The following is a 56,340-nucleotide window of genomic DNA, read 5'->3' on the forward strand; positions in this document are numbered from 1 at the left end:
GTGCCGCCGGTGGCGCGAGATCCCGAAGCCGACCATCGCGAGCGTGCAGGGCGCGTGCATCGCGGGCGCGCTGATGCTGGCGTGGGTGTGCGACATGATCGTCGCCTCCGACGACGCGTTCTTCGCCGATCCTGTGGTGCGCATGGGGATTCCCGGTGTCGAGTACTTCGCGCACCCCTGGGTCCTCGGTCCGCGCGCGGCCAAGGAAGTGTTGTTCACCGGTGAGCGTTTCACGGCGCAGCAGGCTAGGGAATGGGGCATGCTGAACCGCGTCGTCCCTCGCGCCGACCTCGAAACCGAGACGATGGCGCTGGCGGAGAAGATCGCGGTGATGCCGCGGATGGGGCTCGCGCTCGCCAAGAAGGCCGTGAACCAGGCGGAAGACCTGATGGGTCTTCGGTCCGGAATGGACTCCGTGTTCGGGCTGCACCACTTCGCGCACGCACACAACGCCGAGGTTTCCGGCGGCGACTCGCTGGGCGGGCAGGACGCGCGCTCGATGCGGGACGCGAGTTCGTGATGAACCTCGACCTGGACGAGCGGACGCTCGCCTTCCGTGACGAAGCCCGTGCCTGGCTCGCCGCGAACGTTCCCGCCGAGCCGCTGAAATCATTCGACACCGCCGAGGGGTTCGCGCAGCACCGCGAGTGGGAATCCCGGTTGGCCGACGCCCGGTGGTCCGTCGTCTCGTGGCCGCGCGAGTTCGGCGGGCGGGACGCGAGCCTGCTGGAGTGGGTGCTCTTCGAGGAGGAGTACTACGCGGCGGGTGCGCCGTTGCGGGTCAACCAGAACGGCATCTTCATGCTCGCGCCCACGCTGTTCTCCCATGGCACGGAAGAACAGCAAGCCCGCATCCTGCCGAAGATGGCGCGCTCCGAGGAGGTCTGGGCGCAGGCTTGGTCGGAACCCGATGCGGGCAGCGACATCGCCGCTCTGCGCAGCACCGCGACCCGCTGCGACGGCGGCTGGCGGGTCAGCGGGCAGAAGACGTGGAGCTCGCGGGCGACGTTCGCCGACCGCGCGTTCGGCCTGTTCCGTAGTGACCCGGAGTCGTTGCGGCACAAGGGACTCACCTATCTGATGGTGGATCTGCGCGCCGAGGGCGTCACCGTCCGGCCGATCCCTCAGCTGGACGGCGAACCGGGGTTCGCCGAGCTCTTCTTCGACGACGTCTTCGTCCCCGACGAGGACGTGATCGGCGCGCCGGGCGAGGGCTGGCGGGTCGCGATGACAACGGCGAACAACGAACGCGGCCTGTCCCTGCGCAGCCCCGGCCGGTTCCTCGCCGCGGCCGATCGGCTGGTCTCGCTCTGGAACGACGCCGGGCGTCCGGCGCACACCGCGGACCGGGTCGCCGACGCGTGGATCGGCGCGCGGGCTTACCAGCTGTACACCTTGGGCACGGTCACCCGGCTTTCCGAAGGCGCCGAGCTCGGCCCGGAATCGAGTGTCAACAAGCTGTTCTGGTCGCACCTCGACGTCGCCCTGCACGAAACGGCGCTCGACATCCTCGGCCCGGACGCCGAACTGCGAGGCGCCTGGAGCGACGGCTGGCTGTTCTCCCTGGCCGGGCCGATCTACGGCGGGACCGACCAGATCCAGCGGTCCATCGTCGCCGAACGGCTGCTCGGCCTGCCGAAGGGGGCTCGATGAGGTTCGCACTCTCCGGCGAGCAGGAGCAGTTCTCCCGCAGCCTGCACGATCTTCTGTCCGGTGTGGACACCGATTCGGCGAACCGGTCCTGGGCGGCGGGCGATCACGGCCCCGGCCTCAAGATCTGGCGGCGGCTGGCGGAACTCGGCGTGACCGCGCTGGCGGTCCCCGAGAAGTACGACGGTCTCGGCGCCACACCGGTGGATCTGGCCGTCGGCTTCGAACGGCTCGGTTACCACTGCGCTCCTGGGCCGTGGACCGACACCGTGGCCGTCCTGCCGTCCCTGCTCGACGACGAACTGCTGACTTCGGTCGCGTCCGGCGAGACGCTGGCGTCGGTGGCTTTCACGCCACATGTGCCGTACGCCTTGGATTCCGACGTCGCGGACGCGCGGCTCGCCGTCGAGAACGGCAGGTTGCGCGCGTTCACCCCGGGCGCACTTTTGTCCTCTGTGGACGGTTCACGCCGGCTGTTCCCACCGGTGGCCGGGGACGACCTCGGCACGGCGCTGGACGCGGAGCGCGCGTTCGAACTGGGCTGTCTCGCCACCGCGGCGCAACTCCTCGGCGCGGGACGGTGGCTACTCGACACGTCGGTCGCCTATGCCGCGCAACGCAAGCAGTACGGCCGCGAGATCGGCGGGTACCAAGCGGTCAAACACCTGCTCGCCGACGTCGCGACCGCGCTCACGCTGGCCGAGCCGCTGTTGTTCGGCGCGGCCGTCACCCTGGACCGGCGTGACGTCTCCGCGGCCAAGGTGGCGTGCGGCGACGCCGCGCATCTCGCCGCCCGCACCGGGCTGCAGGTGCACGGCGCGATCGGCTACACCGCGGAACACGCGCTCGGCCTGCGGCTGACCAGGGTCCGCGCGCTGGTCGGCGCCTGGGGAACGCCGCGATTCCACCGGGAGCGGGTGCTGTCATGACGTTCACCGCCGAACAGGACGCGCTGCGCGACAGCGTGCGGAAACTGCTGGACCGGGAAGCGGATCCCTGGCCCGAGCTGTGCGAGCAGATCGGGGTGGCGGCGCTGGCCGTTCCCGAGCGGTTCGGCGGGCTCGGCGCCGGGACGACGGAACTGCAGGTGGTCGCCGAAGAACTGGGCAGGATCCTCGCCGACGTCCCGTTCCTCGGCTCGGCCGTGCTCGCCGTGCACGCCGTCCTGGCCACGGGCAACGACGAGGCTTGCGAACGGCTGCTTCCCCGACTCGCCGAAGGTGTCGTCGGCGCGGTGGCCTGGACCGACGCCGAAGGTCGCTGGGATGCTCCCGCCTGCCGCGCCGACGATTCCGTGGTGGAGGGTGAGGCGCACTACGTCCTCCATGGTGACGAGGCCGAGATCCTGCTGGTCGTGGCCGGCGATTCGCTGTACGAAGTCACCGATGCGCGGCGAGAACGGACTCCGGCGATGGACGAAACCCGGCGGCTCGCGCGGGTTCGTTTCGACGGTGCCCCCGCCCGGCTGATCGGCCCCGTCGACCTCGGCGCGCTGCGGGACGTCGCGTGCGCCGTCCTGGCCGCCGAACAGGCCGGGGCCGCGGCGCGGGCATTGGAGCTGACGGTGGAGTACAGCAAGCAGCGGCACCAGTTCGGCAGGCCGATCGGCGGATTCCAGGCGTTGAAGCATCGGATGGCCGATCTCCACGTCCTGGTGGAAACCGCGCGCTCGGCGGCCTACGCGGCTCCGGAGTCGAGCAGGCTGGCCGCGGTGGCCAAGGTGCACTGCTCGGAGGCGCTGGCGACGGTGGCGGGCGAGATGATCCAGCTGCACGGCGGGATCGCGATCACCTGGGAGCATCCGGCGCACCGCTATTTCAAGCGGGCGCATGGCGCGGCGCACCTGTTCGGCTCGCCCGGCGACCACCTCGGACGGGTGCGGCCGCCGTTATCGTGAGCCGGTGGAGTGCGCGATCTGTGCCAAGCACCGTGGCGAAGGCCCGCTGGTGGGGCCGGTCGTCTGGGCCGACGACAGGGTCGTCGTGTCGCACCGGCCTGGTGACTTCCCCGGTTATCTGTTCGTGGAGACCCGGCGGCATGTGGCGGCGCTGGACGAGCTGACCCCGGACGAGGTCGCGGCGGTCGCGCGAGTGGCCTGGTGCACGGCCAGGGGCCTGCGCGCGGAACTGGCTCCGGAGTACGTGTTCTCCGCCATCGCGGGACGCAGCGTCGCGCATTTCCATCAGCACGTTTTCGTGCGGTACCGGGGAACGCCCTCGGAGCTCGGGTGGATGGACGGTCCCTCGTGGACGGGCGCGCCGACCGTGGACATCGGGGCGCTGTGCGGCCGCCTGGCGGGCTACTTCTGATCCAGGAATCGGGTGATGGCGCGGATACGGTCACCGTCGAGGGTGAGGACCATCAGTCCGGCCGGTGTCTCACCGTGACGGCAGACGAAGGCGGGCTGGCCGTTGGCACGCGTCCGGGTCATGGTGAAACCCTCCACGGGAACGGCCATGGTGACGCGGAGGAAGCCCGCGATCGCCTCGCGACCGTGGTACTCGTGCGGCGCCGGCGGCATGGCGAGCCAGGCGTCGTCGGTGAGCAGGCCGAGGACGCCGTCGAGGTCGCCCACGGTGAACGCGTCGGCGAAGCGCCTGGTCAGCTCGCGTTCTTGCGGTGAGGGGCGGTGTGTCGTGCGGGCTCGATGCTTGTCGAGGGAGGCACGGGCGCGCTGGAGGATGCCTTTGACCGCCGTCTCGGTGGTGCCGAGCATGATCGCGACCTCCCCGGCGGGGAAGCACAGGACGTCCCGCAGGACGAGCGCGGCGGCTTGTCTCGGCGGGAGGAGCTGGAGCCCGGTGATGAAGGCGAGTTCGACGGCCTCCCTGGTGGTGTAGCGCGCTTCGGGGCCGGGCTCGCTGTCGGCGAGCTCGTCCGGATACGGCTGCAACCAGGTCACTTCACCGCGTCGGCTCGGCTCCGGCGGATCGAACGGCGGCACCGGCTCGGGCGGGCGACGGCGACCGGCGTCCCTCAGTGCGTTGAGGCAGCGGTTGGTGGCGATGCGGTACAGCCAGGTGCGAAGCGATGAGCGCCCCTCGAAGCCGTCGAGGCCGCGCCAGGCGGCCAGGAGCGTCTCCTGTACGGCGTCCTCGGCGTCGGTGAGGGAGCCGAGGATCCGGTAACAGTGCAGGTGGAGCTCGCGCCGATAGGTGTCGGCGAGCTCGCGAAACGCCTGCTCGTCCCTGCTGCTCACTGACCGTTCCTTTCGCGGCTGGAGTGGTGTCTGACTGGGTGAAGACCGACGAAAGGAACCATCATGACCAGTCCCGCCTTGGATGTCGCGCTCGCCTACCACCACGCGTGGACGGGCAAGGACTTCGAGAAGGCGATGACCTACGTCGCCGACGACATCGTCTGCCACACGCCCGGTGGACCGCTTTCCGGCGCTGGGGCGTTTCGCGGGTTCATGGGCCCGTTCACCGAGATCCTGACCGGCTCGACCCTGCTCTCGGCGTTCGGGGACGAGACGACCGCGTTGCTGATGTACGACACGGCGACCCTGCCGGTCGCGAGCGCGCCGGGGGCCGAGCTGCTGACGGTGCGGGAGGGGAAGATCGTGGAGCTGCGGATCGTGTTCGACCGGGCTCCTTTCGATGCGGCTCGGGAGGCTGCTGCGGGGTCTTAGCCGGTTGCTTGAAGGATCCCTTCTCTTGGCTCAGCGAAGGGAAGGGGCCTTCTTCCCGGGCGGGCGCGGGTGTCGCCGTCCGGTGTGGATCCTGTGGCTTCAGGGCGTTGTCCGTCGCATGGGATCCCGACCGGACGGAGCCTGGGCGCGCGGGGTCGTCGCCTGGCGTGCGCCCGGGGGCCGCCGGGACGGGGCCAACGCGTAGTTCTCTATCGGACGGCCCAACGGGACGGGCTCTGAGCGCGCCGGTGCCCCCGACATGGCGCACGTCCCGGTGTTGCAAGGGCGTGCCCACCGCGACTCCCGACCGGACGGGCCGTGGGCGCGCCCGCACCACCGTCCGGTTATTCCGGTGGGTCAGAAAAGGTGGCTACCGGCTTCACGCCAGACCGGGCTCTGGGCACATCGCCACCGCCCGGCGTGCTTCCGGGTGGCTCCAGGGCGTATTTCTGTACCGATCAGAAGGGTGGGGTGTCGTCGTCGGGTTGGGGTCGTGGGTCGTGGAGTGGTTCTGGGGTCGCGTGGTAGGTACGGCCGGTGGGGGTGGTGATGGTCATGCCGCCGTTGCTGGTGGGTTGGGCGCTCCAGCCGGGTTCTTCTTTGAGGTGGTTGTGGATGGTGCAGGCGGCGTGGCAGTTGTGGTGGTCGGTGTTGCCGTTCCGCGCCCAGGTGGTGATGTGGTCGATTTCGGAGAACTCCGCGGGCCGATGGCAGCCGGGGTGGGTGCATTCCCGGTCGCGGGCTTTGATCAGCCGGGCCAGTGACGCCGGGGACCGGTAGGTGCCGGGACTGGCTTCCAGCAGTTGCCCGGTGAACGGGTCGGTGATCAGCCGGGACCAGGTGGAGCCGGGGTCGGCGGCGATCTCGCGGGCGAGCCACCCGGGAACCGGTCCGTAGCCGGCGAGAGTCGCGGGATCCTCTCGGGCGCCGGTCAGGGTCAGCAAGTCGACATAGACATGGACATGCGCCCGCGGCGTGCCATGGCCATCCTCAGCCAGCAACCGCTCGGCGAAAATATCCGCCCGATGCTGATCCAACGTCCGGGACTGATCGGTCCGGCGGCGTTTCTTCGCCGCCTGGCTCAGTGACGCGTAGATCGAACTCGCCACCTCGGCCGGCAACCAGCCCGACAGCTTCGACATGGTCTCGTCCTCGTGCTCCAACGCCACATGCCGCAACGCACGCTTCTTCACGGCGCGGTCCCGGTAGCCGTCCGGGTCGAACTTCTGCACCGCGTGATCCACCGATCTCCGGATCGCGGTCGGGTCACGCCCGGCCAGACGCGTCGCCATCCACGCGTCCACCCGGGCGGCAACCTCATCCGACACCTCCCGGGTCAGCTGGGACACCTTCGACGCCTTGAACAGATCGATATCACCGTTCTCCAACGCCGCCAACGTGTTCGGCAACCGGGACACCAACGCACACGAGGTTTCGACCAACAGGAACGCCTGATTACGAGAGACCGAGAAGACCAGCGCGACCTCCTCGGTCACCGATCTTCGCGAACCACCCACCCCAGCGAAACCCGCTATCGAACGCACCTGCCGCCCCTGCGCACGACGCAACACAACCTCCTCGTCGTAGGCGGCATCAAGAAGACGAGCGGCTTTCGGATTAAAAGCAAAAGATGTGGTCATGACCAAGATCATACTCGAACATGCGTTCGAACGCCACTGAGTGCGGTGGGTGGTTCCACTGGCGAGTACGCCGCCTCTAGTCCAGCGACACTTTGGCGAACGCCTCGACAGGTTCGAGCCATCCCAGTGTCTACAGTGGCGTGTCATTGAGTTCGTGTGCAATGGCATCACGAGTGCACCACCCCAGTACCTGCCCCGGCGCCTGCCGTCGAGTTCGTCTGCGATGACATGAATACGGAAGCGGCTCCTAGAAGGACACTGGCGCCACAACCCCTTGGCGACCTCATCAGCGCGGATCGCAAAAACCGCCATACCCGTGGACAAAAGCAAAACCGACGGACACACGCCGCCGAACCAAAGCAATCACCGCTCATCGAGCGCTTGCCGCCACGCCCGCTCGAACTCCGCACCGCTGATCCTGTCCGCCACGAACTCCGGCTGCGCGTTGATCTCGGCAAGGGGCGGGACGGGGACCTCACCCAAACCGGTGCCGCCCACCTCGTCCTTGTCGTCGGCCCAACCGACCCTGCCGTCCCGGAACCGCTCCACTTTCCGGCACTCGTAACCATCGGAGCCGATCTCGCTGAGGATCTCCACCGGCTCCTCGCCGAAGTCGTGCGACCACACGACCCGCAGGTACCACATCATCACGCACCCAGGGTAGGGCCAACCCCAGCACGAACCCACCGGCGCACCGCATTCACCCGGTCCCGCCGCGGAACCAGACTCACAAAGGTGACCGCAAACCTCCGCACAGGCAGCGATTTCGCCCGTCTGTCCCGCCGCGTCAGCGAAGCGGGCCTCCTCGACCGCCGTCCCGGCTACTACGTCTTCCGCATCGGCCTGGTCGCCACCCTCTTCGTCTCCGGCTGGGTCGCCTTCTTCGCGATCGGGGATTCCTGGTGGCAGCTGGGGATCGCCGTCTTCCAGGCGGTGATGTTCGGCCAGATCGCGTTGCTGTCGCACGATCTCGCGCACCGTCAGGTGTTCCGCACCCGCCGCCCGAGCGAGATCGCCGGGCGGATCGCGGGGAACCTCGGTGTCGGCATGAGTTACGGCTGGTGGATGGACAAGCACACCCGCCACCACGCCAACCCCAACCACGAGGACCTCGACCCCGACGTCGATCCGGACATCCTCGTATGGTCGAAGGACCAGGCGCGGGCCAGCAAGGGGCTCCCCCGGTTCATCGGCCGCTACCAGGCGTTCCTGTTCTTCCCGCTGCTCACCCTCGAAGGCCTGAACCTGCACTTCTCCGGGATCCGCGCGGTGGCGAAGCCGGGCCTCCGGCGGCGCGGGCTCGAAGCGGCGTTGCTGCTGGCGCATTTCGCGCTCTACTTCAGCGCGTTGCTCGTGGTCCTCTCCCCCGGCAAAGCGCTCGTCTTCTTCATCGTCCACAAAGCACTGTGGGGTGTCTACATGGGATCGATCTTCGCACCCAACCACAAGGGCATGCCGATCCTGTCGGGCGACACCGAACTCGACTTCCTCCGCAAGCAGGTGCTCACGTCACGCAACGTCCGCGGCGGACGGATCGTCGACGTCGCGCTCGGCGGGCTCAACTACCAGATCGAGCACCATCTGTTCCCGAGCATGCCGTCACCGCATCTGCGCCGCGCCCGGCCCATCGTCCAACGCTACTGCGACGAGATCGGCGTCCCGTACCACGAGACCGGGCTCATCGAGTCGTACTCGCTCGCGTTGCGCAGCCTGCACGACGCCGGCGAGCCGATCAGAGCCAATCGTCGGGACGCGGCCAGGGCATGAGCGCGGTGAGCGCGTCCGTCACCGGCTCGGTCACCGTGTACCGCCCGCGATGGAACAGCAGCGGCCGATCGTCGGACGGTTCCCCGAGCGCGGTGACCCTGCCGACGACGACGTAATGGTCACCCGCCTCGTGCACGGCTTCGAGGGTACAGTCGATCCAGGTCAGAGCCCCGGTCAGCAAAGGGGATCCGGACGGGGCGGGGGTCCAGTCGACCGACGCGAACTTGTCCGCCCCCCGCGCGCCGAACACCGCGCTCACCTCTTGCTGATTTTCGGCGAGCACGTTGACGGCGAACCGGCCGGACTCGGCGAGCACCGCCCAGGTCCGGGAAGTCTTGGCAGGGCAGAAGAGTACCAGCGGCGGATCCAGCGAAAGCGCCGCGAACGACTGGCACGCGAAGCCCACCGGTGCGTTGCCGTCGTGCCCGGTCACCACCGCGACGCCCGTGCAGAAATGCCCGAGCACCGTGCGGAACCGCGCCGGATCGATGTCCGCGCCGAGGTCCGTCACCGGGGTCACGACTGCCCCGGCGGCCTGGCGCCGACTGAAAAGTCGTGTCCCCACAAGGAAACCGCCGTACTCTCTCGGGCGATCCAGCTCTCGTCGTCCACTTGACGCCCCTCGCAGCCGTATTCGACGTCGAAGCCACCGGGGGTCTTCATGTAGAACGAGAGCATCAGATCGTTGACGTGCCGCCCGAGGGTCGCCGACATCGGCACCTTACGGCGGATGGCCCGATCGAGGCAGAGGCCGACGTCGTCGGTGTTCTCCACTTCGACCATGAGGTGCACGATGCCGCTGGGTGTCGGCATCGGGAGGAACGCGAGACTGTGGTGCCGCGGGTTGCAGCCGAAGAACCGCAGCCACGCCGGAGCGCCGTCGGCCGGCCTGCCGACCATCTGCGGCGGCAGTTTCATCGAGTCCCGCAGCCGGAACCCGAGGACGTCACGGTAGAACCGCAGGGAAGCGTCATCGTCGTGAGTGGACAGGACGACGTGCCCGAGTCCTTGCTCGCCGGTCACGAACTTGTGCCCGTACGGGCTCACCACGCGCCGGTGCTGCAACGCGACGCCGTGGAACACTTCCAGCGTGTTGCCCGAAGGGTCCTCGAAGGACACCAGACCGTCGACCCGGCGGTCGGCCAGCTGATCCGGGGTTCCTTCCTTGTACGGCACCGAGTGCGCGTCGAGCGAAGCCCGGATCTCATCGAGTTCGCCGGCGTTGGCGACCTCCCAGCCCGCCACGGCGAGCCGGTCGTGTTCGCCGGGGAAGATCACGAGCCGCGCCGGGAAATCGTCCATGCGCAGGTAGAGCGCTTCCGGATTCGTGCCGGAACCCTCGACCATGCCGAGGACCTTCAGCCCGTATTCGCGCCACGCGGCCATGTCGGTGGCTTCGATACGGAGGTAGGCGAGCGATCGGATACCCATCAGGAGGCTCCCAGGAAGTCGAGTGCCAGCCGGTTGAATTCGTCGAACTTCTCCAGCTGCGCCCAGTGCCCGCAGCCACCGAACACGTGCAGCTGGGCACGCGGGATCGTCTTGAGCGCGAGCAGCGCGCCGTCGAGCGGATTGACGCGGTCTTCCCGGCCCCAGATCAGGAGCACGCGCTGCCGCAGGCGATGCGCCTCACGCCACAGCATGCCCTCTTCGTAGGTGTCGGGCTGGGCGAACGACTTGCCCATCGCCTTCATCGCGGCCAGCGACTCCGGCGCGCTCGCGGCGGCGAACCGCTCGTCGATCAGTTCGTCGGTGATCAGCGACTGGTCGTGCACCATGATCCGCAGGAAGGCTTCGAGCTTTTCGCGACTCGGCCCCGGCGGGGCACTGAACCGGCCCAGGTTCTTGATTCCTTCGGTGGGGTCGGGCGCGAACAGGTTGACGCTCAGCCCACCCGACCCCATCAGGACAAGGCGTCCGGCGCGTTTCGGGTGGTTGAGCGCGAGCCGTACGGAAGCCCCGCCGCCGAGCGAGTTGCCGACGAAATGCGCCCGCTCGATACCGAGTTCGTCCATGAGCCCGACCACGGCGTCCGCGCTGTGGCGGAAGTATTGGGGATGCTCGGTCGGCTTGTCCGACCGGCCGAACCCGGGCTGATCGATCGCCAGCGTCCGGTAATTCTTGCCGAACACCGGCAGGTTGCGGCCGAAGTTGCTCCACGCCGACGCGCCGGGCCCGCCGCCGTGCAACAGGATCACCGTCTCGGAATGTTCCGCGCCCGCCTCGTGGTAATGCAGCTTGAGTCCATCTCGGACAGTGACGTGCTTGCCTTCGGTCATCAGACCATCGCATTCTCGACGGGCAGCCCGAAGGCGCCGGTTCCGAACATGACGTAGGCGCGCTCCGCGTCGTTCGCCGCGTGCACCCGGCCGGCGTGGGCGTCGCGCCAGAACCGCTGGATCGGGGTTCCGGCCTGCAAGGCGCGGCCGCCGGAGTTCTCGAAGAGCCTGTCGATCGCGAAGATCGCGCGCTCGGTGCCGCGGACCTGATCACGCCGGACCCGCAGGCGGGTGGAGAACGGCAGCTTCTCCCCCTTGCACGCCAGCTGGTACAGCTCGTCGATGTTGTGCGTCAGCTGGAGCCAGGCCGCGTCGATCTCGCTCGCCGCCTCGGCGATCCGCACCTTGGCGAACGGGTCCTCTTTGGACTGTTCGCCCGCGTACGCCGCGCGGACCCGCTTGCCCTGGTACTCGACGTGCGCGTCGTAGGCGCCTTGCGCCATCCCGATGATCGGTGCGGTGATCGTGCTCGGATGCACCGAGCCGTACGGCAGCTTGTACAGCGGCCCGGGATTGATCTCCTGCCCCGGCGTCTTGCACTTCGACGTCGCGATGAAGCTGAGCGCGCGGTGCTTCGGCACGAAGACGTCGTTCACGATGATGTCGTTGGATCCGGTGCCGCGCAGGCCCACGGTGTCCCAGACGTCTTCGATCGTGTAGTCGGCGATCGGCACCAGGTACGTGCAGAAGTCGACGGGTTTCCCGTCCTTGAACACCGGCCCGCCCAGCAGCACCCAGGTCGCGTGGTCGCAGCCGGAGGAGAAGCTCCAGCGCCCGCTGAGCCGGTAGCCGCCGTCGACGACGTCCGCCTTGCCCATCGGCGCGTACGACGAGGAGATCCGGACGTCGGCGTCGTCACCCCAGACGTCCTGCTGAGCCTGCGCTTCGAACAGGCCGAGGTGCCACGGGTGGACGCCGAGGATGGAGGCGACCCAGCCGGTGGACCCGCACGCGCTCGCGACGAGTTTGACGGCGGTGTAGAAGCTCACCGGGTCGGCTTCGAGGCCACCGAACGTCTTCGGCTGCAGCAGTTTGAAGAACCCGGTCTCCTGCAGGGATTTGACGGACTCTTCGGGAACGCGCCTGGCGTCCTCCGCCTCCTGCGCCCGCTCCCGCAGGACCGGCAGCAGCTCCCGGATCCCCGCGATCACGTCCTGCGCGGCGTGCTCGCTCATATGCGTCCCTCTCTCGTGCTCGGTGAACCGATCCAAGACTAGAACACGTTCTCGTTTTTGTCGACCGATCCCCGGTCGAGGGCACTGTGCAGTCCGGCACGCCGACCGGAAAACACGCAGTCGGCCAGCGACAGACCGCTCACGTAGGACCTAGAACAGATTCCCACCGCGGTCCGGCCGGCCGCGTACAGCCCGCGGATCGGGGCGCCGGCAGCGGACCGCACCGCGCCGGTGTCCTCGTCCACGACCAGGCCGCCCAGCGTCAGCATCGGGCACGGATAGCCGAGGTTCGGCTTGATCGAGACGTCGATCAGCGAGTACGGCGCCCGGTCCAGCGGCCGCGCGAACTCCGCGGGCTTTCCCGTCGGATCCGCGCCGGACCTCGCCGCCTCGACACTGGCGGCCAGCCCGCCGGGATCGACGCCCGCCTTGCGCGCGACCTCGTCCAGCGACCCGGCGACGACGCGCTGCCGCAGCAGGTACCGCACCTGAAGTCCTTGGAACCATTGACTTTGCCCGCGCGCGTCCCGCCGGACCTCCTGGACGATGGCGTCGTCGACCAGCAGCCAGCCACGCCCTTCATGGCCGGTGATCATGCGTTCGCCGACGGCCGCCCCGTACCGGGACTCGTCGATGATGCGGCCACCGGTCTTGTCCACGAGCAGGCCGCCGAGGAACGCCGACGGCGGGGTGATGAACCGCCAGGCGGAGATCCGCCCGAGTTCCGCGGTGGCCCCGCCCGCCTCGACCCCCATGCGGATGCCGGAGCCGTCGTCGGCCGACGTCCCGAGCGCCAGCCCGCCGCGATACGCGGGCGCGTGCTCGCGCACCATCTCGCGGTTCGCGATGAACCCGCCCGCCGCGAGCACGACCCCGCGTGAGGCGGAAACCCGCAGTTCACGGCCGTAGCGACGCTCGATGCGTTCCACCCGCCGGTGCAGTGACTTCCGCAGCGAGGGCACGTAGATCCCCGGTTTGGCGGCATACGCCGACAGCCTCTGGTGCGCGGCTCGCACACGAGCGGGAGCGTCCCGCAGGGTGGACACGACGACGCCGGTCACGGCCCCGTCGGCGTCCACGATCAGGTTTCGCGCCGCCGTCTGCGGCAAGACCTGGATCCCGCGGCTCCGGACCGCGTCGGCCAGGCGTTTCATCAGCAGTTTTCCCGAGGTGCCGGGCCCTTTGACGCGATGCCCGCGCGGCGCAGGCTTGGCGGCGTCGCGGAACCCGCCGGCCGCCTCGCTGCCCGAGTAGTACAGATAGTGCTTGTCGCTCGGATAAGACGTCTTGTACGGGCACAGACTGCCCTCGAACGGGACGCCGTTGCCTTCCAGCCACGAGATCATCTCCGTACTACCCGCGCAGAACCGCCGCAGGGTCTCCTCGGAGACGACGTCGCCGACCTCCAGGCGCAGGTAGTCGTACATCGCGTCGACACTGTCGTCGACGCCCGCGTCCCGCTGCTGCGCCGTCCCGCCCCCGGCGTAGACGACACCACCACTGACCGCGCTAGCGCCACCGCCGGAGAAGCGGTCCAGCACCAGTACCCGGGCACCGGCGTCGGCGGCCTCGATCGCCGCACAGGCGCCGGCCGCACCGAAACCCACGATCACCACATCCGCGACGAGGGAGTCCATGCCCCCACCCTAGAACTAGAACACGTTCTCGTCTATGGTGACTGGAGCAGCGCGGATGCTGCTACATGCTTCCTACAACGTGTTTCAGGTGAGGGGCGTATGGAGTACGACGTGATCGTGGTCGGCAGTGGTGCCGCCGGGATGACCGCCGCACTGTCCGCAGCCCACCGGGGACTCGAGGTCCTGGTCGTGGAGAAGGCCGCCCACTTCGGCGGTTCGACGGCGCGCTCCGGCGGCGGCGTCTGGATCCCCGGTAACCACGCGCTGCGGGCGGCCGGGATCGAGGAGTCCCCGGAACGGGCACGCGAGTACCTCGAAGCGATCGTCGGTGACGTCGTCCCCGCCGAACTCCGGTCGGCCTTCCTCGACCGCGGCCCCGAGGTGCTGTCCTTCGTCTGCGACAAGACGCCGTTGCGCTTCCGCTGGGTCCGCGGCTACTCGGACTACCACCCGGAAGCCCCCGGCGGGCGCGCGGGCGGACGGTCGGTGGAGCCGGCCGCGCTCGACGGCAACCTGCTCGGCCCGGAGCTGGCGAATCTGGAGCCGCCGTACAGCGCTCCCCCGCTCGGCGCCCCGATCACCCAGGCGGACTACCGGTGGCTGAGCCTGCTCGCCCGGCATCCGCGCGGCGTCCTCCGCGTGCTGAGTCTCGGCGGGCGCTGGCTGGCCGGCCGGGTCCGCCGTCAGCGGCTGCTTTCCATGGGGCAAGCGCTTGCGGCCGGTCTGCGTGAAGGTCTTCGCCGGGCGGATGTCCCCGTCTGGCTGAACACACCCCTGGTGGACCTCAAGAGCGAAGGCGACCGGGTGACCGGCGTCGTGGTCCGCCATGAGGGTGAGGAAAAGACGATCCGCGCGCGGCTCGGCGTCGTCCTCGGCGCGGGCGGGTTCGAGCGCAACGAAGAGATGCGGGTCAAGTACCAGCGCGCGCCCATCGGTACGGAGTGGACCGTAGGCGCCGAGGCCAACACCGGCGACGCGATCGACGCCGGGCTCAAACTCGGCGCGGCCGTCGACCTGATGGACGACGCCTGGTGGGGCCCGTCCATCCCGCTCACCGGCGGCCCGTGGTTCGCGCTCGCCGAACGGTCGCGGCCGGGCTGCCTCATGGTCAACGCACGGGGCGAACGCTTCGTGAACGAATCTGCGCCGTACGTCGAAGCCGTGCACGCGATGTACGGCGACGGTGACGGCCCCGGCGCGAACATTCCGACCTGGCTGGTGTTCGACCAGCGCAACCGCAACCGGTACATGTTCACCGGCCTCGGCCCGCGGCAGCCGCTGCCCGGCCGCTGGTTCAAAGCGGGCATCGCGGTCAAAGCGAGCACCGTCGCGAAACTCGCCGAACGGATCGAGGTGCCGGCCGACGCGCTGGAAGCCACCGTGCGCCGGTTCAACGGCTTCGCGAAGAGCGGCGTGGACGAAGACTTCCACCGCGGGCGCAGCGCGTACGACCACTACTACGGCGACCCGCGGAACAAGCCCAACCCGAGCCTGGGCCCGCTGGACGTCGCGCCGTACTACGCGGTGAAGATCGTGCCCGGCGACCTGGGCACCAAGGGCGGATTGAGGATCGACCCGCACGCGCGCGTCCTGCGCGAGGACGGGTCGGTGATCGAAGGGCTTTACGCGGCGGGCAACACGAGCGCGGCGGTGATGGGCCGCACCTACGCGGGCCCCGGCGCGACGATCGGCCCGGCGATGGTGTTCGGCTACCTTGCGGCCGAGCACCTCGCGCAGCAAGATCACACCAAAGCGGGAGGCAGCCGATGACGACGGAATCCGTACGGCAGATCGACGCGGGCGCGCCCCCCACGCGGTTCGCGCGCGGGTGGCACTGTCTCGGCCTCGCCGAGTCGTTCCGCGACGGGAAGCCGCACGCCATCACGGCGTTCGGGACGAAACTGGTGGTCTTCGCCGATTCGTCCGGCAAGCTGAACGTGCTCGACGGGTACTGCCGCCACATGGGCGGCGACCTCACCCAGGGTGAGGTCAAGGGTGACGAGATCGCCTGCCCGTTCCACGACTGGCGCTGGAACGGCAACGGCAAATGCGTCTCGATCCCCTACGCCAAACGGGTTCCGCTGCGGGCGCGCACGAAGTCGTGGCAGGTGCTGGAGGAGAACAAGCAGCTGTTCGTCTGGCACGACCCGGAAGGCAACCCGCCGCCCGAGGACGTCGTCATCCCGCGGATCGAGGGCATCTTCACCGGCGAGTGGAGCAACTGGACCTGGGACTCGGTGCTCATCGAGGGTTCCAACTGCCGCGAGATCATCGACAACATGGTCGACATGGCGCACTTCTTCTACATCCACTACGCCTTCCCGACCTACTTCAAGAACGTGTTCGAGGGGCATATCGCCACGCAGTACCTGAACACGAAGGGCCGCCCGGACAAGGGAATGGCGTCGAACTACGGCGGCGAAGAGAACCTGCTGCGGTCGGAGGCGTCGTACTTCGGGCCGTCGTACATGATCAACAAGCTGCTCAACACGTACCAGGGTTTCGAGATCGAGAACGTGCTGATCAACTGCCACTACCCGGTCACCGAGAACTCGTTCGTGCTGCAGTGGGGCGTGAGCGTGAAGAAGTTCGAGGGCGTCTCGGACGAGCACGCGGACAAGATCGCCGGGAAGTTCGCCAAGGGCATCGGCGTCGGCTTCCTGCAGGACGTCGAGATCTGGCGCAACAAGACCCGCATCGACAACCCGTTGCTGTGCGAAGAGGACGGGCCGGTCTATCAGCTGCGCCGCTGGTACGACCAGTTCTATGTGGACGCGGCCGACGTCACCGAGGACATGACGCGGCGGTTCGAGTTCGAAGTGGACACCAGCCGCGCCAACGAGGTCTGGGCGGCGGAGGTGGCCGACAACCTGGCACGGCAGCAGGCGGAAGAGGCCGGGGTGTGAAGCCCGAGACCGTCGAATTCCTCACCGCCGGGCTGCGGCCGCTGAGCTGCCGCGCCTGCGGGACGTGCGTGCTGGTCAAGAAGAACAGCATGCAGCACACCAGCATCCAGTGGACGAGTGACGCGTCCCGGAGCTGCCCGGTGTTCGCCGAACAGAAGGCGTCCGGGGCGCAGACGGCGTTGCTCGACACCTGCGGCAATCTCAGCGACAGCATCGACGCCGCGTTGAAGGACGGCCTGCTGGAGGTGCCCGAATGAGCGGTCCCGTCACCGTGACCGTGGCCGAGGTGATCACCGAGACGGCCGACGCGCGGTCGATCGTGTTCGAGATCCCGGCCGAGCACGCCTCCGTTTTCGCTTACACCCCAGGGCAGTTCCTCACGCTGCGCGTGCCGAGCGACCGGACCGGGTCGGTGGCCCGCTGCTACTCGCTCTCCAGCGCGCCGCACGAGGGCCGGGTGCAGGTCACCGTCAAGCGCACCGCCGACGGTTACGGGTCGAACTGGCTCTGCGACAACCTGCGGGCCGGCCAGGAGGTCCAGGTGCTGCCGCCGGCCGGGGTGTTCAGCCCCGCGTCGCTCGATGAAGACTTCCTGTTGCTCGCGGGCGGCAGCGGTATCACGCCGGTGATGTCGATCCTCAAGTCCGCGCTGGAGCACGGCACCGGTAAGGTGGTGCTGCTGTACGCCAATCGGGACGAAGGTTCGGTGATCTTCGCCCGGGAACTGGCGGATCTCGCCGCCCGGTACTCCGACCGGCTGGTCGTCGTGCACTGGCTGGAGAGCCTGCAAGGACTGCCGACGGAGGCGCACCTGCGCGCGCTGGTGGCGCCGTACTCCGCGCACGAAGCGTTCATCTGCGGCCCGGGGCCGTTCATGGACGCCGCGCGCACGGTGCTCAAGGACCTCGGGCTGCCGCGCAAGCGGATCCACCTGGAGCGGTTTCTTTCCCTGGGCGGGAACCCGTTCGAGGTGGCCGAACCCGTCGCCGCCGAAGAGGCCGAGACCCCCGCGTCGGTCGAGGTCACCCTCGACGGCGAGACGAAGAAGCTCACCTGGCCGCGCCGCACGAAACTGCTGGACCTGTTGCTGGAAAAGGGTTTCGACGCGCCGTACTCGTGCCGCGAGGGCCAGTGCAGCGCTTGCGCCTGCCGGGTCACCTCCGGCGAGGTGAAGATGCTGAACAACGAGGTCCTCGACGGCGACGACATCGCCGAAGGCATCGTGCTGGCGTGCCAGTCCCTGCCGCTGACCGACGACGTCACCGTCACCTACGAGTAGGAGCTTTCCGTGCCCATCGATCCCTCGGTCGCGATCGGCGCCGACCTCGGCGAGGTGAGCTTCGCCTGGACCGCGTCCGACGTGCAGCTCTACCACCTGGCGCTGGGCGCCGGCGCGGACCCGATGAGCCCGCGCGAACTGCGCTACACCTACGAGGACGGCCTCCAGGTGCTGCCGACGTTCGCCACCGTGGCGGCGAACCTGCGCGTGTTCGAGCCGCCCGCGGTCTCGTTCCCCGGTGTCGAGGTGGACCTCGGGAAAGTGCTGCACGGCAAGCAGGAGGTGATCGCGCACCGGCCCATCCCGACGTCGGGGAAGGCCGTGGCGCGCACGCGGATCGTCGACGTCTTCGACAAGGGCAAGGCGGCCGTGATCGTGAACGAGACGGTCGCCACCGACTCGACCGGCACTCCATTGTGGACACTGCGGTCGAGCATCTTCGCCCGTGGCGAAGGGGGTTTCGGCGGCGAACGCGGCCCGTCCGACCGCGTCGAGCTCCCGTCGCGGGAGCCGGACGCGGTCATCGACACGCCGACGTTGCCGCAGCAGGCGCTGCTCTACCGGCTCTGCGGGGACCGCAACCCCCTGCACGCCGATCCCGCGTTCGCCGCGGCGGCCGGGTTCGACAAGCCGATCCTGCACGGCCTGTGCACCTACGGCGTCATCGCGAAGGCCGTCACCGACGAATTCCTCGACGGCGACACCGCCCGCGTCGCGTCGTTCTCGGCCAAGTTCGCCGGCGTCGTCTTCCCCGGCGAGCCACTGCGGACCCGGGTCTGGCGCGAGCCGGCCGGGCTGGTGATCACCACCACGGCACCGGACCGGGACGAGGCACCGGTCCTTTCCGACACTTTCTTGACCACGACAGACTGAATCCTCGTTCCCGCAGGTAGCGGCTCTGGCTAGACTCGGGCAGGTGCGCCCCTTGATCTCGGACCCGTATGCCGAACTCGGCCGGGACTACGCGCGATCGAGACGCCCGGATCCCCGCATCGCCGCCGCCGTCACCGCCGCTCTCGGCGACGCGCGCTCGGTGGTCAACGTCGGGGCCGGAGCCGGTTCCTACGAGCCGGAAGACCGCGACGTGGTGGCCGTCGAGCCGTCGCGGCGGATGATCGCGCAGCGCCCGTCCACCGCGGCCCCGGCCGTGCAGGCGTGCGCGGAAGGGCTCCCCTTCCCCGACGGCGCCTTCGACGCCGCCCTGGCGGTGCTGACCGTGCACCACTGGACCGACGTGACCGCCGGGCTGGCCGAGCTGCGACGCGTGTCCCGCCGCCAGGTGATCGTGACCTGGGATCAGGCGGTGTTCGCCCGGTTCTGGCTGGTGCGGGACTACCTGCCGGAGATCGCCGAACACGAGAGCAGGCTGGCCTGCCTCGACCGGGTCGTCGAGGAACTGACCGCGGCCGGGCAGACTCCCACGGTGGCTCCCCTGCCGGTGCCGTCGGACTGCGTCGACGGGTTCCTCGGCGCGTATTGGCGCAGGCCGGAGGCCTACCTGTCCGAGCGTGTGCGCGCGGGGATGTCCGGGGTGGCGCTGCTGGACCGGAACGTCGTCGCGACGGCCGTCGAGCGGCTGCGCGCCGATCTCGCGGACGGGCACTGGCACCGGCATCACGTCGGCCTGCTCGGCCGGACGGAACTCGACCTGGGGTACCGGCTCGTCACCACGTGATTCAGTACACAGTGGACGGCTCCCGCGGCGTGAGCGGCGGTCGACCCCGGCCGCGAGGCATGGTATTCATGGCTTTCGTGACGGCAGGGGACGGGAGCGGCATGACGGCGGAGTACTTCGTGGTCCGTGGCCAGGTGGAGAAGGGCGATCAGCGCGGCAGGGAACTGGGCTTCCCGACCGCCAACATCGCGCTGCGCGACCAAGACGGCCAAGTCGGCGACGGAGTGTGGGCGGGCTGGGCCGAACGTGCCGACGGCACCCGGATCGCGGCGGCGGTCTCGGTCGGCAGGCGGCCGACCTACTACGGCGCGGACGGCTACCGGCTCGTCGAGGCGCACCTGCTGGACTTCAGCGGCGACCTCTACGGCGAGGTCCTGACCGTGTGGCTCGGCCATCACCTGCGCGAGCAGGAGGCGTACCCGTCGTCGGAAGCGCTGATCGTCGCGCTGAACAAGGACATCGCCGACGCCCGCAAGTGGGCCGCGGAGAACCCGGCCGACGGTCTGCCCGAGGCGGGCACCGCGGAGGCCGGTGTCGTGCGCCGCGTCCCGCACGCCTGATCTGTACCGTCTGCGCGGGCGTTGCGAAAGTGGCTTTCGCAACACACCCCCGAGACGTCAGACCGCCGCGCCCAGCAGCATGTAACCCATCCCCAGTCCCATGATCACCCGGCACACCCGCCGCGACATCTGGCCATCGCCGCCGCCCCGCGCCGCGAGCAATCCGGCGCGCACGGCGTCCGCCGCGAAATACGCGGCCACGGCACCGAAGATCAGCGAAAGCCACAGTGCCGAGGTGGCGCCGGGGCCGGACATCACCAGCCACGGACCATGGGTGACGTCACTGTGCGGCATGAACGTCACCATGAACAGCATCGCGGTGGCGGAGACGGCGTGGTGCCCGCACGAGGTGTGCCCCGACCGCCGCCCCTTCCACCACGAGACGGCGAACCAGCCCGCGGTCAGCGCCAGCACCGCCTGCCAGCCCGCCGCCGGGATCGGGCCGCCGACCGGGGACAGCATCGCGACCATCGCGACGACGAGCAGCAGTTCGGCCAGGTCGCCGTTGCGGACCGCCGCGCCCTGCCTGCCGTAGTCCAGCCGGACCAGTCTCAGCACGCAGGGCAGGACGAGCGCGGCGAACACCGCGGTCAGGGTCCACGCGACGACGATTGGTCCAGACATGGCACCTCCCGGCCGGTAACCCCTTCACCGTGGCAGGTACCGCTCTAGTACACCATCGGGCATTGAGGTGATGTCAGCCCGCGGTCAGGACCAATCCGCTCGTGGGTACGCCGGTGCCGGCGGTCACCAGCACGCGCGACGCCCCGCCGACCTGGTTGACGGCGTCGCCGCGGAGCTGCCGGACCCCCTCGGCGATGCCGTTCATCCCGTGGATGTAGGCCTCCCCCAGTTGTCCGCCGTGCGGGTTGAGCGGGAGTTTCCCGTCGAGCTCCAGCGTGCCGCCGCCGATGAAGTCCTTGGCCTCGCCCTTCCCGCAGAAGCCGAGTTCTTCCAGCTGCATCAGGACATAAGGGGTGAAGTGGTCGTACAGCACGGCGAGGTCCATGTCGCCGGGACCCAACCCGGACTGCTCCCAGAGTTGCCGCCCCACCACCCCCATTTCGGGCAGCGCCGGGAGATCGTCGCGGTAGTAGCTGGTCATCACGTACTGGTCCGGCCCGCTCCCCTGCGCGGCCGCCGCGATCACGGCGGGCCGGTGCGGCAGGTCGCGCGCCCGCTCGGCACTGACGACGACCAGGGCGACCCCGCCGTCGCTCTCCTGGCAGCAGTCCAGCAGGTGCAACGGCTCGGCGACCCAGCGGGAGGCCTGATGCTCTTCGAGCGTGATCGGCTTTCCGTAGAACCAGGCCTTGGGGTTGGTCGCCGCGCGGGCGCGGTCGACGACGGCCACCCGGCCGAAGTCCTCGCTGGTCGCGCCGTACTCGTGCATGTACCGCCGGGCGAGCATGGCCACGGTCGCGGCCGGGGTCGCGATCCCCATCGGGTAGTGGAACGCGTTGTCGACGCCGGAGGAGTTCACCTGCCCCGCCGCGGCCGAGGACACCTGGCCGAACCGCATGCCGGACCGTTCGTTGAACGCCCGGTACGCGACGACGACGTCCGCGACCCCGGTCGCGACGGCCATCGCGGCCTGTTGCACGGTCGCGGCCGCGGCCCCGCCGCCGTAGTGGATCCGGCTGAAGAACTTGAGTTCGGGGATGCCGAGTTCCCGCGCGACGGCGATCTCGCTGTTGCCGTCCATGGTGAACGACACCAGACCGTCCACATCGGACGGAGCGAGCCCGGCGTCCTTCAGCGCGCTCGAAACCGCTTCCGCCGCCAGCCGAAGCTCGCTGCGTCCGGAATCCTTCGAGAACTCCGTGGCACCGATCCCGGCGATGGCCGCCCGTCCGGACAGGGTCATCACTCGCCTCCCAGCGTGATCGCCACGGTTCCGACGACGTGCTCGCCGAGACTGTCCACACCGGACACCGCGACCACCACGTCGTCGCCGTCCCGTTCCGTGACCCGCCCGGTGAAGGTCAGCGTGTCGTAGGCGTAACAGGGCACGCCGAGCCGGATCTTGATCGAGCGTACGAACGCCTCCGGCCCCGCCCAGTCGGTGACGAATCGTTGCACCAAGCCGGTGTCGGTGAGGATGTTGAGGAAGATGTCCTTGGACCCGCGCTGGACGGCGGCGTCGCGATCGTGGTGGACGTCCTGGAAGTCCCGCGTCGCCAGCGCGGTGCTCACCACGAACGTGGGGGTCGCCTCGATCTTCAGTGGCGGCAGCTCGGTGCCGACCGAACAGTCCTTCATCGCGCGACCCTCCAAGCGGGCAACGTCAGTTCCTCGTCGATCTTCACGAAGGCGGCCTCCACCGGAAGTCCGATGTGGACGGTTTCCGGATCGGCGTCGAGCAGCTCGCCCATCACCCGGACACCTTCCTCCAGCTCGACGAGCGCGACCACGAACGGCAGATCCTTGCCGGGCACCTTCGGATGGTGGTGCACCACGTAGCTGTAGACGGTTCCCCGTCCGCACGCGACGACGTAGTCCGGCTTCGCGTCGAAGTCGCCGTCCGGGGGCATCGGGCCGGGCGGATGCCGCAGGGTCTCGCCCCACCGCTGGATCCGCAGTTCCCCGTCACGCAGGCCCGACCAGAAGAATTCGGTGTCCTTGCTGATCACCGGCCGCAACACGGGCGCGGCCGCCTTGGCGGGCTCGGCGCCCGGCGGACGGAACTTCAGCACCCGGAACACCATGTCCGCGACGGCCTCGTCACCGACGTACCAGGTGGTCTTCGTCGTCACGAACCAGCCATCGCCCAGCGCGGTCCGCTTCGGCCCGACGACACTTTCGAGTTTCGCGGTCGCTTCGACCCGTTCACCGTGACGGAGATAGCGGAAGTAGTTCTGCTCGGAGTTCGTCGCGACGACCGAGGTGAACCCGGCTTCGTCGAGCACCTCCATCATCGCGCCGAGCGGGTCGTCCGACGCCCTCGTCCAGTGCAGCCCGCCCATCGTCCACACCTGCGCCATCGCGGGCGGCGCGACGAGTCCCTTGTGGACGCTCTTGGCGGCGAACTCTTCGTCCACGTACACCGGATTGCGGTCGCCGATGGCTTCGACCCAGTTGTTCACCATCGCCTGGTTGACCGCGTCGCGCGCGGCCCTCGGCGCGGATTCCCCGCGCGCGGCGATGCGTTCGGCGGCTTCCTGGATGCTCATCGCGGCACCCTCGGCAGTCCGAGTCCGGCGGTGGCGATCAGCTCTCGCTGGATCTCGTTGACCCCGCCGCCGAAGGTGAGCACCAGATTGCGTTTGGCCACCACGTCCAGCCACAGCGCCAGTTCCGCGGTTTCGGCGTCGGCCTGGTCGCCGTGTCGCGCCACGATCTCCTCCAGTCTCCTCGCCAGCCGCTGGATACGTTCGGAACCGAAGATCTTGGTGGCCGACGCGTCGGCCACCGCCACCGGTCCGCTCGCCGACGACGCCGCGACCTGCCAGTTCAGCAGTTCGTTGACCCGGGCGGTCGCCAGGGTTTCCGCGAGCACGGCCCGCACGTCGGGTAGCTGGAGCAACGGTGTCCCGTCCGGCGCCTTCCTGGACGCCGCCCAGTCGCGGACGCGGTCGTGGAGACCACCGATCCGCCCGGCGGGGCCGAGCATGACGCGTTCGTGGTTCAGCTGCGTGGTGATCAGCCGCCAGCCCTCGTTCTCCTTGCCCACCAGCATGTTCGCGGGCACGCGGACGTCCGAGTAGTAGGTGGCGTTCACGTGGTGCGCGCCGTCGCAGGTGATGATCGGCGTCCACGAATAGCCCGGATCGCGGGTGTCCATGATGAGGATCGACATCCCCTTGTGCCTCGGCGCGTCCGGCGCGGTGCGGACGGCGAGCCAGATGTAGTCGGCGTCGTGCGCGCCGGTGGTGAAGATCTTCTGGCCGTTGACGACGTATTCGTCCCCCTCGCGCACCGCTGTCGTGCGCAACGCCGCGAGGTCCGTTCCCGCGTCGGGTTCGGTGTAGCCGATGGCGAAATGCACTTCACCGGCGAGGATCTTGGGCAGGAACAGCGATTTCTGTTCCTCGGTGCCGTACGCCTGAAGCGTGGGCCCGACGGTCTGCAAGGTCACCGACGGCAGCTGGACGTCGGCGCGGGCGGCCTCGTCGACGAAGAGGTGCTGCTCGATCTCGCCGAACCCCCGGCCGCCGTACTGTTCCGGCCAGCCGACGCCGAGCCAGCCGTCGCGGCCCATCCTCCGCACGATCTCGCGGTACACCGGGCCGTGCCGCTCCCGCAGCATCGCTCGCCGCTCGTCGGCGCTCACCAGCCCGGCGAAGTACTTTCGCAGTTCGGAGCGCAGTTGGTGTTGCGCCGCGGTCAGTTCGATCAGCATCGGTTCACCCCGCCACCAGTTCGCCCAGGCCGGCCAGCCGATGCGTGGCGCCGCCGAGCGTTCGTCCCAGATCCTTGACCGCCGACGAGAACCGGTGCAGTGGATACGTTTCGTCCACGCCGATCCCGCCGTGCAGGTGATGGCAGACGGCCAACGCCGCGGGCGCCTCCTCCGCCAGCCAGTAGGCCGCGATGTCGAGTTCCGCCTCGGCGTCGAGCCCCGCCGCGAGCCGCCAGACCGCCGACCGCGCGGCCAGCTGGACCGTCCGCGAGGCGACGTAGACGTCCGCCATCTGTTGCGCCACCGCCTGGAACGCCGCCAGCGGCCGCCCGAACTGCTCACGTTCGCCGACGTGTTTCGTGGTCAGCGCGAGCGCGCCGGCGAGCAGCCCGTCGCCGAACGCCACGGCGCCCGCGAGCGCGAACCGGTGCAGCGTCGCGATCGACTCGCCGGGGCCGTGCCCGTTGAGGAGATCGGCGTCGGTGACGGTCACCGAATCGAGCGTCATCGTGTAATCCGGTGTGCCGGAAGAGGTTCTCGTGGGCGTCAGCGTCACGCCGTCCGCGTGGGGATCGACGAGGAAGACACCGGTACCGCCCGGCATCGAGGCGGGCGTCAGGATCCGCGTCGCCTCCGCCGCGAACGGCACGCCGACCTTGACGCCGCTGAGGCGCCAGTCCCCGGCCGACTCCGCGACCGTCGCGGGCCGGGTGGTGAACGGCGCGGAAGGCTCGTGCAGTGCCGCGGTGAGCACGGCTTCGCCCGCGGCGACCGACGGGAGCAACGCCGAACGCTGATCGGGCCCGCCCAGCGCGGTGACCGGCAGGACGCCGAACGCTAGCGACGCCAGCGCGGGTGTCGGCGAGGCGACGCGCCCGAGTTCGGTCAGCACCAAGGCGACTTCGGCGACGCCCAGGCCGTCACCGCCGAGTTCGGCGGGCAGCGCCAGGGCGAGCAGACCGGCGTCGGCCAGCGCGCGCCACGTGTCCGCGGGCTCGCGCTCCTTGCCGAGGACGCGCGCGGCCAGCGCGGTGACCTCGGTCTGCGTCTCGTCGAACTGGAAGTCCACACTGGCTCCTCACCGGGGCGAACGGGCACAATATTGAAACCTGTTCTAGTCTTAACCGGAAGGAGCCGTGACGGCAAGGGGTGGGGATCTAGGAGGTGGCTTTGAGCAGTTCCGCGAGCGCGTCGGGGAAGTGGTCGGCGAGCGGCCACAGGTCGCCGGTGAGTTCGCGCGCGCCGAGCAGGCCGACGTCGACCCTCCCCGCGTTGGACAGCACGGTGACGTTGAGCCCGGCGCCGTGGAACACCGGGCCGAGCGGGTAGAGCCCGGTGACCCGGCAGCCCAGCAGGTACAGCGGCATCGGCGGCCCCGGCACGTTGGAGACCACCAGGTTGTGCACCACCGGATGCCGTTCGGCCAGGCGCAGCGCGGAATACGCGCGCACCGCGAGGCCGAACATCGTCGCCGCCGAGAACTGCGCCCAGTCCTGGAGCATGTCGGCGTCGATGGTGTGGTGATGGTCCTTCGACAGCCGGTTGGATTCCGCGAGCATGAACACGCGCGCGGCGGGATCGTCGAGATGGGTCGGCAATGAGGCGAAGAACGCCGAGACCTTGTTGCTGCCGTGCTCGCGTTCGGTCCGGCCGTGCACCGACACCGGCACGGTCGCCACCAGCGGATCCTCCGGCAGTTCGCCCCGGTCGCGCAGGAACTGCCGCAGCGCGCCGGAAACCACGGCGAGGACGACGTCGTTGACGGTGACCCCGAAGGCGTCCTTGACCTGCTTGACGTCGTCGAGATCGAGAGAGGCGTAGGCGACGCTGCGGTGCGCGGTGATCGTCCCGTTGAACGACGTGCGCGGCGCCGTGAACGGGACCGGCATTCCCTTGCCCTGCAACGCTTTACCCAGCCATCTCGGCACGAGTTCGAACAGGTCGGGCAGCAGCTTCACGAGCTCGACCGGCCGTTTCACGAACGACGTCAGCCCGGAACCGAACAGCGCGCGCCTGCCGGGAACGCCCGCGTTGTCGCGTTCGTCCTTCGCGACCTCCGGCGGCGGGGCGTCCGGCTCGAGCCCGGCGAGGTAGCTGATCAGGCTGGCACCGCCGACCCCGTCGACGCTGGCGTGATGCATCTTCAGCAGGACCGCGACCTCGCCGCCGGCCAGGCCTTCGATGACGTACAACTGCCAGAGCGGCTGCGCGCGGTCCAGTCGTTGTCCCGCGATGTGGGCGCAGAGTGCGGCCAGTTCCCGCCGGTCGCCGGGCGCGGGTACGCCGATCCGGTGAACGTGGGCTTCGAGGTCGAAGTCCTCGTCCTCGACCCAGACCGGATGCGCCAGATTCCAGAGTGGATTGTGCAGTTTGCGCCGGAACGCCGGGATCAGCTCGACCCGTTCGGCCAGCTTCTCCTTGAAGCGTTCGAAATCGTAGCCGCCGGGCATGGTCGAACCGTCCACGGTGAGCAGCCCGCATATGTGCAGCACCTGGGCCGGTGTCTCCAGGTAGAGGAAACTCGCGTCCAGACCGCTCAATCTCTGCATGAGAAGCACCTTAAGTGAACTTTGCAACCCGTTCTAGGCGGTCACCCGGCGGTAGGATCGGTGCCCATGCAGCCGAGTTTCGTCGTCCGCCAGGCCCTCCAGCTCGCGCTCACCGCGAACGCGCTGAAGCCGCCGAGAGGTGCGCGCACGGCGATCCCGGCGTTCTTCGCGGGCTGGCTCACCGGGGAGCTCGCGCCGCATCTGCTCGCGCTCACCGCGGCCGACGTCGCGGCCCATGTCGCCCGGCACCGGGGCGGTTCGAGCAAGGCCGGGCTCGCCCTCGCGGCGGCGTCGGCGGCCGGGCTCGGCACCCTGATCGCGCAGTCCCAGCGGGCCCGCGACGAGATCGAGACCGCGCTCACCGAAGGCATCGGCAAGGCCTACATCGACGAACTCGAGCACCCGCCGAGCCCGACCGACCTCGCGACGCCGTGGGGCCAGCTGGCCATGCCGTTCCGCATGCGCGACCCGGCGGTGCGCCGGACCCGCAACATCGCCTACGCGCCCGGCGGGAAGCGGTTCCTGCTCGACGTCTACACCCCGCGCGAACCGGTCACCGGCGCGCCGATCCTGCTCCAGGTGCACGGTGGCGCCTGGGTGATCGGCAACAAGGACCAGCAGGGCCTGCCGCTGATGCTGCACATGGCCAAACGCGGCTGGATCTGCATCGCGATCAACTACCCGCTCTCCCCCGCCGCCCGCTGGCCCGCGCATATCGTCGCGGCGAAACGCGCGCTGGCCTGGATCCGGGACAACGCCGAGTCCTACGGCGGCGACCCGTCGTTCGTCGCTGTCACCGGCGGCTCCGCGGGCGGGCATCTCGCCGCGCTGCTGGCACTGACCGCGAACGACCCGGCGTTGCAGCCCGGCTTCACCGAAGCCGACACGAGCATCCAGGCGTGCGCGCCGCACTACGGCGTGTACGACTTCGCCGCCACCAGCGGACGGCGCTCCAGCCAGGCCCGGCTGAAGACGCTGATCGCCCGGCACGTCTTCGAGGCGGACCGGGATCCGGAGAACTTCCTCAACGACTACATCGCGGCGTCACCGCTGGACCGGATCACCGAGGACGCGCCGCCGTTCTTCGTCATCCACGGCGTCCACGACTCGCTGGTGCCGGTGGGCGAGGCCCGCGAATTCGTGCGGCGCCTGCGGGACAAGTCCCGGCGTGAGGTCGCGTACGCGGAGATCTCCGGGGCGCAGCACGCCTTCGACGTCTTCCCCTCGATCCGCAGTGCCCACGTCGTGCGCGGGGTGGAACGGTTCCTGGAGTGGAGCTACCGCACCTGGCGGCGCCGGTCCAGCGAGTCGTGAGTGTCGGTTGTCGCCGTGGTGCGAGGTTGGGCCGGCGCGGCTAAGCGTGGGTCCGGGGCGGCCCCAACGCTCTCCACCGGGCGTCGCGAAAGCCACTTTCGGGACACCAGACGTCGCGAAAGTGGCTTTCGCGGCAGCACTTCCGACCGGGACACGAGGGTCAGGGCGGGTAGATCACGTCGGTCGGGCGGGCGGAGGACGGGCCGTCGACTCGCCAGCCTTCGCCGTCGCGCACGAAGCGGTACCACCGTTCGTCCCGGCCGTAGCGCAGTTGCAGGTCGCCCTGGGTGATCCGGTTCCGCCAGGTCTTCGGCGTCCCCGGCAGCCCCGATTCGGCGAGGTCCGCCCTGGCCTGGGCGAGCGGTGCCTGCCCAGGCCGCCACGCCTCCCGGACCACCGCCATCCCGCCCCGGCCCGCCTCACGCCAGGCCTGCGCCCAGAGAGCCAGATCCCGCACCGCGACACCGGCCGCCTCGGCGAGTTCGGCGACCACATCGGGGTCGCTCGCCGCCGCGCGGCGAGCGAGGTCTTCCTCGAACGACAGCTCCACCTCGCGCTCGGGCCCCATGACCAGCAGTTCCCAGGCCCTCGCGGCGGCGTCGGCCGCCAGTTCGACGAACATCTCACCGCTCCAGCCGGTGCGGTGCGGCGGGTCGAGGTCGAGGACCGCGGGTGGCCCGACCGTGGCGGGGACGGCCGGGCGCGGCGGGAGCGCGGCGATCCGCCGGGTGTACGCGCGTTTCGGATCCACTCCGGGCGCGGCGGGGGCGCGCACCCGCTTGCCCGGCGTGCTCGCGGGAGCTCGGCGCGACCGCAGCTCCGCCAGCACGGCCTCCCTCGGCCTGCCGCGCAGCAGGAACAGCACGAACGGATCGGCGTCGACCTCGTCCGCGACCAGGTAGTACACCGCGGCGACATGCTTGCACGGGTTCGCGCTGTCGGGACAGGAGCACTTCGGGCGCAGATCCCCGGGGCCGGGCAGCAGGTCCGCGCCGGCGGCTCGCGCGTCCTCGGCCAGTTCGCCGGGCAGCTCGCCGTCGAGCAGGGCCGCGACGTGCCCGAGCCGGGAGCCGACCATGCCGAGCAGGCTCTCCCACTGCGAATCGGTGAACGCCCGCATGTGGATGGTCACCCGGTACGGCACCGCCCGGCTGCCCTGCACCCACGCCGTCACCTCGCCCGCGCCGACCGTGAGCTTGCTGACCGTGCCCTTGCGCGCGTACGTCCGCCCGCGCGGCAGCCGGTTCGGATCGAGTTTGGCGCGTTCCTCCAGGGCCTCGACCCACGCCTTGCCCCACCACGTGTTGCCGAAGGTACGCCGTTTCCGTCCTGTCACACCGGGCATCAGGGCTCCCCGAGCCGGACGAGATCGGCGAGCTCGTCGTCGGACAGTTCGGTGATCCAGTTCTCGCCCGCGCCGATGACCGCGTCCGCCAGGCCGCGTTTGGTCTCCAGCACCCTGGCGATGCGCTCCTCGAGCGTGCCCTCCGCGATCAGCCGGTGCACCTGGACCGGCCGGTCCTGCCCGATCCGGTACGCGCGGTCGGTGGCCTGGTCCTCGACCGCCGGGTTCCACCAGCGGTCGTAGTGGATCACGTGGGTGGCCTTGGTCAGGTTGAGCCCGACACCGCCCGCCTTGAGCGAAAGCAGGAACACCGGCACCTCGCCCGCCTGGAACCGGGCGACCATGTCCTCCCGGACCTGGGGCGTGCTCGACCCGGACAGCAGCATCGTCGGCAGCCCGCGTTCCGCGAGGCGTTTCTCCAGCAGACGGCACAACTGGACGTACTGGCTGAACACGAGCACGCTGTCGCCCTCGTCGAGGATGACGTCGAGCAGCTCCTCGAACGCGGCCAGCTTCCCGGACCGGCCGTGCAGCACCCCCGGCTCCTTGAGGTACTGCGCCGGATGGTTGCAGATCTGCTTGAGCTCGGTGAGCAGTTTGAGCACCTGCCCGCGCCGCGCCACCCCGTCGAGCTCGCGGATCATCGCGAGGTTCTCCCGGACCACGGCCTCGTACAGCGTCGTCTGCTCGGCGGTGAGCGGGACGAACCGGTCGGTCTCGGTCTTGCGCGGGAGCTCGGGGGCGATGTCCGGGTCGGTCTTCTTGCGGCGCAACAGGAACGGGCGCACGGTCGTGGCGAGGCGTTCGGTGGCGGCGACGTCACGGTCGCGCTCGATCGGGCGGGCCACCTTGCGGCGGAACCCTTCGAGCGAGCCGAGCAGCCCAGGCGTCGTCCAGTCCACAATGGACCAGAGCTCGGTGAGCCGGTTCTCCATCGGCGTGCCGGTCAGCGCGACCTTCGCGGCGGCCGGGATCTTCCGAAGCTCCTTGGCGGTGACCGAAAGCGGGTTCTTGACGTGCTGCGCCTCGTCGGCGGCGATCATCCCCCAGTCCACTTCGGACAGTGTCTCGCGATCCCGGCGGAGGACGCCGTACGTGGCGAGCACGACCTCGTCCGGCGCGACCTCGTCGAGATGCCGACCACCGCCGTGGAACCGGCGTACCGGGATGCCCGGCGCGAACCGGGCGAACTCGCGTTCCCAGTTGCCCAGCAGCGACGTCGGGCACAGGACCAGGGTGGGGCCCTCGCCGAGGGGACGGCGGTGCAGGTGCAGGGAGATGAGCTGGATCGTCTTGCCGAGCCCCATGTCGTCGGCGAGGCAGGCGCCGAGACCGAGCCCGGTCATCGTCGCGAGCCAAGCCAGACCCGCCTTCTGATAGGGCCGCAGGGTGGCCTTCAGCTCCGCGGGCTGCTCGATCGGTTCCGCCGCGCTTTCCCGGATCCGCTGGAGCAGCCCCGTCACCGCCGACGGTGCGGTGAACTCGATCTTTTCGCCGTCCAGCTCCAGTTCGCCGGTGAGCGCCGCGGCCAGCGCCTCGGCTCCGGACAGCTTCTTCGCGCGGTGGGCGCGCACCTTGGCGAGCAGGCGCGCGTCGACCTTGACCCATTTCCCCCGCAGCCGCACCAGCGGTCGCTTGGCCTCCGCGAGAGCGGTGACCTCGGCGTCGGTGAGGTCTTCGTCGCCGAGGCTGAGCCGCCAGCGGAACTGCAGCAGGCTCTTGAGCGTGAACTCGGGACCGGTGACACTGCCGGGTGCCTGCGTCGCGCTCGCCTTCGCCTTGAGCTCACCCGCGAAGAGGTCCTTCGGCCACTGCACCTCGATGCCGGCGCCGCCGAGCGCCGCGTCCCCGTGGGTCAGCAGGTCGACGACCTCGTCGTACTCCAGCGCCAGCCCGGTCGGCGCGGCGGACCGGAGCATGCGGCCGAGCGGAGCCCAGGCCCTGGCGCCTCGGCGCAGGCCGAGCAGCAACTGCGTCTCGACCTGCTCGCCCATCCGTTCCAGCACCGCTTCGGGCGCGTCCCACAGCGTCGCCGCCTCGACGATCAGGCTCGGATCCGCCGCGCTCCGCACGGCGAGGACGGCGGCGAACGTGGGCTCTTCCTCGGGATTTTCGGGTTCGTGCACCTCCATGCGCAGAACGAGATGCGCGCCCTGTGCCTGGCGGGCGCTCAGCTCCGCCAGCCACGCGGCACCGTCCGGCCCGACCAGCGTCGGCTCGGTCGCGGCGAACGCCGAGCCGCCCGCCGCGACGCTCGCGGCGGGCGTGCGGACCAGCACGTCCGCCGTGGCGTCCCAGAGCGCGCGGATCAGCGACTCCGGCGAATGCAGCCGGATCCGTTTCAGCCCGGACAACGGCAGCGCGTGCGCCTCGGGAGGCAGCGCGGCGGCGAGCCCGCGCAGCATCTCCTCGTCGGCGACGTCGAGCGGCCCGACCCGCCACGAATCCACCCCGCCGGGTGAGGCCGCGGGCAGCAGCCTGCCGCGGGCGATGAGGTTCACCCCGGCTTCGGCGACAGCCGACCACGCCGCGATGGCCGGGCTCAGGTCGCCGTCCGCGGTCAGCAGCCGCGGAATCGCGCGTGACAACGGGACGAGTGCCGCGTCGACCTTCGTGCGCCGGAAGACCTTTCCCACCGGCAGCACGAGTTCGATCGCGGTGTCACCCGCTACGCCGTCTCCCCAGAGCGCCAGCACACCGTCCCGCGGGGGATCCGAGGGGACGAAGGTGGCCTGGGTTCCTGTGCCGAACTCCACGACCCGCACGTTAGAGCACGAGACCGACATCCCGCGGTCGCCGGTGCTGTGAAAGGTCCTTTCATGGCAGTTTTCGCGAGGAAGGGGCCTTTCATGGCACATGAAAAGGGCGTGACAGGGACTTTCAGGACCGAGGCAGCCCCAGCAGCCGCTCGGCCGTCAGCGATAGCAGCACCTGGGTCGTCCCACCCGCGATACTGAGGCACCGGGTCAGCAGGAACTCGTGCTGCGCCGGATCACCGTCCACGAGGGCGCGTTCACCAAGCGACTCCAGCGCGAACTCCGCCACCGCCTGCCGATGCCGCACACCCAGCAGCTTGCGCACACTCGACTCGGCGCCGGGGTCCTGCCCGTCGAGCCGCCGCAGCGTCGCCCGCAGGTCCAGCACCGAACACGCGCTTCCGTCGGCGATCAGCGCGCCGAGCCGCTCCCGATCGGCGTCCTCGCCGAGCGTGGCGAGCAGATTCTCGACGCCCTCCCCCACCGCGGAGCCGCTTCCGAGGGCCACGCGCTCGTTCGCCAGCGTCGTCCGTGCCAGCCGCCAGCCGCCGTCGACCTCCCCGACCACCATCTCGTCCGGGACGAAGACGTCGTCGAGGAACACCTCGTTGAAGACGGCGTCGCCGGTGATCTCGCGCAGCGGGCGCGTGCTGATCCCGCCGGCGGTCATGTCGACGAGGAAGTAGGTGATCCCCTTGTGCTTCGGCGCGTCCGGATCGGTGCGCGCCAGGCAGATCGCCCAATCGGCTTCGCGCGCGAGGGAGGTCCACACCTTCTGGCCGTTCAGCAGCCATCCGCCGTCGACTCGGCGGGCCGTCGTGCGGAGCGACGCGAGATCGGAACCCGCCTCGGGCTCGCTGAACAGCTGGCACCAGGTGATCTCGCCGCGCAACGTGGGCGCGGCGAACCGTTCGCGCTGCTCCTCCGAACCGTGTTCCAGCAACGTCGGCACGGCCCAGCCGCCGATGACCAGATCCGGGCGGCGGAGACCCGCGCCGTCGAGCGCGGCGTCGATCCGCAGCTGCTCGGCCGCGGTGGCTCCCCGGCCGTACGGTGCCGGCCAATGCGGGGCCAGCAGTCCCGAATCGGCCAGCGCGACCCGCCGCTCCGGCTCGGGCAGGGCGGCGATTTCGCTTACCAGGTCACGGAGTCCGGCGTCCTCACCGACGTCGACGCTCAATGTCCGGCGGTCGCCGCGCAGGGCGAGTTCTGCTGCGCGCCGGCGCCAGCGGGCCGAACCGCCGAGCCACTGCCGCAGGGCGACGGCGCGGCGCAGGTAGAAGTGCGCGTCATGCTCCCAGGTGAAGCCGATACCGCCGAGGACCTGAATGCAGTCCTTGGCGTTGGCCACGGCCGCGTCGAGCGCGTAGGCCGCCGCGGTCGCCGCCGCGAAGGCGTGCTGCGCCGGGTCTTCGGCCGCCCTCGCCGCGTCCCACGCGAGCGCGTCGGTCGCTTCGGCCCGGCACAGCATTTCCGCGCACAGATGCTTGATCGCCTGGAACGACCCGATCGGACGGCCGAACTGTTCCCGCACTTTCGCGTACTCGACGGCGGTCCGAAGACACCATCGCGCGATCCCCGCGGCCTCCGCGGCGCCGAGTGTGGCGGCGTAGGAATCCACCGGTAGCGCCTCGAAAACCGCTTCGGCCCGCACCTTCGCGCACCGGATCCGGCCGACCGGCCGGGAGGCGTCGAACGGCTCGCCCGGCTCGATGTCCACTCCGGACGCTCCCGGTGGGATGAGCGCGGAGACGTGGCCGTCCGAGACCAGCGTCCACGCCGACGGGTGGACGTCGAGTGCCGGACCCGATTCGCCGTCGACCACCGAATCCGCGATACGGAAGGCGCCGCCGAGCACCACCGCCAGCCGTTCCGTCCCGTCCGCGATATCGGGCAGGATCTCCTTGGCGGCCTGGGGAACCGTCGCGAGCAACGCGCTGCCCAACGCGGTCCCGAGGACCGGACCGGGCACGAGCGCTTCGGCCGCTTCGGCGAGCCCGGCGGCCAGATCGGCCAGCGTGCCGCCCGCCCCGCCGACGTCTTCGGGAATCGCCACGCCGAACAAGCCGAGTCCCGCCAGCCCCGGTGGCGGCTCGGCGATCCGGCCACTTCGGACGGCATCGACGGGACGGGCGGAAGCCGCCCAAGCCCGGATCGACGCGGCCAGGGCCGCCTGTTCTTCGGTGAGCGCGATCGACACGGGTGAGACCTCCTCGCCGGACCTACCCGCGAGTGTAGAACGTGTTACAGTTTCTTGCCCAGTGGGTCACGGCTTGAACAGTTCGTCCGCTTAGGTACGCTACGTGAGGAAAGTGGAACAAGTTCCGACGAAGGGGGACGTGGCGATGCCAGGGAAGGCCAAGGCACCCACGAGCGCGAAGGCGCGCAGCGGCAATGGTCTCTCCGCGCTGGGCGGCGAGGAACTCGGCTCCGCGGCACAACGCGACCGGCGGCGCCGCATCATCGACGCGACCCTCGCCCTCGCCGCGAAAGGCGGGTACGACGCGGTCCAGATGCGGGCGGTCGCCGAGAAGGCGGACGTCGCGCTCGGCACGCTGTACCGCTACTTCCCCTCGAAGATCCACCTGCTGGTTTCCGGGCTGGCCAGGGAATTCGAACGCGCGCAGGAGAAACTCGACCGAGCGGCCATCCCCGGCGACACCCCGAGCGAGCGGCTGATGTTCGTCCTCGGCCGCAACACCCGGCTGATGCAGCGGGATCCGCACCTCACCGAGGCGATGGTCCGCGCGTTCATGTTCGCCGACACGACCGCGGCCGCCGAGGTCGAGCAGGTCGGGCGGCTGATGGAGAACATGTTCGCCAAGGCCATGGGCATCGAGGACCCGACCGAGGCCGATCGCGACATCTTCCACGTCATCGCCGACGTCTGGATGGCGAACCTGGTCGCCTGGGTGACGCGGCGCGCGTCGGCGGCCGACGTCGCGAACCGGCTGGAACTGTCGGTGCACCTGCTGCTGGACAAGAACTCGTGAGTGGCAAGGACGGTTAGAACCGTCCTTGCCACTCACGAGACCAGACCCACTCGGTACCGGACTTCCGCCGGGTGCTGGGCTTGGCCCGGTTGCACCGCCCTGGTGATCACCAGCGGCCGGAAGCCCATAGGTACCTGAGGCTGGAACCGTCGAGGCGGATCAGGCGGTCAGCTTCGGCAGCACGTCCCGGCCGAACGTCTCGATGAACTGGTCCTGGTTCCGGCCCACGTTGTGGATGTAGATCCGGTTGAACCCGGCGTCGACGTACTTCTGCAGCGCGGCGCGGTGCACGTCCGGATCGGACGAGACGACCATGCGCCCCTCGAAGTCCTCGCGCCGCACCAGTTTCGCCATCTGCGCGAAGTCGAACGGCGAGCGGATGTCGGCCTTCGGGAACTTCATGCCGCCGTTGGGCCACTGGTCGAGCGCGTTGGCCCACGCCGTCTCGTCGTCCTCGGCCCACGACAGGTGCACCTGCAGCAGCTTCGGCATCGAGTCCGGGTCCTTGCCTGCCTTCCGCGCGCCGGTGCCGAAGTTGTCGAGGATCCCCGCCAGCTTCTCGATCGACGCGCCCGGCGTGATCAGCCCGTCCGCGAGCTCACCGGTCTTGCGTGAGGTGTACGGGCCCGCCGACGCGATGTAGATCGGCGGCGGCTCGTCCGGCAGCGTCCACAGCCTGGTGGTGTGCAGTTTGAAGAACTCGCCGCTGTGCTTGACGTCCTTGCCGGTGAACAGCTTCCGGATGACCTCGAGCGCCTCGAACATCCGCCGCACGCGCTCGGGCGCTTCGGGCCAGTAGCCGCCGATGATGTGCTCGTTGAGCGCTTCGCCGGAGCCGATGCCGAGCCAGGTCCGGCCCGGGTAGGTCGCCTCCAGCGTCGCCGCGGCCTGCGCGACCATCGACGGGTGCAGCCGGAACGACGGGCAGGTCACCCCCGGCCCGAGATCGCCCGTGGTGTTCTCCGCCAACGACGCGAGCACGCTCCACACGAACGACGCTTCACCCTGTTGAGGGACCCACGGCTGGAAGTGGTCGGCGGCCATCTGGCCGGAAAATCCGTGCTGTTCGGCCAGCGCGGCCAGCCGGATCGACTCGCGCGGAGAGAACTGCTCCAGCGCCGCGGCCAAGCCGATTTGAACCTCAGTCACGCCTGCTGCCCCTTTCGAAAGCTCTCGGCGACCTTCGCGAACTGGTCGAGTCGTTCCAGTGTCTCCGCTTCGGGCTCGGTCGGCAGGAAGAGCGTCGCCTCGTCGACGCCACCCTCGGCCAGCCTGCCCAGCGCGTCCTCCTCCGGAGTGGCGCCGAAGGCGGAGAACCTGATGTCGCTACGGCCCTGGTCGGCCAGCCACTGGCGCGCCCGGCGAAGCTCCTCCGGCGGGGTGTAGGCGTGCGGCAGCCAACCGTCGCCGTACTTGGCGATCCGTTCCATCGCCTTCTGCCCGGCCCCGCCGATGTAGATGGGCGGATGTGGTTTCTGCACCGGCTTCGGCCACGCGAAGATCGGGTCGAAGTCGACGTGCTCGCCGTGGAATTCGGCCTCGTCCTTCGTCCAGATCTCCTTCAGTGCCGCGAGTTGCTCGTCGACGAGCGCGCCGCGGGTGCGCGGATCCGTGCCGTGATTGCGCATTTCCTCCCGGTTCCACCCGACGCCGACGCCGAAGACGAACCGGCCTCGCGAGACCAGGTCCAGCGAAGCGACCTCTTTCGCCGTGTGGATGACGTCGCGCTGCTGCAGCAACGCGACGCCCGTCCCCAGCTTCAGCTTCGACGTGGCCCCGGCCGCCGCGGTCAGCGCGACGAACGGGTCCAGGGTCCGGTAGTAGATCCGCGGCAGCTCGCCACCGCCGGGGTACGGCGTTTCCCGGCTGACCGGGATATGCGAATGCTCGGCGATGTGGAGCGAGCTGAACCCGCGCTCTTCGGCGGCTGCGGCGAGGACGTCCGGCCTGATGCCTTCATCGGTGATGAAGGTGGCGATTCCGATCTCCATGCCCAGCAACTACCCGGACACGCGCCGCGATATTCCCGCCCGCTAGACGTTGCGCCGGTACTGGCCGCCCACCTCGAAGAACGCCTCGGTGATCTGGCCGAGCGAGCACACCCGCGCCGCGTCCATCAGCACACCGAACAGGTTGCCGCCCCGGGTCGCGGCCTCGCGCAGCGTCTTGAGCGCGACCTGTGCCTCGGCCTGGTGCCTGCGCTGGAAGTCCTCGAGCCGCTCCAGCTGCGAGCGCTTCTCGTCCTCCGTCGCCCGCGCGAGCTCGACCTCGACGTCGTCCTCGCCGCCGTTCGGGTTGCGGAAGGTGTTGACGCCGATGATCGGCAGCGTGCCGTCGTGTTTCTGGCGTTCGTAGAGGATCGACTCGTCCTGGATCTTGCCGCGCTGGTAGCCGGTCTCCATCGCGCCCAGCACGCCGCCGCGTTCGGAGACCCGGTCGAACTCCAGCAGCACGGCCTCTTCGACCAGATCGGTCAGCTCGTCGATGATGAACGAACCCTGCAACGGGTTCTCGTTCTTCGACAGGCCCCATTCCTTGTTGATGATCATCTGGATGGCCATCGCGCGCCGCACCGAGCTCTCCGACGGCGTCGTGATCGCCTCGTCGAAGGCGTTGGTGTGCAAGGAGTTCGCGTTGTCGTACAGCGCGCACAGCGCCTGCAGCGTGGTGCGGATGTCGTTGAAGCTCATCTCCTGCGCGTGCAGCGACCGGCCCGAGGTCTGCACGTGGTACTTGAGCTTCTGCGAACGCTCGTTGGCGCCGTAGCGCTCCCGCATCGCGACCGCCCAGATCCGGCGCGCGACCCGGCCCAGCACCGAGTACTCGGCGTCCATACCGTTGGAGAAGAAGAACGACAGGTTCGGCGCGAAGTCGTCGATGTTCATCCCGCGCGCGAGATAGCTCTCGACGTAGGTGAAACCGTTCGACAGGGTGAACGCCAGCTGCGAGATCGGGTTCGCCCCGGCCTCGGCGATGTGATAGCCGGAGATCGACACCGAGTAGAAGTTCCGCACGCCGTGCTCGATGAACCATTCCTGGATGTCGGCCATCATGCGCAGGCTGAACTCCGTGGAGAAGATGCAGGTGTTCTGCCCCTGGTCCTCCTTGAGGATGTCCGCCTGCACGGTGCCGCGGACGTTGCGCAGCGCCCATTCGCGCAGTTCGGCCGCCTCGGTTTCGGACGGCTCGCGGCCGTGCTCGGCCTTGAACGCCGCCATCCGCTGGTCGATCGCGGTGTTGAGGAAGAACGCGAGGATCGTCGGCGCGGGCCCGTTGATCGTCATCGACACCGACGTGCTCGGCGAGGTCAGGTCGAAGCCGTCGTAGAGCACCTCCATGTCCTCCAGCGTCGCGATGGAGACGCCCGAGGTGCCGACCTTGCCGTAGATGTCGGGGCGGGTGTGCGGGTCGTGCCCGTACAGCGTCACGGAGTCGAAGGCGGTCGAAAGGCGCTTCGCCTCGGAGTCGGCCGACAGGAGCTTGAACCGCTTGTTGGTCCGGAACGGGTCGCCCTCGCCGGCGAACATGCGCGCCGGATCCTCGCCCTCGCGCTTGAACGGGAAAACGCCCGCGGTGTAAGGGAAGTAGCCGGGAAGGTGCTCGCGACGCAGGAACGACAGCAGCTCACCGGACTCGGTGTAGCGCGGCAGCGCCACGCGCGGGATCCGGTTGCCGGAGAGCGTGTCACGCCAGAGCTGGGTGTGCAGTTCCTTGTCGCGGATCTTCACGACCAGCTCGTCGGCACGGTAGGACTCGGCCAGCTCCTGGAAGCGGGTCAGCAGATTCGTCGACTCACCGTCCACATCGGACTCGGCGGCGGCGAGCAGGCCGTCGAGCGCGTCGGTGCTCGCGTCGACGGAGGCCAGTGCCTCCTTGGCGGCCGCGAGGTGCTCGCGTTTGCGCAGCGCGGCGACCTGCTGCTCGGTCTTGGCGTGGTAGCCGCGGACGGTCTCGGAGATCTCCGCGAGATAGCGCGTCCGGTTGGCCGGGATGATCGTGCTGGCGTCGATGGACACCTTGCCCTCGACCTTCGGGAGCACGCCTGCCGAGACGGTCAGGCCACGCTCGGCGAGGGTGTCGCGCAGGTGCTGGTAGAGCGCGGTGACGCCGTCGTCGTTGAACTTCGCGGCGCTGGTGCCGTAGACCGGCATGTCCTCGGGCGAAGAGCTGAACGCCTCGCGGTTGCGCACGAGCTGGCGCGCGACGTCGCGGCGGGCGTCCTCGGCGCCGCGTCGCTCGAACTTGTTGATCGCCACCGCGTCGGCGAAGTCGAGCATGTCGATCTTCTCCAGCTGCGACGCCGCGCCGAACTCCGGCGTCATGACGTACAGCGACTGGTCCACGTAGTCGACGATGCCGGCGTCACCCTGGCCGATACCGGGCGTCTCGACGATCACGAGGTCGAACCCGGCGGCCTTGCACGCGAGGATGGACTCGGAGAGCCCGGTGGGGATCTCGCCGCTGGTGGTCCGCGTGGCGAGCGAACGGAAGTAGACCGGGCTGCCGTCGAGGCAGTTCATCCGGATGCGGTCGCCGAGCAGCGCTCCCCCGCCCTTGCGGCGCGACGGGTCGACGGCGAGCACGGCGATGCGGAGCTTGTCCTCCTGGTCCAGCCGGAACCGGCGGATCAGCTCGTCGGTGAGCGACGACTTGCCGGAACCACCCGTCCCGGTGATGCCGAGGACCGGCACCGTCCGCGACTTGGCGGCCTCGGTGATCTTGTCGAGCGCGTCCTGCGGCAGCGCCTCGCGCTGAAGCTGCGTGATGACCCGGGACAGCGCCGGGATGTCACCCGAAAGCAGTTTGTCCAGCGAGCCGGGCGACTGCGCGGACAGGTCCGTGTCGCAGGCCTTGATCATCAGGTTGATCATGCCCGGGAGGCCCATCTCGTAGCCGTCCTCCGGCGAGAAGATCCGCGCCACACCCCGCGAGTGCAGCAGGTCGATCTCCTCGCGGACGATGACCCCGCCACCGCCGCCGAACACCTTGATATGCCCCGCGCCGCGCTCGTTGAGCAGCTCGACCAGGTAGCTGAAGTACTCGACGTGCCCGCCCTGGTAGGCGCTGATGGCCACACCCTGGACGTCCTCGGCGATGGCCGCGGTGGCGACCTCGTCGACCGACCGGTTGTGCCCGAGGTGCACGACCTCCGCGCCCTGCGACTGCAGGATGCGCCGCATGATGTTGATGGACGCGTCGTGCCCGTCGAAGAGGCTCGACGCCGTCACGAAACGAACGGGGTTCACGGGCCGGTGCAGGTCGCTGGTCATCCCTCCAAAATACTTGGACTTCCTACTGTTTTAAACCCATCCACTCGCGTGATGGCGCTCTCACTCGTCCTTGACAGCTCGACGTGCACCAGTATATTCAACCCGAGGGTTAAACAACCGATTGATTGAGCAGCGATGACCACTGATCAGCTCAGCGCCACGTTCGCCGCCTTGGCGGACCCCACCCGGCGGGCGATCCTCGCCCGGCTGGCCACCGGCGAGGCCAGCGTCAACGAGCTGGCCGAACCCTTTCCGGTCAGCCTTCAAGCCATCTCCAAACATCTCAAGGTCCTCGAGCGCGCGGGCTTGGTCAGCCGGAGCCGGACCGCGCAATGGCGGCCCTGCCGGCTGGAGGCCGCCCCGCTCGGCGACGTCTCCGAGTGGGTCGAGCGGTACCGGCGCTTCTGGGAAGGCGGTTTCGACCGCATGGAAGAACATCTCGCGGAACTGAGGAAAGGCGAACGAAATGACTGAGACCGTCACCCTGCCGGCAGTCGTGTCGGCGGACGAATGGCAGATCGCCCGAGACGCGTTGCTGGCCAAGGAGAAGGAGCTCACCCGCGCCGCGGACGCGATCGCCGCCGAGCGGCGGCGGCTGCCGATGGTCCGCTTCGACAGCACGTACGAGTTCGACGGGCCCCAGGGCCGGGTCACCCTCCTCGACCTGTTCGAGGGACGCCGTCAGCTGATCGTCTACCACTTCATGCTCGCCCCCGGGCAGAAGGCGGGCTGCCCCGGCTGCTCGATGCTCGTGGACAACATCGGCCACCTCGCGCACCTGCACGCCCGCGACACCACGCTGTACGTGGTCGCGCCGGCGACCCTGCCCGAGATCGAGCGGTACAAGGAGCGGATGGGCTGGACCGTGCCGTGGGTTTCGACCGTCGGCGGCTTCAACCCGGCCTGCGGCATCGACGGCGGGTTCGGCGTCAGTGTCTTCCTGCGCGACGGCGACGACGTGTTCCGGACGTACTTCACCACCGGCCGCGGCGGGGACCAGCTGGTGGGGACGCTGCGGTACCTGGATCTGACGCCGCTCGGGCGGCAAGAGGCATGGGAGGAATCCGGCCGCGGGACCGACGGCCCCGGGCACTGGTGGAAGCGCCACGACGAGTACTGAGCCCGGAAGTCCGTGGAGGCCTCCTTGCCTACCCTGACGGTCAGGGCCCCGGCAAAGTCGCATGAACGCCGGCGGTGCCGTTCTTGATGATCCGAACTGGACCTCCGGCGGGCAGCTGCCAGCGGGTCCGAACGGGCAATGTCCGCAAAGGACACCAGAGGACGGATCGGTGTCCTTACGGTTTCGGACAGGGCTCGTGAGTGGTTAGGACGGTTCTAACCGCCCTTGCCACTCACGAGACGTGACCCACCAGACCCGCCGCGTTTGCTCGCCCGTAGTACGTAATGGCCCCCTTCATGTACTGGGGAAGGTGTGAAGGTCGAGTTTCCTCGGCTGAGCCGAGGGAAGGGGTCCTTCACGCGCGACCGCTGTGACTGCTGGGCCTGGTGGTGTTGCCGAGGCTGAGGTGGCGATGCGTAGTCCTTGAAGGCCTCCTTCCCTACCTTCAAGGTAGGCAAGGAGGCCTTCACGGAACTTTTCGCGGAGCATGTCGAGAACCCCGCGACCGCTCCGACCCCCTGGTGTCCGGCGCCCGGAAGGCGGGCGCCACACCGGAGGGATCAAGCCATGCGCAAGCTCGTCTACGCCGTCCACACCTCGCTCGACGGCCGCATCGAGGGCCCGAACGGCGAGTTCGACTGGGCCGAGATGGGCCCGGAGCTGTCCGCCCACTCGCAGGAGCTCACCGACCGCGCCGACACTCTCCTCTACGGACGGCGGGTCTGGGACATGATGTCGTCGTACTGGCCGCAGGCGGAAGAGATCTCGGACCACCCGCACGATCTCGAGTACGCGCCGATCTGGCGGAAGACGCCGAAGATCGTCTTCTCCCGGACTCTGGAAGAGGCGGACTGGAACACCGAGGTGATCGGCGGCGACCTCGCCGCACGCGTGGCCGAACTCAAGGACAGGCCCGGCAAGGATCTGCTGCTGATGGGCGGGGCCGAACTGGCCACCGCGGTCGCCGACCACGGCCTGGTCGACGAGTTCCACATCGTCGTGCACCCGGTGGTGCTCGGCGGCGGCAAGCAGGTGTTCGGCGGCGGCGCGCGCACGGACCTGCGGCTGACCGGCACCCGGACGATGGACGGGCGCGCGGTCCTGCTGACCTACGAAAAGAAGTGAACCCCGGGCGGCAGCCCCTACGCTGCCGCCGTCAGGTTCACCTCGCGTTGCTCGCCCGCAAGGCGATCCACTGCCGCATCGCGTACTCGACCAGCGTGATCAGCGTCTGCTTCGTCGACTCCCGTTCCCGGGCGTCGCAGCGGACGATCGGGATGTTCGGGTCGATCGACAGCGCTTCACGCACGTCGTTGATGTCGTGCTCGAGGATGCCGTCGAAGGTGTTCACCCCGACGATGTAGGGCAGGCCCCGGTCCTCGAAGAAGTCGATCGGCGCGAACGAGTCGGCCAGCCGTCGCGTGTCGGCCAGCACCACGGCGCCGATCGCGCCGCGGACGAGGTCGTCCCACATGAACCAGAACCGCTGCTGCCCGGGCGTGCCGAACAGGTAGAGGATCAGGTCCGCGTCCAGGGAGACCCGGCCGAAGTCCATCGCGACCGTGGTGGTCGATTTGTTGGGCGTCTGGTCGAGGTTGTCGATCCCCCGACTGGCGTCCGTCATCATCGCCTCGGTGGTGAGCGGGACGATCTCCGACACCGAACCGACGAAGGTCGTCTTACCCGCACCGAAGCCACCCGCCACGACGATCTTCGCGGATGTCATGGTCGGGGGCGCGGTTTCCCGCGGTGCCTTAAAGCCGACGGAGTCCACTCAAAACCCTTTCCATCAACACCAGATGTGCCTCGGCGCCGTCATTGCCCGAAATCGTCTTGTGCACGCTGACCAGCCCCGCGTCCGCCGCGTCGCTGATCAGCACGCGTGCCACACCCAGCGGCACGCGCAGGGTCGCCGCGATCTCGGCGACCGAACGCGGGGTGCGGCACTCCTCGATGATCGAAACGCACTCGATCTGGTCCGCGGCGATCGCGGGGAGGCTACCCGAGTCGACGTGGTCCTTGGTGGAGATGAGGGTCTCCAGCTCGAGAGCGTAGTTCGCCTTGGTCCGGCCCCCGGTGAGGGCATAGGGACGGACGATCGCCGTCTCCTCGAGCGGCGACGGCGCCTGCTCGAAGACGGCGGGCATGATGAACTCGCCACTGGGTGGACCCGGGTCGAAAAGACCACCTGGTCTCGGCCCGACGGCGCCTGCGCCGCTGTCGGGTGGAGAAGCAAGTGAGGTCACGCGGTCTCCTTGATCGGTCGGCTGCGGGACTGCCGATTCCCCGGCGGCGGGTGCTCCGCCCGCCCGGGAATCCTGAGGGTGCTTGTTCTTCTTGCGCTTCCGACGACCACGTCCCGAATCCAGGGTGAAGCCGTTCAGGACGTCGGCGAAGGTGCCGTCGTCCCGTGAACCGGCGGCATTGGCAGCCCCCGCGTGCGGGGGCTGGTGTTCACCCGTCCCCGGCGGTTCGCCGAAGGATCCGGACCCGGTGCTCATCGGGACATCATCCCACCGGTTCGCCGATCAGCGACCCACCGGCGCCCTGCAATTGCGCGCGAAGTTCCGGGGTGAGGATCTGGCCGACGCGATCGACGAGCATCGTCATCTCGTAGGCGACCTGTCCGATGTCGCAGTTCGGGGCGGCGAGGATGGCCAGGCAGGAGCCGTCGCTGATGGACATCAGCACCATGATGCCGAGTTCCATCTCGACGACGGTCTCGTTGACCGCGCCCGCCTCGAAGCACCGCGCGGCGCCCTGGGTCAGGCTGACCAGGCCGGACGCGACGGCGGCCAGCTGGTCGGCGCGGTCCAGCGGGAGCCTGCTGGACGCGGTGAGCAGGAGGCCGTCCGCCGACACCACCACGGCGTGCGCCACTCCGGGTACGCGCTCGGCGAAGTCGTTCACCAGCCACCCGAACTGGTTCTGCTGGGGCTGGGCCGGGTTCGGCGAGGTCATTCACCCTCCAGGGTTTCGTGGTTGGCTTCGGTCGCCTGGGCTGTGTGGTGCCGTCCGCGCTGGATGCCCTGCTGGAAACTGCTCAGGCGACCGCGCACGTCGTGCGCGTCTCGCTGTGGTCGGGGGGTGACCGCCCCGGCGGGCGGTCCCGCGCTGCCCGGGAGCAGCTGCTCCCCGCGACGGCGCCTGGGTAATCCTGCCGAAGTCATCCGCGAGGGCACGGACTGGGACACCGCTTGGGCGGCTTTCCAGCCTTCGTCGGAGCCGAAGTTCCAGGCGTCCGTCCGCTCGGTGACGGCGACCGGTTCCGGTTCCGGGCTCGCTGCCTGCGGTTTCCTGCTCGGCAGTGCGGCGGGCGGGGCCGCGGGACGCGCGGCCGTCTCCGCGGACTCGGCTGCCTTCGCGGGCTCGGGTGCCTTCGACGGCTCGGGCGCCGCGGCCTGCTCGGTGGCCGCCGTCTGTTCGGGCTTCGCGTCCGGCTGGGTGGTGGCGGGCCGGGCGGCGGCCGGCGTGGCCTTGTCCGCCGCCTCCTTGCGGCCCCGCTTGACGCCTTGCTGGAAGCTGCTCAGCCTGCCGCGCACGTTCGCCGGGTCACGGACCGGCAGCTCCGATTTGGCGGCGGGTTCGGCGGCCGGGACCGACGACGCCGCGCTGCCCGGCAGGAGCTGCTCGCCCTTGCGGCGACGCGGCAACCCGGCCTGGGTGAACGTCGACGGGGCGTTCTGGGAGACCTCCTGCACCGTGCGGAAGGCCTTGTCGCTGGCGAAGTCCCAGGTGCGGGCCTCCTGCTCGGCGGTCGGCGCGGGCTCGGCCGTCTTCTCCTCGGGCTCCTTCGCCCCCGGCTTCTCCTTCTTGGCCGCGGGTTTCTCCGCGGGCTTTTCCGGAGCGGGCGCGGGCGAACGGAACCACGCCGACAGCATCTCGTCGAAGATCGGCGTCGTCTCCGATTTGGGCGCCGCGGTGGGCGGCGGCGGGGTCGCCGGGGCGGGCGGGGTGGTCGCCTGGCTCCACCATTCGCTCAGCGTGGTCCCGGTGTTCTTGGCCTCGAACAGTTCCTTGCCGCTGGGCAGATCGCCTTCGGGCGGGGCCTGCTTCTCCGCATCCTTGGCGACCGGCTCGGGCTCGGCGGCGGGTTCCGGTTCGGGACGGCGCGGTTCCGGCGCGGGCGGCGGTGTCGTCTCGTCCTGGGGGATCGGGCTGAACAGCGCCGTTCCGGAAATCTCCACATCGGACGGCGGCCGCTCCTTGGGACCGTGCCCGTTGACGCCGGGTTTGGTGTGGCCTGCCAGGTCGTTCGCCGACGGCCACCGCTCCCCGCCCTGCGAGGGCACGCTCGGCATCGCCGGGCGCGAACCGTTCGCGGGCCGCTGGCGGCGGGGCAGGCCACCCGGCTGCTGCGGCGGAAGCGGCGCGAGGCGCTGGGTGATCGGGCCGGTGGCGGGACCGGGGTCTCCCCCGGGCGGGGCCATCACGAGATCCGCCGGAACCGAGACGGTCGCGCGCACGCCGACGATGTCCTTGCCGCCGTGCAGCGAGACACCGATGCGGTGCCTGCTGGCCAGCCGGCCGACCACGAACAGGCCCATCCGGCGCGAGGTGGTGAGGTCGACGTTGGGTGCCTCGGTGAGCCGGGCGTTGGCCTCGGCGACCTCGGCCTCGTTCATGCCGATGCCCTTGTCGAGGATGTCGATGCCGAACGAGCCGTCTTCGACGAGCCTGGTCGCGACCGTCACCTGGGTTTCCGGGGCGGAGAAGGCCGTGGCGTTGTCCAGCAGTTCGGCGATCAGGCGCATGAGATCGTTGGCCGCGTACCCGACCAGCCGCACCGGCGGCGGGTTCTGCACGGTGACCCGCTGGTACTGCTCGATCTCGGACACCGCCGCGCGCACCACGTCGGTGGCGGAGACCGGCTGCCCGGAACGCCTGCCCGGCTCGGCGCCGGAGAGGACCATCAGGTTCTCGTTGTTGCGGCGCATGCGGGTGGCGAGGTGGTCCAGCTGGAACAGCGTGGCGAGCTGGTCGGCGTCCTCCTCGTCGCGTTCCAGCCGCTCGATCAGCTGAAGCTGCCGCTGCACGAGGCTCTGGCTGCGGCGGGAGAGGTTGACGAACACGTTGCTGTAGCCGGTCCGCATCGAGGCCTGCTCGGTGGCCAGCCGCAGCGCCTGGTGGTGCACCTTGTCGAAGGCCCTGGCGACCTCGCCGATCTCGTCGTCGCCGCCGACCGGGACCGGCCGCACGTCGGTGCCCTGCGAACGGCCCTCCTGGATGTTGCGGACCGCGTCGGGCAACTGCTTCTCGGCGACGTCGAGTGCGCTGGCGCGCAACACTTTCAGCGAGCGCAGCAGCTGCCGCGTGATGAGGAAGACGACGGCGACGGCGAGCACCATCGCGCCGAACAGCAGGACCGCGAGCAGGCCCGCGCCGCTGCTGGCGTCGTCGACCAGTTCGGCCGACACCGCGCTCGTCTCGGCGCCGAATTTGTTCGCGACCTCGCCGACCTTCCCGATCACCGCGGTCGAGGCGTCGGTCCAGCCCTGCGCGGACAACGAGCGGAACGCCTGCGGGGACGGGGTTCCCTGTTCGCCGAGGGCGGTTTTCGCGAGCCTGTCACGGTTTTCCATCGCCTGGTCGGTGACGGCGGCGCCGAACTCCTGGCGCTGCTGTTCCGAAGCGGCGGCACGGAAGTCGGTGAGGCGGTCGGCCAGCCGGAGTTCGGCGGTGCGCACCTGGTCGAGCTCGCTCGGCGCGAGGCTCGACCGGGCGATGCCGAAGGAGACCAGGGCCTGGCTGAGCGACAGCTGTTCCTTCATCATGGCGAGGTCGTGCAACGCCGTGGGGGTGCCACCGAGGACGTCCTGTCCGGCACCGGCGGCCAGCGCGGTGTCGAGGGCGAGCAGCGCGGTGGTGACGTCGGTGTACTCGCCGATCGCCTGCACCGGGTCGAGCTGCCCGGAGGAGGCCCGCTGCCGGATGTCGGGCAGCCTGTCGAGCTGCGCGGCCGCCGCTTCACGCGCCTGACGGAGCGACGGCTCGTTCTCCACGGCACGCGTCGCAGCGGCGCCGTAGAGCGGGATGGCGGTGTCGACGTCGGCGCGCGCCGAAGCGAGCTCAAGGGTCCCGCCGACGGTGCCGGCGGTCAGCCCCGCGGCGGACTGGGTGCGTTCGCGGCCGAGGCCGTCGGCGAGGGTGCGGATATGCCCGCTCAGCGCGACGAGCCGGTCGAGCCGCTGGTAGCCGTCGGACCGGCCGACCTGGCCGGCGATGGTGGCGATACCCAGCGCGAGCGCGATGAGGATCGGCACCAGCGTCACGGCCGACAGCTTCACCGGCAGGCTCCAGTCCCGCCAGCGCACGAGCGTGCGCCAGCCGGTGGCCCACCGAGATGGCCGGGGAGTGCGTCCCAGCAGCTCCCCGACCGGCACTTGGCCTTCTCCTGCAACGGTCACGTAGGTGACTCCCTGTCCGGCGTCCTGGCTCGGTCTGAGGCGCCCGTTCCCGCGAGGTAGGAGCCTGCGGGGAACTCGGCCCCGGTCTGACCGCGTGATCGATCGCGACGTGAGGGACCCTGTCCGGCGCTCCGGGTGTCCCGAGTGCCCCTGGGTACACCGGTCCGCTTCGGGAGGTCTTGCACCTGCACGTGCAGGTCGCAACCTGCGAAGTGCATGGTCGTCGAGATCAACTTTTCTTTGCCAATCGATCACTGCGGGTCAGCCGGGCCAAAGAATCGTACACCAATCCGGGTGCCGTCAATTCCGTTCAGTACACGGGTGCTGACCAGCGAAAAGCGTGCGTCCGAACGATCCGCGGGGCCGGAAAACCGCTCGCGCGTCACAATCGAGGGAATTCCGGTTACGGGTTGCGCGGATACACAGGGTGCCCTAATCACCCGATCAGCCTACGTACGGTAGCCGCGTCGCCCGGACGAACTACTTTCCGTGCCCCCAACGGGTGGGTCAAGCCCAAATATGTGCCCGATGTTGTGGCCTTGCCCCTCACGCCGGTTCGATGTCGCCCGACATGGTGATTTCTTTCGAGACACCTGGCCAAGCGGGGGATCTTCCCCGGGCCGGGATGGCGGGCACGGTATCGGAGCCCGTCGCTTCGAGGTAGCGAAACTACGATCTGTCACCAAATTGGGTGACAGAGCGTGGTCACTGTCCATCATTTGCCGCAGTGGGCCGTTCGGGCGACGACCGCGCGTGACAATCCTGCTCACTACGACGAGTGATAAAGGCGGTTCATTCCGGCCGAAACGAATTCCGGAAACACCAATGGAAGGTAAAATCGAATACCTCCCCACGCCTTCGTGGAACCGGGGTCGCCTATTCAGAGCGGGTGAAGCCGTAGTTAGTATGTGCGCTCCCCGTACCGCGCCACGGATGCAAGCCCCGGAGGAACCCATGCCCGACGTCGCGCGTCCTTACGCGGCGAGCAACGCCCTGGAGGACACCGGGCAGATGCCCGCGCTGTTCGTCCGCGAGCGCCAGCCCACTCCCCCGCCGCCGCGCGCCACCGGCCCGGACTTCGACCGGATCCAGCACGGCAAGGAGTTCGTCGCGCTGCGCAAGACCTTCCGCCGGTTCGTCTTCCCGATGAGCCTGCTCTTCTTCACCTGGTACATGACGTTCGTGCTGCTGGCGGCCTACGCGCACGACTTCATGAGCCGGAAGGTGTGGGGCGAGGTCAACGTCGGCATGCTGCTCGGGCTCGGCCAGTTCGCCAGCACGATCCTGATCACGATCGCCTACCTGAAGTTCGCGAAGAAGCGGCTCGACCCCAAGGTCGAAGCCCTGCGGGCGTCCGTCGGGGCGGGTGAGCGATGAGCATCCCCGACAACGACCCGGTGCTGAACATCGCGGTGTTCGGGCTCTTCGTCGCGATCACCCTGTTCGTGGTGTACCGCGTCAGCACGCGTAACTCGTCCACTTCGGACTACTACGCCGCGGGCAGCGCCTTCACCGGACGACAGAACGGCATCGCGCTTTCGGGTGACTTCCTCTCGGCGGCGTCGTTCCTCGGTATCGCCGGGGCGATCGCGATCCACGGCTACGACGGCTTCCTGTACTCGATCGGGTTCCTCGTCGCGTGGATGGTCGACCTGCTGCTGATCGCGGAGCTGCTGCGCAACACCGGCCGCTTCACCATGGGCGACGTGCTGAGCTTCCGGATGAAGCAACGCCCGGTCCGCGCCGCGGCCGCGACGTCGACCCTGGTGATCTCCTTCTTCTACATGCTCGCGCAGATGGCGGGCGCCGGCGGGCTGGTGGCACTGCTGCTGGACATCCACGGCGGAATCGGCCAGGCGCTGGTGATCGGCGTAGTCGGCGTCGTCATGGTGCTGTACGTGCTGGTCGGCGGGATGAAGGGCACCACGTGGGTGCAGATCATCAAGGCGACGATCCTGCTGCTGACCGGTGCGCTGATCACGGTGTTCCTGTTCGGCAAGTTCGGCTTCAGCTTCTCGAACCTGCTCGCGGCCGCCGCCGACAACAGCCCGCTCGGTGACGAGCTGCTGGAGCCGGGCGGCTCCTACGGCAAGAGCGAGGTCACGAAGCTGGACTTCGTCTCGCTGGCGCTGGCGCTGGTCCTCGGCGCCGCCGCGCTCCCGCACGTGCTGATGCGCTTCTACACCGTGCCGAACTCGCGCGAGGCGCGCCGCTCGGTCGTGTGGGCGACCGCGTGCATGACGATCTTCTACCTGTGCACCCTGGTCATCGGCTTCGGCGCGGCCGCGCTGGTCGGCCCCGAGGCGATCAAGAACGCGCCCGGCGGGGAGAACTCGGCGGCCCCGCTGCTCGCGCTGAACATCGGCGGCACGGTCCTGCTCGGCATCGTCTCGGCGGTGGCCTTCGCGACCATCCTCGCCGTCGTCGCCGGGCTGACGATCACCGCTTCGGCGTCCTTCGCGCACGACGTGTACGCGAACATCTTCAAGCGCGGCAAGGCGGAACCGGCTTCGGAGGTCCGCGTCGCCCGGCTCACCGCGGTCGCCGTCGGGGCGCTCGCGATCGTGGGCGGCATCCTGGCGAACGGGCAGAACATCGCGTTCCTGGTGGCGCTGGCGTTCGCCGTCGCGGCGTCGGCGAACCTCTCGACGCTGCTGTACTCGCTGTTCTGGAAACGCTTCAACACCACCGGCACCCTGTGGGGTATCTACGGCGGGCTGATCGCCAGCCTGGTGCTCGTGTTCTTCTCGCCGGTGATGTCCGGGGCCGCGGACTCGATCATCAAGAGCGTGGACTTCCACTGGTTCCCGCTGAAGAACCCGGGCCTGGTGTCGATCCCGTTCTCGTTCCTGTGCGGGTTCGTGGGCACGTTCGTCGGCCGGTCGAAGGCCGATCCGGTCAAGCACGCGGAGATGGAGGTGCGGTCCCTCACCGGGATCGGCTCCTGACGCCCGGGTGACGCGAGTTCGCCCATCGACGCACGCACCACCCCCAGGTACGTGAAGGACCCCTTCACTGCGCTAGGCGCAATGAAGGGGTCCTTTATGTACCTCGACCTTCAGATACCCGGAGGCCGTCCAGCACGATCGTGAGAAGCCGCTTCGTGTCCTCTTCCGAAGCCTTGCTCGCGGCCGAACCCAGCCCGTGCCCGAGCCGCAGGATGTCGACGCCCGCGACGTCGGGCCGGAGCACGCCCTCGTCCTGAGCCGCCTTCACGATCGTGTCGGCCGCGGCCCGCAACCGTGCCTGGCACCAGGCGAAGACTTCGGAGCCCGCGTCGACGGACGCCTTCAGTGTCATCGCGAGTCCGTGCTTCTCGACCACGTAGACGACGTGCGTGGCCAGCCACGTCTCGAGTGCCTCGCCCGGCGGCAATTCGTCGAGCAGGTCGTACGCCTGCTGCGCCAGCCCGTCGATCTCATCGCGGTAGACGGCCTCGATCAGCTTGTCGCGCGTCGGGAAGTGCCGGTACAAAGTGCCCGCGCCGACACCGGCGCGTTTCGCGATGTCGTCGGCGGGCACGTCCACGCCGTCGGCGGTGAACGCCTCCTTCGCCACGGCCACGATGCGCTCGTAGTTGCGCCGCGCGTCCGCGCGCATGGGGCGGGCCGGATCGGCCGTGACCATCTGCACCTCCTCGGGCGACGAAAACGGAGACGTTCTCCGAATTCACTTGCGTAAGCGGAGACTGTCTCCATATCATCGCTCATGACCTCAAGTGGAGAGTCTCTCCGCTTCATCTCGTTACGTCTTCGGAGTATTCCTTGACCGAGCGAACCCTGCGTGCCGAGCCAAGGCCGGAAACGGCCGGGGCCCCGTCACCTCCGCACCGGCTGGTCCTCCCCCTCATCCTGACCTGTCAGCTCATGCTCATCCTCGACGCGACGGTGATGAACGTCGCGCTCCCCCGCATCCAGTCCGAACTCGGCTTCACCGATACTGGCCTGTCCTGGGTGATGACCGCGTACAGCCTGGTCTTCGGCGGTCTGCTGCTCCTCGGCGGCCGGGCGGGTGACCTGTTCGGCCGCCGCCGGACGTTCGTCGTCGGCACGGCCGTATTCACCGCAGCCTCCCTGCTCGGCGGCCTCGCCGGTTCGGCGGAACTGCTCATCGCGGCCCGGGTCGCGCAGGGCGTCGGCGCCGCGCTCGCCGGGCCGAGCACGCTCGCGCTGATCACCAGCACGTTCACCGAAGCCAAGGCGCGAGTGCGCGCGCTGGCGTTGTTCTCGGCGATGTCCAGCAGCGGTTTCGCGATCGGCCTGCTGCTCGGCGGCCTGCTCACCGAATGGATCTCGTGGCGCGCGGCGCTGTACATCAACGTTCCGTTCGGGCTCGCGATCGTGCTGCTCACCTCCCGGTACGTGGCCGATCCGCCTCGGCGGCGCGCCCGGCTGGACCTCCCCGGCGCGTTCACCGGCACGCTCGGCGTCGGCTCGCTCGTGTTCGCCTTCACTCACGCCGCGTCGCACGGCTGGGGCGACACGATCACCCTCGGCAGCCTCGCCGTCGGGCTGGCATTGCTGGCCGCGTTCCTCCTCATCGAGACGAGGGTGCGCGAACCGCTGATCCCCCTGCGCCTGTTCGCCGAACGCGACCGCGCCGCGGCCTACGTCAATTTCTTCCTCGGGCCGATGGCGATGATGTCGATGTTCTTCTTCCTGACCCAGTTCCTGCAGGACATCGCGGGTTTCGCCGCGCTGGAGACCGGCTTCGCGTTCCTGCCGATGGCGGTCTGCATGTTCCTGCTGAGCAGGCTGATCCCGAAACTGCTCCCCCGGTTCGGGCCGAAACCGCTCGCGCTGACCGGGACCGCGCTGATGACCGGCGGCGTCGTCTGGCTGACCACCCTGACCACGGACAGCGGCTACTTCTCGCATCTGCTCGGGCCGATGCTGCTGATGGGCGTGGGCGCCGGGCTGGCGTTCTCCCCGCTCAGCGTGATCATCATGGCGACGGTGCCCACCGACGACGCGGGTGCCGCGGGCGGCGCGCTGCAGACGTTGCAGCAGGTCGGGGCGACCCTCGGGCTGGCGATCCTGATCACCGTGTTCGGCGCGGCGACGCGGACCCCGTCGGGAAACCCGGCGGAGACCACGGTCGCCGGAATGACCGCGGCGTTCACCGCCGCGGCCGTCGTGACGGCGGTGTCGTTCCTGGTGGCGCTGACCTTCCGGCGCCGGGCCTAGAGCTTGACGCCCGCCTGGACCTTGTGCGTGACCTTGCGCTCCATCACGAACGAGAAGAACGGGATGCAGCCGGCGATCAGCACGAGGAGCGTGCCCTTCATCGACCAGCGGGCCTTGATCGCGAGGTCGACCGCGAGCAGCAGGTAGATCAGGTAGAGCCCGCCGTGGACCATGGGGATCATCTTCACGAACTGGGGAAGTTCCACGCGGAAGACGTACTGCAGCAGCATTTCGACGACCAGCCCGAGCAGGGCCACACCGGTGGCGTACGCCGCGACGCGGAACCGGATCAGCGGTCCGCCCAGCGAGACCGGGCGGGCCGGGGCGGCGTCGTCAGTTCGGGTGGTCATAGGGTCTCGAACCTCTCTGGGACTACTTGTCGCGGGCGTTGAGTTCGCGAAGGTACTGGTTGTACGCGGCGAGCTCGTCGTCCTCGGGGGGCGGCGGAGCCGGGGCACGCCGCTGCCGGGGCGCGGGCACATCCGGGACGGTGGTCTCGGCCACCGGTTCCCGGGTGTCGGCCTCGGCGGCTTGGCGGCGGAGCTTGCGGATCCGCCAGAACATGAACGCGGGGAACAGCCCGAACAGCGGCCACTGCAGGACGTAGCCGAGATTCTGGAACGTCCCGCTGGCCGAGGAGAACCGCTCCCACTGCCACCACGCGAGCCCGCAGCACAGCGCCAGGCTCACCAGGCAGACGGCGGCGATGCCGAGACGGCGCAGGAGGACGGGCGAAGCGGACACACATCGACGCTAGCACTGGGCGCGCGGCGAATCCTCGCCGACCTGCACGCTCGGGACCTTGGTCCTACCTCCGACGTCGTGAGTGGTAAGGACGGTAAGGGCCTGCCGGGGTCCTGTTGGGTGCTGGGCTTGGCCGGGGGTTGCGAAAGCCACTTTCACAACCTTCGACGTTGCGAAAGCCACTTTCACAACGTCGACCGTGGCCGGACACGACACCGCCCTGGCGAGCATGTCGCGAAAGCCACTTTCGAGACGTCTGATGTCCCGAAAGTGGCTTTCGCGACACCTTCCCCGGGCCTTCACCGACCGGACGAACCGTCTTTACCACTCACGAGCGGGTGGCGACGGCCTTCGCGTAGTCGTCCGCCAGCCCGAAGACCTTCTGCGCGTACTCGGTCGAGTTGTTGTACGACAGGATTCCCTGCCACCACCCCGACGCGGCCGCCATGTCCCGGTTGTTCACGCACAGGTAGCGCGCCGCCGCCAGCGTCGCGTCGTCGATCTGCTGCGGGTCGCCGAGGCCGTCGCGGTTGCCGTCGGCGGCGTACCGGCGCCAGGTGCTGGGGATGAACTGCATCGGGCCGACCGCGCGGTCGACGGCCGAGTCGCCGTCGAACTGGCCGCCGTCGGTGTCGCCGATCGCCTTGACGCCGGGCGATCCGTCGAGCGGGACGCCGATGATCGGCTTCGACGGCCGCCCGTCCTGGCCGAGGACGGCGCCGCCGTACTGGCCGTGGTTCGACTCGATCCGGCCGATCCCGGCCAGGGTCGCCCACGAGATCTTGCAGTTCGGCTGCATCTGGCGCATCGCCAGTTCGGCGTTGCCGTAGGCGAGCAGGGCCCTGGCCGGGATGCCGGTGGCCTGCGCCGCCCTCTCGGTCCAGGCGGTCAGGGGGTCCTTGCCCGGTTTCGGCTGTGCCTGCTGGGGCGCGGTCTGCTGGGTCGCGCCGCCCGCGACGGTGGCGTTGACCGGCGCGATCGAACCGGGTTCGACGTCCGCCGCCTTGACCTGCAGCGCCGGGATCTCCATCGTCGTGGGGCTCGCGACCGGGGCGGAGGCCTTGGTGACCAGCCAGATCCCGCCCGCGGCGAGGGCGAGCACGGCCAGCACGATCACCAGCCTGCCGAGTACGGCGGCGCCCGCCCCGCGGCGGCGCGGAGCGGGCGTGGCCGGGTCGGCGACGAGCTCGTCGTTTTCCGGGGTGGTGCGCACGAAGCGGGTCCTCCAGCGTGGGCGGCGATCACGACCGATGCTCGAACAACGAGCCCGCGCAGGTTAGCGTTACGCGGTCGCCGGAATCGCCCTTGCCACGCCGGTTCACCCGCGCGTGCGAGAAGTTCTCATCAGGCGGACTTCTGCTGCCTCGCCAGCCGCGCCACGCACCAGGCCGGGGCGCTGCCGCGGCGGAGGTGCTGCAAAACGGTCATCGGGCCGAGACGGCGGCTCAGGTCGGACGGGGCGAGCCCGGCCGCGCGGTAGTCGAGCGCGCGCTGGTCGAGCGGGCTGATGCCGGCGTCCCACCAGGCTTCGGCCTCCGCGACCCCGCCGACCATCTGCCACCAGCCGGCGGCCGCGACGAGCAGGTCCTGCGGGACCTCCGGGAGACGGCGGCGCATCGCGTCGAGGTAGCCGGGATCGGCGGCCTCGACCGGCGCCCAGCGGCCCTGGCCGGACTGCTGACGCTGGCCGGGGATTCCGGGCGCCTGCCTCGGCACGTCGGCCAGCCACGCCGACGCGATGCGATCGGCTTCCTGCTCCTCGGGGGTCTGCTCACGCTCGGCCGCCCACTGCCGGATCAACGCATCGACTCCGGGATCTCCGGTCATCCCTGCCTCCTCATGATTCCCCGACTGACAAGCCCTGACTTACTTGCCCGGCTGAAAGTTCCGCTGCCGTGAGGCTTGCACCTGCGGAAACTCCTCGCCCAGGAGGCCGGCTCCGGCGCCTGGAGGACCAACCGATCACGCAATGTGAGCACCGTAGGGGCGCGGAGGTCTCTTCCGCCAGAGCTTCCCGGGCACGAATTCGTCGACCAGCGGGTTTTCGGGGGCAATCCACCCGGATGGTCGAGTCGTGCGACCGAAATGCGAGACGGGTGACGCTGAGTGATAACC

General features: G+C 69.4%; 52 protein-coding genes (1 of these 52 running past the window's edge). 22 read left to right on the plus strand and 30 right to left on the minus strand.

From position 1 onward, the window contains the following. The 5 genes in view from H4W30_RS27365 to H4W30_RS27385 are tightly spaced (at most 4 nt apart) and all read left to right on the plus strand, a layout consistent with a single transcriptional unit that may run on beyond the window. Positions 1 to 520, plus strand: partial view of an enoyl-CoA hydratase gene (locus H4W30_RS27365; RefSeq protein ID WP_192745457.1) — the 3' portion only. 314 nt of this gene lie to the left of the window's left edge; the window shows 520 of its 834 coding nt (coding positions 315–834); its start codon lies off the left edge, out of view; it ends in the stop codon at positions 518 to 520. Next, the gene (locus H4W30_RS27370; RefSeq protein WP_192745458.1) at positions 520 to 1,653 is read left to right on the plus strand and encodes an acyl-CoA dehydrogenase family protein; all 1,134 of its coding nucleotides are present in this window, start codon (positions 520 to 522) and stop codon (positions 1,651 to 1,653) included. The genes H4W30_RS27365 and H4W30_RS27370 overlap by 1 nt, the downstream gene beginning before the upstream one ends. After that, entirely contained in the window at positions 1,650 to 2,579 is a 930-nt protein-coding gene (locus tag H4W30_RS27375) for an acyl-CoA dehydrogenase family protein (RefSeq protein ID WP_192745459.1), read from the plus strand. The genes H4W30_RS27370 and H4W30_RS27375 overlap by 4 nt, the downstream gene beginning before the upstream one ends. Beyond that, positions 2,576 to 3,547, plus strand: a complete 972-nt coding sequence (locus H4W30_RS27380; protein WP_192745460.1) for an acyl-CoA dehydrogenase family protein — start codon at positions 2,576 to 2,578, stop codon at positions 3,545 to 3,547. The genes H4W30_RS27375 and H4W30_RS27380 overlap by 4 nt, the downstream gene beginning before the upstream one ends. Positions 3,548 to 3,551: 4 nt before the next feature. After that, positions 3,552 to 3,959 (plus strand): HIT family protein, encoded by a 408-nt coding sequence (locus tag H4W30_RS27385; protein ID WP_318780680.1) that lies wholly within the window; start codon positions 3,552 to 3,554, stop codon positions 3,957 to 3,959. Here the strand turns inward: H4W30_RS27385 and H4W30_RS27390 are convergent. Next, a complete protein-coding gene (locus H4W30_RS27390; protein ID WP_192745462.1) occupies positions 3,950 to 4,849 on the minus strand; it encodes an RNA polymerase subunit sigma-70 in 900 nt (299 codons plus the stop codon). The genes H4W30_RS27385 and H4W30_RS27390 overlap by 10 nt on opposite strands. Before the next feature lie 63 nt (positions 4,850 to 4,912). Here H4W30_RS27390 and H4W30_RS27395 point away from each other — a divergent pair, with 63 nt between their 5' ends. Next, complete coding sequence (locus tag H4W30_RS27395) at positions 4,913 to 5,281, plus strand: nuclear transport factor 2 family protein (RefSeq protein WP_192745463.1); 369 nt, start codon at positions 4,913 to 4,915, stop codon at positions 5,279 to 5,281. A 458-nt stretch (positions 5,282 to 5,739) separates the two neighbouring features. On the opposite strand, the gene H4W30_RS27400 is transcribed toward H4W30_RS27395, so the two are convergent. Then, positions 5,740 to 6,777: an HNH endonuclease signature motif containing protein gene (locus tag H4W30_RS27400; protein ID WP_378234200.1), complete on the minus strand. Its 1,038-nt coding sequence runs from the start codon at positions 6,775 to 6,777 to the stop codon at positions 5,740 to 5,742. A gap of 507 nt (positions 6,778 to 7,284) precedes the next feature. Beyond that, complete coding sequence (locus H4W30_RS27405; RefSeq protein ID WP_225950346.1) at positions 7,285 to 7,569, minus strand: DUF6881 domain-containing protein; 285 nt, start codon at positions 7,567 to 7,569, stop codon at positions 7,285 to 7,287. A gap of 87 nt (positions 7,570 to 7,656) precedes the next feature. Here H4W30_RS27405 and H4W30_RS27410 point away from each other — a divergent pair, with 87 nt between their 5' ends. After that, on the plus strand, positions 7,657 to 8,688 hold the full coding sequence (locus H4W30_RS27410; RefSeq protein ID WP_192745464.1) for a fatty acid desaturase family protein: 1,032 nt from the start codon (positions 7,657 to 7,659) through the stop codon (positions 8,686 to 8,688). On the opposite strand, the gene hsaB is transcribed toward H4W30_RS27410, so the two are convergent. From hsaB to H4W30_RS27435, 5 genes are read right to left on the minus strand one after another with little or no spacing between them, the layout of a single operon-like run. After that, positions 8,654 to 9,208, minus strand: a complete 555-nt coding sequence (hsaB, locus tag H4W30_RS27415; RefSeq protein WP_192745465.1) for a 3-hydroxy-9,10-secoandrosta-1,3,5(10)-triene-9,17-dione monooxygenase reductase subunit — start codon at positions 9,206 to 9,208, stop codon at positions 8,654 to 8,656. The genes H4W30_RS27410 and hsaB overlap by 35 nt on opposite strands. Beyond that, a complete protein-coding gene (gene hsaC / locus H4W30_RS27420) occupies positions 9,205 to 10,119 on the minus strand; it encodes an iron-dependent extradiol dioxygenase HsaC (RefSeq protein WP_125785496.1) in 915 nt (304 codons plus the stop codon). Before hsaC ends, hsaB begins: the two co-directional genes overlap by 4 nt. Beyond that, on the minus strand, positions 10,119 to 10,967 hold the full coding sequence (gene hsaD / locus H4W30_RS27425; protein WP_192745466.1) for a 4,5:9,10-diseco-3-hydroxy-5,9,17-trioxoandrosta-1(10),2-diene-4-oate hydrolase: 849 nt from the start codon (positions 10,965 to 10,967) through the stop codon (positions 10,119 to 10,121). The genes hsaC and hsaD overlap by 1 nt, the downstream gene beginning before the upstream one ends. After that, a complete protein-coding gene (hsaA, locus tag H4W30_RS27430) occupies positions 10,967 to 12,142 on the minus strand; it encodes a 3-hydroxy-9,10-secoandrosta-1,3,5(10)-triene-9,17-dione monooxygenase oxygenase subunit (RefSeq protein ID WP_192745467.1) in 1,176 nt (391 codons plus the stop codon). The genes hsaD and hsaA overlap by 1 nt, the downstream gene beginning before the upstream one ends. A gap of 38 nt (positions 12,143 to 12,180) precedes the next feature. Then, positions 12,181 to 13,779: an FAD-binding protein gene (locus H4W30_RS27435; RefSeq protein ID WP_192745468.1), complete on the minus strand. Its 1,599-nt coding sequence runs from the start codon at positions 13,777 to 13,779 to the stop codon at positions 12,181 to 12,183. A 99-nt stretch (positions 13,780 to 13,878) separates the two neighbouring features. Between H4W30_RS27435 and kstD the strand changes: the two genes are divergently transcribed. The 7 genes from kstD to H4W30_RS27470 all read left to right on the plus strand — a co-directional run bounded on the left by kstD (position 13,879) and on the right by H4W30_RS27470 (position 20,199). Continuing rightward, positions 13,879 to 15,549 (plus strand): 3-oxosteroid 1-dehydrogenase, encoded by a 1,671-nt coding sequence (gene kstD, locus H4W30_RS27440; RefSeq protein WP_192745469.1) that lies wholly within the window; start codon positions 13,879 to 13,881, stop codon positions 15,547 to 15,549. Next, positions 15,546 to 16,685 (plus strand): Rieske 2Fe-2S domain-containing protein, encoded by a 1,140-nt coding sequence (locus H4W30_RS27445; protein ID WP_126737607.1) that lies wholly within the window; start codon positions 15,546 to 15,548, stop codon positions 16,683 to 16,685. The genes kstD and H4W30_RS27445 overlap by 4 nt, the downstream gene beginning before the upstream one ends. Further along, on the plus strand, positions 16,682 to 16,942 hold the full coding sequence (locus H4W30_RS27450; RefSeq protein WP_126737608.1) for a hypothetical protein: 261 nt from the start codon (positions 16,682 to 16,684) through the stop codon (positions 16,940 to 16,942). The genes H4W30_RS27445 and H4W30_RS27450 overlap by 4 nt, the downstream gene beginning before the upstream one ends. Beyond that, positions 16,939 to 17,964 (plus strand): ferredoxin--NADP reductase, encoded by a 1,026-nt coding sequence (locus H4W30_RS27455; RefSeq protein WP_192745470.1) that lies wholly within the window; start codon positions 16,939 to 16,941, stop codon positions 17,962 to 17,964. Before H4W30_RS27450 ends, H4W30_RS27455 begins: the two co-directional genes overlap by 4 nt. Positions 17,965 to 17,973: 9 nt before the next feature. Then, positions 17,974 to 18,837, plus strand: coding sequence for a MaoC/PaaZ C-terminal domain-containing protein (locus H4W30_RS27460; protein WP_192745471.1), 864 nt, complete (start codon positions 17,974 to 17,976; stop codon positions 18,835 to 18,837). 52 nt (positions 18,838 to 18,889) lie between these two features. Next, positions 18,890 to 19,639, plus strand: coding sequence for a class I SAM-dependent methyltransferase (locus H4W30_RS27465; protein WP_192746839.1), 750 nt, complete (start codon positions 18,890 to 18,892; stop codon positions 19,637 to 19,639). Positions 19,640 to 19,740: 101 nt separating this feature from the next. Then, positions 19,741 to 20,199: a riboflavin kinase gene (locus H4W30_RS27470; protein WP_192746840.1), complete on the plus strand. Its 459-nt coding sequence runs from the start codon at positions 19,741 to 19,743 to the stop codon at positions 20,197 to 20,199. Positions 20,200 to 20,256: 57 nt separating this feature from the next. Here the strand turns inward: H4W30_RS27470 and H4W30_RS27475 are convergent, their stop codons facing one another. The 7 genes from H4W30_RS27475 to H4W30_RS27505 form a co-directional block, all read right to left on the minus strand. After that, entirely contained in the window at positions 20,257 to 20,823 is a 567-nt protein-coding gene (locus H4W30_RS27475; RefSeq protein ID WP_192745472.1) for a DUF5134 domain-containing protein, read from the minus strand. Between the two features lie 73 nt (positions 20,824 to 20,896). Beyond that, positions 20,897 to 22,066 (minus strand): lipid-transfer protein, encoded by a 1,170-nt coding sequence (locus H4W30_RS27480; RefSeq protein ID WP_192745473.1) that lies wholly within the window; start codon positions 22,064 to 22,066, stop codon positions 20,897 to 20,899. Next, a complete protein-coding gene (locus tag H4W30_RS27485) occupies positions 22,066 to 22,461 on the minus strand; it encodes a MaoC family dehydratase (RefSeq protein WP_126737613.1) in 396 nt (131 codons plus the stop codon). Before H4W30_RS27485 ends, H4W30_RS27480 begins: the two co-directional genes overlap by 1 nt. After that, positions 22,458 to 23,372: a bifunctional MaoC family dehydratase N-terminal/OB-fold nucleic acid binding domain-containing protein gene (locus H4W30_RS27490; RefSeq protein WP_192745474.1), complete on the minus strand. Its 915-nt coding sequence runs from the start codon at positions 23,370 to 23,372 to the stop codon at positions 22,458 to 22,460. Before H4W30_RS27490 ends, H4W30_RS27485 begins: the two co-directional genes overlap by 4 nt. After that, on the minus strand, positions 23,369 to 24,541 hold the full coding sequence (locus tag H4W30_RS27495; protein ID WP_192745475.1) for an acyl-CoA dehydrogenase family protein: 1,173 nt from the start codon (positions 24,539 to 24,541) through the stop codon (positions 23,369 to 23,371). The genes H4W30_RS27490 and H4W30_RS27495 overlap by 4 nt, the downstream gene beginning before the upstream one ends. Positions 24,542 to 24,545: 4 nt before the next feature. Beyond that, positions 24,546 to 25,610, minus strand: coding sequence for an acyl-CoA dehydrogenase family protein (locus tag H4W30_RS27500; protein WP_192745476.1), 1,065 nt, complete (start codon positions 25,608 to 25,610; stop codon positions 24,546 to 24,548). An 88-nt stretch (positions 25,611 to 25,698) separates the two neighbouring features. Next, entirely contained in the window at positions 25,699 to 27,090 is a 1,392-nt protein-coding gene (locus H4W30_RS27505; RefSeq protein ID WP_192745477.1) for a WS/DGAT/MGAT family O-acyltransferase, read from the minus strand. Between the two features lie 66 nt (positions 27,091 to 27,156). On the opposite strand from H4W30_RS27505, the gene H4W30_RS27510 reads away from it, so the two are divergent. Next, positions 27,157 to 28,404 (plus strand): alpha/beta hydrolase, encoded by a 1,248-nt coding sequence (locus tag H4W30_RS27510; RefSeq protein WP_192745478.1) that lies wholly within the window; start codon positions 27,157 to 27,159, stop codon positions 28,402 to 28,404. A gap of 160 nt (positions 28,405 to 28,564) precedes the next feature. On the opposite strand, the gene H4W30_RS27515 is transcribed toward H4W30_RS27510, so the two are convergent. From H4W30_RS27515 to H4W30_RS27525, 3 genes are all read right to left on the minus strand, one after another. Then, positions 28,565 to 29,749 carry an SWIM zinc finger family protein gene (locus H4W30_RS27515; RefSeq protein ID WP_192745479.1) on the minus strand — a complete coding sequence of 395 codons (1,185 nt, stop codon included), beginning with the start codon at positions 29,747 to 29,749 and terminating at the stop codon, positions 28,565 to 28,567. Further along, on the minus strand, positions 29,749 to 32,514 hold the full coding sequence (locus H4W30_RS27520; protein WP_192745480.1) for a DEAD/DEAH box helicase: 2,766 nt from the start codon (positions 32,512 to 32,514) through the stop codon (positions 29,749 to 29,751). The genes H4W30_RS27515 and H4W30_RS27520 overlap by 1 nt, the downstream gene beginning before the upstream one ends. Before the next feature lie 115 nt (positions 32,515 to 32,629). After that, the gene (locus tag H4W30_RS27525) at positions 32,630 to 34,705 is read right to left on the minus strand and encodes an acyl-CoA dehydrogenase family protein (protein WP_192745481.1); all 2,076 of its coding nucleotides are present in this window, start codon (positions 34,703 to 34,705) and stop codon (positions 32,630 to 32,632) included. A gap of 145 nt (positions 34,706 to 34,850) precedes the next feature. On the opposite strand from H4W30_RS27525, the gene kstR reads away from it, so the two are divergent. Beyond that, positions 34,851 to 35,498, plus strand: coding sequence for a cholesterol catabolism transcriptional regulator KstR (gene kstR, locus H4W30_RS27530; protein ID WP_192746841.1), 648 nt, complete (start codon positions 34,851 to 34,853; stop codon positions 35,496 to 35,498). 159 nt (positions 35,499 to 35,657) lie between these two features. Here kstR and H4W30_RS27535 read toward each other — a convergent pair whose 3' ends face one another. The 3 genes from H4W30_RS27535 to icmF are packed head-to-tail and all read right to left on the minus strand — an operon-like array spanning position 35,658 to position 40,768. Next, the gene (locus tag H4W30_RS27535) at positions 35,658 to 36,647 is read right to left on the minus strand and encodes a TIGR03557 family F420-dependent LLM class oxidoreductase (RefSeq protein ID WP_034322416.1); all 990 of its coding nucleotides are present in this window, start codon (positions 36,645 to 36,647) and stop codon (positions 35,658 to 35,660) included. Further along, the gene (locus H4W30_RS27540) at positions 36,644 to 37,489 is read right to left on the minus strand and encodes an LLM class F420-dependent oxidoreductase (protein ID WP_192745482.1); all 846 of its coding nucleotides are present in this window, start codon (positions 37,487 to 37,489) and stop codon (positions 36,644 to 36,646) included. Before H4W30_RS27540 ends, H4W30_RS27535 begins: the two co-directional genes overlap by 4 nt. A gap of 42 nt (positions 37,490 to 37,531) precedes the next feature. After that, positions 37,532 to 40,768, minus strand: a complete 3,237-nt coding sequence (icmF, locus tag H4W30_RS27545; RefSeq protein ID WP_192745483.1) for a fused isobutyryl-CoA mutase/GTPase IcmF — start codon at positions 40,766 to 40,768, stop codon at positions 37,532 to 37,534. Between the two features lie 135 nt (positions 40,769 to 40,903). Between icmF and H4W30_RS27550 the strand changes: the two genes are divergently transcribed. From H4W30_RS27550 to H4W30_RS27560, 3 genes are all read left to right on the plus strand, one after another. Beyond that, positions 40,904 to 41,242, plus strand: coding sequence for an ArsR/SmtB family transcription factor (locus tag H4W30_RS27550; protein WP_192745484.1), 339 nt, complete (start codon positions 40,904 to 40,906; stop codon positions 41,240 to 41,242). Next, positions 41,235 to 41,888, plus strand: a complete 654-nt coding sequence (locus H4W30_RS27555) for a DUF899 domain-containing protein (protein WP_192745485.1) — start codon at positions 41,235 to 41,237, stop codon at positions 41,886 to 41,888. Before H4W30_RS27550 ends, H4W30_RS27555 begins: the two co-directional genes overlap by 8 nt. Positions 41,889 to 42,455: 567 nt before the next feature. After that, the gene (locus H4W30_RS27560; RefSeq protein ID WP_192745486.1) at positions 42,456 to 43,013 is read left to right on the plus strand and encodes a dihydrofolate reductase family protein; all 558 of its coding nucleotides are present in this window, start codon (positions 42,456 to 42,458) and stop codon (positions 43,011 to 43,013) included. A gap of 37 nt (positions 43,014 to 43,050) precedes the next feature. Here the strand turns inward: H4W30_RS27560 and H4W30_RS27565 are convergent, their stop codons facing one another. Genes H4W30_RS27565 through H4W30_RS27580 form a run of 4 tightly spaced genes read right to left on the minus strand, consistent with a single transcriptional unit; the run spans position 43,051 to position 48,271 of the window. Further along, positions 43,051 to 43,614, minus strand: a complete 564-nt coding sequence (locus tag H4W30_RS27565) for a GTP-binding protein (RefSeq protein ID WP_007033694.1) — start codon at positions 43,612 to 43,614, stop codon at positions 43,051 to 43,053. A gap of 28 nt (positions 43,615 to 43,642) precedes the next feature. Further along, positions 43,643 to 44,389, minus strand: a complete 747-nt coding sequence (locus tag H4W30_RS27570) for a DUF742 domain-containing protein (protein WP_185927429.1) — start codon at positions 44,387 to 44,389, stop codon at positions 43,643 to 43,645. A 7-nt stretch (positions 44,390 to 44,396) separates the two neighbouring features. Next, on the minus strand, positions 44,397 to 44,849 hold the full coding sequence (locus tag H4W30_RS27575; RefSeq protein WP_005166055.1) for a roadblock/LC7 domain-containing protein: 453 nt from the start codon (positions 44,847 to 44,849) through the stop codon (positions 44,397 to 44,399). Further along, positions 44,846 to 48,271, minus strand: a complete 3,426-nt coding sequence (locus H4W30_RS27580; protein ID WP_192746842.1) for a sensor histidine kinase — start codon at positions 48,269 to 48,271, stop codon at positions 44,846 to 44,848. The genes H4W30_RS27575 and H4W30_RS27580 overlap by 4 nt, the downstream gene beginning before the upstream one ends. Before the next feature lie 978 nt (positions 48,272 to 49,249). Between H4W30_RS27580 and H4W30_RS27585 the strand changes: the two genes are divergently transcribed. Then, positions 49,250 to 49,672 (plus strand): DUF485 domain-containing protein, encoded by a 423-nt coding sequence (locus tag H4W30_RS27585; RefSeq protein WP_192745487.1) that lies wholly within the window; start codon positions 49,250 to 49,252, stop codon positions 49,670 to 49,672. After that, entirely contained in the window at positions 49,669 to 51,243 is a 1,575-nt protein-coding gene (locus H4W30_RS27590) for a solute symporter family protein (RefSeq protein ID WP_192745488.1), read from the plus strand. Before H4W30_RS27585 ends, H4W30_RS27590 begins: the two co-directional genes overlap by 4 nt. A 94-nt stretch (positions 51,244 to 51,337) precedes the next feature. Here the strand turns inward: H4W30_RS27590 and H4W30_RS27595 are convergent, their stop codons facing one another. Further along, positions 51,338 to 51,922 carry a TetR/AcrR family transcriptional regulator gene (locus H4W30_RS27595; protein WP_192745489.1) on the minus strand — a complete coding sequence of 195 codons (585 nt, stop codon included), beginning with the start codon at positions 51,920 to 51,922 and terminating at the stop codon, positions 51,338 to 51,340. Between the two features lie 137 nt (positions 51,923 to 52,059). On the opposite strand from H4W30_RS27595, the gene H4W30_RS27600 reads away from it, so the two are divergent. Then, positions 52,060 to 53,481 (plus strand): MFS transporter, encoded by a 1,422-nt coding sequence (locus tag H4W30_RS27600; protein WP_192745490.1) that lies wholly within the window; start codon positions 52,060 to 52,062, stop codon positions 53,479 to 53,481. Here the strand turns inward: H4W30_RS27600 and H4W30_RS27605 are convergent. From H4W30_RS27605 to H4W30_RS27620, 4 genes are all read right to left on the minus strand, one after another. Next, positions 53,478 to 53,831, minus strand: a complete 354-nt coding sequence (locus tag H4W30_RS27605; protein WP_034322453.1) for a DUF3817 domain-containing protein — start codon at positions 53,829 to 53,831, stop codon at positions 53,478 to 53,480. The genes H4W30_RS27600 and H4W30_RS27605 overlap by 4 nt on opposite strands. 22 nt (positions 53,832 to 53,853) lie before the next feature. Beyond that, positions 53,854 to 54,225 carry a hypothetical protein gene (locus H4W30_RS27610; protein ID WP_192745491.1) on the minus strand — a complete coding sequence of 124 codons (372 nt, stop codon included), beginning with the start codon at positions 54,223 to 54,225 and terminating at the stop codon, positions 53,854 to 53,856. Positions 54,226 to 54,553: 328 nt separating this feature from the next. Continuing rightward, positions 54,554 to 55,438 (minus strand): lytic transglycosylase domain-containing protein, encoded by an 885-nt coding sequence (locus H4W30_RS27615; RefSeq protein ID WP_192745492.1) that lies wholly within the window; start codon positions 55,436 to 55,438, stop codon positions 54,554 to 54,556. A gap of 131 nt (positions 55,439 to 55,569) precedes the next feature. Further along, positions 55,570 to 56,052 (minus strand): helix-turn-helix transcriptional regulator, encoded by a 483-nt coding sequence (locus H4W30_RS27620; RefSeq protein WP_126734844.1) that lies wholly within the window; start codon positions 56,050 to 56,052, stop codon positions 55,570 to 55,572. Positions 56,053 to 56,340 lie beyond the last annotated feature (288 nt).

Source organism: Amycolatopsis roodepoortensis (genome assembly GCF_014873915.1).
Taxonomy (GTDB): domain Bacteria; phylum Actinomycetota; class Actinomycetes; order Mycobacteriales; family Pseudonocardiaceae; genus Amycolatopsis; species Amycolatopsis roodepoortensis.

Bases quoted from the DNA above. Each gene is read 5' to 3' on its own strand.
- H4W30_RS27490 (WP_192745474.1), bottom strand. From the start codon at position 23,372: ATGAGCATCCAGGAAGCCGCCGAACGCATCGCCGCGCGCGGGGAATCC.
- H4W30_RS27590 (WP_192745488.1), top strand. From the start codon at position 49,669: ATGAGCATCCCCGACAACGACCCGGTGCTGAACATCGCGGTGTTCGGG.
- H4W30_RS27475 (WP_192745472.1), bottom strand. From the start codon at position 20,823: ATGTCTGGACCAATCGTCGTCGCGTGGACCCTGACCGCGGTGTTCGCC.
- H4W30_RS27585 (WP_192745487.1), top strand. From the start codon at position 49,250: ATGCCCGACGTCGCGCGTCCTTACGCGGCGAGCAACGCCCTGGAGGAC.
- H4W30_RS27380 (WP_192745460.1), top strand. From the start codon at position 2,576: ATGACGTTCACCGCCGAACAGGACGCGCTGCGCGACAGCGTGCGGAAA.
- kstD (WP_192745469.1), top strand. From the start codon at position 13,879: ATGGAGTACGACGTGATCGTGGTCGGCAGTGGTGCCGCCGGGATGACC.
- H4W30_RS27405 (WP_225950346.1), bottom strand. From the start codon at position 7,569: ATGATGTGGTACCTGCGGGTCGTGTGGTCGCACGACTTCGGCGAGGAG.
- H4W30_RS27620 (WP_126734844.1), bottom strand. From the start codon at position 56,052: ATGACCGGAGATCCCGGAGTCGATGCGTTGATCCGGCAGTGGGCGGCC.
- H4W30_RS27495 (WP_192745475.1), bottom strand. From the start codon at position 24,541: ATGCTGATCGAACTGACCGCGGCGCAACACCAACTGCGCTCCGAACTG.
- H4W30_RS27435 (WP_192745468.1), bottom strand. From the start codon at position 13,779: ATGGACTCCCTCGTCGCGGATGTGGTGATCGTGGGTTTCGGTGCGGCC.
- hsaC (WP_125785496.1), bottom strand. From the start codon at position 10,119: ATGGGTATCCGATCGCTCGCCTACCTCCGTATCGAAGCCACCGACATG.
- H4W30_RS27550 (WP_192745484.1), top strand. From the start codon at position 40,904: ATGACCACTGATCAGCTCAGCGCCACGTTCGCCGCCTTGGCGGACCCC.
- H4W30_RS27605 (WP_034322453.1), bottom strand. From the start codon at position 53,831: ATGACCACCCGAACTGACGACGCCGCCCCGGCCCGCCCGGTCTCGCTG.
- H4W30_RS27555 (WP_192745485.1), top strand. From the start codon at position 41,235: ATGACTGAGACCGTCACCCTGCCGGCAGTCGTGTCGGCGGACGAATGG.
- H4W30_RS27395 (WP_192745463.1), top strand. From the start codon at position 4,913: ATGACCAGTCCCGCCTTGGATGTCGCGCTCGCCTACCACCACGCGTGG.
- H4W30_RS27515 (WP_192745479.1), bottom strand. From the start codon at position 29,749: ATGCCCGGTGTGACAGGACGGAAACGGCGTACCTTCGGCAACACGTGG.
- H4W30_RS27470 (WP_192746840.1), top strand. From the start codon at position 19,741: ATGACGGCGGAGTACTTCGTGGTCCGTGGCCAGGTGGAGAAGGGCGAT.
- hsaA (WP_192745467.1), bottom strand. From the start codon at position 12,142: ATGAGCGAGCACGCCGCGCAGGACGTGATCGCGGGGATCCGGGAGCTG.
- H4W30_RS27540 (WP_192745482.1), bottom strand. From the start codon at position 37,489: ATGGAGATCGGAATCGCCACCTTCATCACCGATGAAGGCATCAGGCCG.
- H4W30_RS27480 (WP_192745473.1), bottom strand. From the start codon at position 22,066: ATGACCCTGTCCGGACGGGCGGCCATCGCCGGGATCGGTGCCACGGAG.
- H4W30_RS27560 (WP_192745486.1), top strand. From the start codon at position 42,456: ATGCGCAAGCTCGTCTACGCCGTCCACACCTCGCTCGACGGCCGCATC.
- H4W30_RS27510 (WP_192745478.1), top strand. From the start codon at position 27,157: ATGCAGCCGAGTTTCGTCGTCCGCCAGGCCCTCCAGCTCGCGCTCACC.
- H4W30_RS27565 (WP_007033694.1), bottom strand. From the start codon at position 43,614: ATGACATCCGCGAAGATCGTCGTGGCGGGTGGCTTCGGTGCGGGTAAG.
- H4W30_RS27370 (WP_192745458.1), top strand. From the start codon at position 520: ATGAACCTCGACCTGGACGAGCGGACGCTCGCCTTCCGTGACGAAGCC.
- H4W30_RS27445 (WP_126737607.1), top strand. From the start codon at position 15,546: ATGACGACGGAATCCGTACGGCAGATCGACGCGGGCGCGCCCCCCACG.
- H4W30_RS27485 (WP_126737613.1), bottom strand. From the start codon at position 22,461: ATGAAGGACTGTTCGGTCGGCACCGAGCTGCCGCCACTGAAGATCGAG.
- H4W30_RS27595 (WP_192745489.1), bottom strand. From the start codon at position 51,922: ATGGTCACGGCCGATCCGGCCCGCCCCATGCGCGCGGACGCGCGGCGC.
- H4W30_RS27505 (WP_192745477.1), bottom strand. From the start codon at position 27,090: ATGCAGAGATTGAGCGGTCTGGACGCGAGTTTCCTCTACCTGGAGACA.
- H4W30_RS27570 (WP_185927429.1), bottom strand. From the start codon at position 44,389: ATGAGCACCGGGTCCGGATCCTTCGGCGAACCGCCGGGGACGGGTGAA.
- kstR (WP_192746841.1), top strand. From the start codon at position 34,851: ATGCCAGGGAAGGCCAAGGCACCCACGAGCGCGAAGGCGCGCAGCGGC.
- icmF (WP_192745483.1), bottom strand. From the start codon at position 40,768: ATGACCAGCGACCTGCACCGGCCCGTGAACCCCGTTCGTTTCGTGACG.
- H4W30_RS27455 (WP_192745470.1), top strand. From the start codon at position 16,939: ATGAGCGGTCCCGTCACCGTGACCGTGGCCGAGGTGATCACCGAGACG.
- H4W30_RS27375 (WP_192745459.1), top strand. From the start codon at position 1,650: ATGAGGTTCGCACTCTCCGGCGAGCAGGAGCAGTTCTCCCGCAGCCTG.
- hsaD (WP_192745466.1), bottom strand. From the start codon at position 10,967: ATGACCGAAGGCAAGCACGTCACTGTCCGAGATGGACTCAAGCTGCAT.
- H4W30_RS27575 (WP_005166055.1), bottom strand. From the start codon at position 44,849: ATGACCTCGCCGAACCCGGCCCAGCCCCAGCAGAACCAGTTCGGGTGG.